Origin of the sequence: Streptomyces sp. NPDC048751 (assembly GCF_043198595.1) — a bacterium.
In the GTDB taxonomy this organism is placed as follows: Bacteria; Actinomycetota; Actinomycetes; order Streptomycetales; family Streptomycetaceae; genus Streptomyces.
On record NZ_JBICUX010000012.1, the window covers coordinates 1 to 55,463 of the forward strand.

51 protein-coding genes and 1 pseudogene (1 of these 52 running past the window's edge) are annotated in these 55,463 nt (G+C 71.9%); 25 read left to right on the top strand and 27 right to left on the bottom strand.

Features of this window, described 5'->3' with window-relative positions; translation table 11 throughout:
* The 3 genes from ACGFNV_RS32390 to ACGFNV_RS32400 form a co-directional block, all read right to left on the bottom strand.
* Positions 1–623: alpha-ketoacid dehydrogenase subunit beta (locus ACGFNV_RS32390; RefSeq protein WP_393627355.1), on the bottom strand; the 623-nt coding region annotated here is incomplete at its 3' end.
* A 1-nt stretch (position 624) separates the two neighbouring features.
* The gene (gene pdhA, locus ACGFNV_RS32395; protein WP_393627356.1) at positions 625–1,857 is read right to left on the bottom strand and encodes a pyruvate dehydrogenase (acetyl-transferring) E1 component subunit alpha; all 1,233 of its coding nucleotides are present in this window, start codon (positions 1,855–1,857) and stop codon (positions 625–627) included.
* Positions 1,858–2,394: 537 nt separating this feature from the next.
* Positions 2,395–3,996, bottom strand: a complete 1,602-nt coding sequence (locus ACGFNV_RS32400) for a protein kinase (RefSeq protein ID WP_393627358.1) — start codon at positions 3,994–3,996, stop codon at positions 2,395–2,397.
* A 335-nt stretch (positions 3,997–4,331) separates the two neighbouring features.
* Here ACGFNV_RS32400 and ACGFNV_RS32405 point away from each other — a divergent pair, with 335 nt between their 5' ends.
* A complete protein-coding gene (locus ACGFNV_RS32405; protein ID WP_393627360.1) occupies positions 4,332–5,984 on the top strand; it encodes a protein kinase in 1,653 nt (550 codons plus the stop codon).
* Between the two features lie 91 nt (positions 5,985–6,075).
* On the opposite strand, the gene ACGFNV_RS32410 is transcribed toward ACGFNV_RS32405, so the two are convergent.
* The gene (locus ACGFNV_RS32410) at positions 6,076–6,621 is read right to left on the bottom strand and encodes a bacterial proteasome activator family protein (RefSeq protein WP_133928118.1); all 546 of its coding nucleotides are present in this window, start codon (positions 6,619–6,621) and stop codon (positions 6,076–6,078) included.
* A 191-nt stretch (positions 6,622–6,812) separates the two neighbouring features.
* Here ACGFNV_RS32410 and ACGFNV_RS32415 point away from each other — a divergent pair, with 191 nt between their 5' ends.
* Positions 6,813–7,199: a hypothetical protein gene (locus ACGFNV_RS32415; RefSeq protein ID WP_393627362.1), complete on the top strand. Its 387-nt coding sequence runs from the start codon at positions 6,813–6,815 to the stop codon at positions 7,197–7,199.
* A gap of 43 nt (positions 7,200–7,242) precedes the next feature.
* Here the strand turns inward: ACGFNV_RS32415 and ACGFNV_RS32420 are convergent, their stop codons facing one another.
* Positions 7,243–8,244: an NAD(P)H-quinone oxidoreductase gene (locus ACGFNV_RS32420; protein WP_393627364.1), complete on the bottom strand. Its 1,002-nt coding sequence runs from the start codon at positions 8,242–8,244 to the stop codon at positions 7,243–7,245.
* A gap of 127 nt (positions 8,245–8,371) precedes the next feature.
* Here ACGFNV_RS32420 and ACGFNV_RS32425 point away from each other — a divergent pair, with 127 nt between their 5' ends.
* Together ACGFNV_RS32425 and ACGFNV_RS32430 are read left to right on the top strand one after the other, a co-directional pair.
* The gene (locus ACGFNV_RS32425) at positions 8,372–9,367 is read left to right on the top strand and encodes an ATP-binding cassette domain-containing protein (protein ID WP_393627366.1); all 996 of its coding nucleotides are present in this window, start codon (positions 8,372–8,374) and stop codon (positions 9,365–9,367) included.
* Positions 9,364–10,212 carry an ABC transporter permease gene (locus ACGFNV_RS32430; protein WP_393627367.1) on the top strand — a complete coding sequence of 283 codons (849 nt, stop codon included), beginning with the start codon at positions 9,364–9,366 and terminating at the stop codon, positions 10,210–10,212. The genes ACGFNV_RS32425 and ACGFNV_RS32430 overlap by 4 nt, the downstream gene beginning before the upstream one ends.
* A gap of 3 nt (positions 10,213–10,215) precedes the next feature.
* Here ACGFNV_RS32430 and ACGFNV_RS32435 read toward each other — a convergent pair.
* Positions 10,216–10,884, bottom strand: a pseudogene (locus ACGFNV_RS32435) (potassium channel family protein); the annotation flags it as partial.
* Between the two features lie 112 nt (positions 10,885–10,996).
* On the opposite strand from ACGFNV_RS32435, the gene ACGFNV_RS32440 reads away from it, so the two are divergent.
* Positions 10,997–12,109, top strand: a complete 1,113-nt coding sequence (locus ACGFNV_RS32440; protein ID WP_393627369.1) for a potassium channel family protein — start codon at positions 10,997–10,999, stop codon at positions 12,107–12,109.
* A gap of 33 nt (positions 12,110–12,142) precedes the next feature.
* Here the strand turns inward: ACGFNV_RS32440 and ACGFNV_RS32445 are convergent, their stop codons facing one another.
* The 5 genes from ACGFNV_RS32445 to pdhA (ACGFNV_RS32465) are packed head-to-tail and all read right to left on the bottom strand — an operon-like array spanning position 12,143 to position 18,127.
* Entirely contained in the window at positions 12,143–13,627 is a 1,485-nt protein-coding gene (locus ACGFNV_RS32445; protein ID WP_393627370.1) for a molybdopterin molybdotransferase MoeA, read from the bottom strand.
* Positions 13,624–14,601, bottom strand: a complete 978-nt coding sequence (locus ACGFNV_RS32450; protein ID WP_393627372.1) for an NTP transferase domain-containing protein — start codon at positions 14,599–14,601, stop codon at positions 13,624–13,626. Before ACGFNV_RS32450 ends, ACGFNV_RS32445 begins: the two co-directional genes overlap by 4 nt.
* 15 nt (positions 14,602–14,616) lie before the next feature.
* A complete protein-coding gene (locus tag ACGFNV_RS32455; RefSeq protein WP_393627373.1) occupies positions 14,617–15,990 on the bottom strand; it encodes a dihydrolipoamide acetyltransferase family protein in 1,374 nt (457 codons plus the stop codon).
* Positions 15,990–16,994, bottom strand: a complete 1,005-nt coding sequence (locus ACGFNV_RS32460) for an alpha-ketoacid dehydrogenase subunit beta (protein ID WP_393627375.1) — start codon at positions 16,992–16,994, stop codon at positions 15,990–15,992. Before ACGFNV_RS32460 ends, ACGFNV_RS32455 begins: the two co-directional genes overlap by 1 nt.
* Entirely contained in the window at positions 16,994–18,127 is a 1,134-nt protein-coding gene (gene pdhA / locus ACGFNV_RS32465) for a pyruvate dehydrogenase (acetyl-transferring) E1 component subunit alpha (RefSeq protein ID WP_393627377.1), read from the bottom strand. The genes ACGFNV_RS32460 and pdhA (ACGFNV_RS32465) overlap by 1 nt, the downstream gene beginning before the upstream one ends.
* A gap of 190 nt (positions 18,128–18,317) precedes the next feature.
* Between pdhA (ACGFNV_RS32465) and ACGFNV_RS32470 the strand changes: the two genes are divergently transcribed.
* Entirely contained in the window at positions 18,318–18,824 is a 507-nt protein-coding gene (locus tag ACGFNV_RS32470) for an Lrp/AsnC family transcriptional regulator (protein ID WP_393627772.1), read from the top strand.
* On the opposite strand, the gene ACGFNV_RS32475 is transcribed toward ACGFNV_RS32470, so the two are convergent.
* Positions 18,825–19,415 carry a TetR/AcrR family transcriptional regulator gene (locus ACGFNV_RS32475; protein ID WP_393627379.1) on the bottom strand — a complete coding sequence of 197 codons (591 nt, stop codon included), beginning with the start codon at positions 19,413–19,415 and terminating at the stop codon, positions 18,825–18,827. It abuts the gene before it with no gap.
* Positions 19,412–20,926, bottom strand: a complete 1,515-nt coding sequence (locus ACGFNV_RS32480) for a 3-hydroxyacyl-CoA dehydrogenase (protein ID WP_393627380.1) — start codon at positions 20,924–20,926, stop codon at positions 19,412–19,414. Before ACGFNV_RS32480 ends, ACGFNV_RS32475 begins: the two co-directional genes overlap by 4 nt.
* Before the next feature lie 160 nt (positions 20,927–21,086).
* On the opposite strand from ACGFNV_RS32480, the gene paaN reads away from it, so the two are divergent.
* On the top strand, positions 21,087–22,793 hold the full coding sequence (paaN, locus tag ACGFNV_RS32485; protein ID WP_393627382.1) for a phenylacetic acid degradation protein PaaN: 1,707 nt from the start codon (positions 21,087–21,089) through the stop codon (positions 22,791–22,793).
* On the opposite strand, the gene ACGFNV_RS32490 is transcribed toward paaN, so the two are convergent.
* Genes ACGFNV_RS32490 through ACGFNV_RS32500 form a run of 3 tightly spaced genes read right to left on the bottom strand, consistent with a single transcriptional unit; the run spans position 22,790 to position 25,793 of the window.
* The gene (locus ACGFNV_RS32490) at positions 22,790–23,545 is read right to left on the bottom strand and encodes a TrmH family RNA methyltransferase (protein ID WP_393627384.1); all 756 of its coding nucleotides are present in this window, start codon (positions 23,543–23,545) and stop codon (positions 22,790–22,792) included. The genes paaN and ACGFNV_RS32490 overlap by 4 nt on opposite strands.
* Positions 23,542–24,840: an HTTM domain-containing protein gene (locus ACGFNV_RS32495; RefSeq protein ID WP_393627386.1), complete on the bottom strand. Its 1,299-nt coding sequence runs from the start codon at positions 24,838–24,840 to the stop codon at positions 23,542–23,544. The genes ACGFNV_RS32490 and ACGFNV_RS32495 overlap by 4 nt, the downstream gene beginning before the upstream one ends.
* Entirely contained in the window at positions 24,837–25,793 is a 957-nt protein-coding gene (locus ACGFNV_RS32500; RefSeq protein ID WP_393627388.1) for a DUF5819 family protein, read from the bottom strand. Before ACGFNV_RS32500 ends, ACGFNV_RS32495 begins: the two co-directional genes overlap by 4 nt.
* 298 nt (positions 25,794–26,091) lie before the next feature.
* On the opposite strand from ACGFNV_RS32500, the gene paaA reads away from it, so the two are divergent.
* The 6 genes from paaA to ACGFNV_RS32530 all read left to right on the top strand — a co-directional run bounded on the left by paaA (position 26,092) and on the right by ACGFNV_RS32530 (position 31,144).
* Positions 26,092–27,129, top strand: coding sequence for a 1,2-phenylacetyl-CoA epoxidase subunit PaaA (gene paaA, locus ACGFNV_RS32505; RefSeq protein ID WP_393627390.1), 1,038 nt, complete (start codon positions 26,092–26,094; stop codon positions 27,127–27,129).
* A 2-nt stretch (positions 27,130–27,131) separates the two neighbouring features.
* Positions 27,132–27,419: a 1,2-phenylacetyl-CoA epoxidase subunit PaaB gene (gene paaB / locus ACGFNV_RS32510; RefSeq protein ID WP_393627392.1), complete on the top strand. Its 288-nt coding sequence runs from the start codon at positions 27,132–27,134 to the stop codon at positions 27,417–27,419.
* Positions 27,416–28,195, top strand: coding sequence for a 1,2-phenylacetyl-CoA epoxidase subunit PaaC (gene paaC, locus ACGFNV_RS32515; RefSeq protein WP_393627394.1), 780 nt, complete (start codon positions 27,416–27,418; stop codon positions 28,193–28,195). The genes paaB and paaC overlap by 4 nt, the downstream gene beginning before the upstream one ends.
* Positions 28,189–28,749 (top strand): 1,2-phenylacetyl-CoA epoxidase subunit PaaD, encoded by a 561-nt coding sequence (paaD, locus tag ACGFNV_RS32520; protein ID WP_393627396.1) that lies wholly within the window; start codon positions 28,189–28,191, stop codon positions 28,747–28,749. Before paaC ends, paaD begins: the two co-directional genes overlap by 7 nt.
* Positions 28,749–29,810 carry a 2Fe-2S iron-sulfur cluster-binding protein gene (locus ACGFNV_RS32525; protein WP_393627398.1) on the top strand — a complete coding sequence of 354 codons (1,062 nt, stop codon included), beginning with the start codon at positions 28,749–28,751 and terminating at the stop codon, positions 29,808–29,810. Before paaD ends, ACGFNV_RS32525 begins: the two co-directional genes overlap by 1 nt.
* A gap of 200 nt (positions 29,811–30,010) precedes the next feature.
* Entirely contained in the window at positions 30,011–31,144 is a 1,134-nt protein-coding gene (locus ACGFNV_RS32530) for an acyl-CoA dehydrogenase family protein (protein ID WP_393627400.1), read from the top strand.
* A 48-nt stretch (positions 31,145–31,192) separates the two neighbouring features.
* Here ACGFNV_RS32530 and ACGFNV_RS32535 read toward each other — a convergent pair whose 3' ends face one another.
* From ACGFNV_RS32535 to ACGFNV_RS32550, 4 genes are all read right to left on the bottom strand, one after another.
* Entirely contained in the window at positions 31,193–31,522 is a 330-nt protein-coding gene (locus ACGFNV_RS32535; RefSeq protein WP_393627773.1) for a rhodanese-like domain-containing protein, read from the bottom strand.
* Between the two features lie 114 nt (positions 31,523–31,636).
* Positions 31,637–32,434, bottom strand: coding sequence for a hypothetical protein (locus ACGFNV_RS32540; RefSeq protein WP_133928095.1), 798 nt, complete (start codon positions 32,432–32,434; stop codon positions 31,637–31,639).
* A gap of 73 nt (positions 32,435–32,507) precedes the next feature.
* Positions 32,508–32,981: a hypothetical protein gene (locus ACGFNV_RS32545; RefSeq protein ID WP_393627402.1), complete on the bottom strand. Its 474-nt coding sequence runs from the start codon at positions 32,979–32,981 to the stop codon at positions 32,508–32,510.
* 16 nt (positions 32,982–32,997) lie between these two features.
* Complete coding sequence (locus tag ACGFNV_RS32550; protein WP_393627404.1) at positions 32,998–34,455, bottom strand: DUF2252 domain-containing protein; 1,458 nt, start codon at positions 34,453–34,455, stop codon at positions 32,998–33,000.
* 405 nt (positions 34,456–34,860) lie between these two features.
* Here ACGFNV_RS32550 and ACGFNV_RS32555 point away from each other — a divergent pair, with 405 nt between their 5' ends.
* Positions 34,861–37,227 carry an MFS transporter gene (locus ACGFNV_RS32555; RefSeq protein WP_393627775.1) on the top strand — a complete coding sequence of 789 codons (2,367 nt, stop codon included), beginning with the start codon at positions 34,861–34,863 and terminating at the stop codon, positions 37,225–37,227.
* A gap of 40 nt (positions 37,228–37,267) precedes the next feature.
* Here the strand turns inward: ACGFNV_RS32555 and ACGFNV_RS32560 are convergent, their stop codons facing one another.
* Entirely contained in the window at positions 37,268–37,708 is a 441-nt protein-coding gene (locus ACGFNV_RS32560) for a hypothetical protein (RefSeq protein ID WP_393627406.1), read from the bottom strand.
* A 116-nt stretch (positions 37,709–37,824) separates the two neighbouring features.
* Between ACGFNV_RS32560 and ACGFNV_RS32565 the strand changes: the two genes are divergently transcribed.
* Together ACGFNV_RS32565 and ACGFNV_RS32570 are read left to right on the top strand one after the other, a co-directional pair.
* Positions 37,825–38,721 (top strand): alpha/beta fold hydrolase, encoded by an 897-nt coding sequence (locus tag ACGFNV_RS32565; protein ID WP_393627408.1) that lies wholly within the window; start codon positions 37,825–37,827, stop codon positions 38,719–38,721.
* A 113-nt stretch (positions 38,722–38,834) separates the two neighbouring features.
* Complete coding sequence (locus tag ACGFNV_RS32570) at positions 38,835–39,479, top strand: TetR/AcrR family transcriptional regulator (protein ID WP_393627410.1); 645 nt, start codon at positions 38,835–38,837, stop codon at positions 39,477–39,479.
* An 85-nt stretch (positions 39,480–39,564) separates the two neighbouring features.
* Here the strand turns inward: ACGFNV_RS32570 and fabI are convergent, their stop codons facing one another.
* Both fabI and ACGFNV_RS32580 read right to left on the bottom strand, forming a co-directional pair.
* A complete protein-coding gene (gene fabI, locus ACGFNV_RS32575; protein WP_393627412.1) occupies positions 39,565–40,344 on the bottom strand; it encodes an enoyl-ACP reductase FabI in 780 nt (259 codons plus the stop codon).
* The gene (locus tag ACGFNV_RS32580; RefSeq protein WP_393627413.1) at positions 40,341–41,204 is read right to left on the bottom strand and encodes an alpha/beta hydrolase; all 864 of its coding nucleotides are present in this window, start codon (positions 41,202–41,204) and stop codon (positions 40,341–40,343) included. The genes fabI and ACGFNV_RS32580 overlap by 4 nt, the downstream gene beginning before the upstream one ends.
* Positions 41,205–41,354: 150 nt before the next feature.
* Between ACGFNV_RS32580 and ACGFNV_RS32585 the strand changes: the two genes are divergently transcribed.
* From ACGFNV_RS32585 to ACGFNV_RS32625, 9 genes are all read left to right on the top strand, one after another.
* Positions 41,355–41,525, top strand: coding sequence for a hypothetical protein (locus ACGFNV_RS32585; RefSeq protein WP_393627415.1), 171 nt, complete (start codon positions 41,355–41,357; stop codon positions 41,523–41,525).
* A complete protein-coding gene (locus tag ACGFNV_RS32590; RefSeq protein WP_393627417.1) occupies positions 41,522–42,448 on the top strand; it encodes a hypothetical protein in 927 nt (308 codons plus the stop codon). The genes ACGFNV_RS32585 and ACGFNV_RS32590 overlap by 4 nt, the downstream gene beginning before the upstream one ends.
* Complete coding sequence (locus ACGFNV_RS32595) at positions 42,445–42,795, top strand: 4Fe-4S dicluster domain-containing protein (protein ID WP_393627419.1); 351 nt, start codon at positions 42,445–42,447, stop codon at positions 42,793–42,795. The genes ACGFNV_RS32590 and ACGFNV_RS32595 overlap by 4 nt, the downstream gene beginning before the upstream one ends.
* On the top strand, positions 42,779–44,713 hold the full coding sequence (locus tag ACGFNV_RS32600) for a fatty acyl-AMP ligase (RefSeq protein ID WP_393627421.1): 1,935 nt from the start codon (positions 42,779–42,781) through the stop codon (positions 44,711–44,713). The genes ACGFNV_RS32595 and ACGFNV_RS32600 overlap by 17 nt, the downstream gene beginning before the upstream one ends.
* Positions 44,710–44,976, top strand: coding sequence for a MoaD/ThiS family protein (locus ACGFNV_RS32605; protein ID WP_133928084.1), 267 nt, complete (start codon positions 44,710–44,712; stop codon positions 44,974–44,976). The genes ACGFNV_RS32600 and ACGFNV_RS32605 overlap by 4 nt, the downstream gene beginning before the upstream one ends.
* A 192-nt stretch (positions 44,977–45,168) precedes the next feature.
* On the top strand, positions 45,169–45,999 hold the full coding sequence (locus ACGFNV_RS32610) for an acyl-CoA thioesterase (protein WP_393627423.1): 831 nt from the start codon (positions 45,169–45,171) through the stop codon (positions 45,997–45,999).
* Complete coding sequence (locus tag ACGFNV_RS32615; RefSeq protein ID WP_393627425.1) at positions 45,996–47,732, top strand: acyl-CoA dehydrogenase family protein; 1,737 nt, start codon at positions 45,996–45,998, stop codon at positions 47,730–47,732. Before ACGFNV_RS32610 ends, ACGFNV_RS32615 begins: the two co-directional genes overlap by 4 nt.
* Before the next feature lie 54 nt (positions 47,733–47,786).
* Positions 47,787–48,008: an acyl carrier protein gene (locus tag ACGFNV_RS32620; RefSeq protein ID WP_393627427.1), complete on the top strand. Its 222-nt coding sequence runs from the start codon at positions 47,787–47,789 to the stop codon at positions 48,006–48,008.
* Positions 48,005–50,317, top strand: a complete 2,313-nt coding sequence (locus ACGFNV_RS32625) for an acyl-CoA dehydrogenase family protein (protein ID WP_393627429.1) — start codon at positions 48,005–48,007, stop codon at positions 50,315–50,317. The genes ACGFNV_RS32620 and ACGFNV_RS32625 overlap by 4 nt, the downstream gene beginning before the upstream one ends.
* Before the next feature lie 87 nt (positions 50,318–50,404).
* Here ACGFNV_RS32625 and ACGFNV_RS32630 read toward each other — a convergent pair whose 3' ends face one another.
* The 4 genes from ACGFNV_RS32630 to ACGFNV_RS32645 all read right to left on the bottom strand — a co-directional run.
* Complete coding sequence (locus ACGFNV_RS32630) at positions 50,405–51,376, bottom strand: acyl-ACP desaturase (protein WP_393627430.1); 972 nt, start codon at positions 51,374–51,376, stop codon at positions 50,405–50,407.
* A 58-nt stretch (positions 51,377–51,434) separates the two neighbouring features.
* A complete protein-coding gene (locus ACGFNV_RS32635) occupies positions 51,435–52,886 on the bottom strand; it encodes a DHA2 family efflux MFS transporter permease subunit (protein ID WP_393627432.1) in 1,452 nt (483 codons plus the stop codon).
* A gap of 194 nt (positions 52,887–53,080) precedes the next feature.
* Complete coding sequence (locus ACGFNV_RS32640) at positions 53,081–54,490, bottom strand: adenylosuccinate lyase family protein (protein ID WP_393627434.1); 1,410 nt, start codon at positions 54,488–54,490, stop codon at positions 53,081–53,083.
* Positions 54,487–55,463, bottom strand: partial view of an FAD/NAD(P)-binding protein gene (locus ACGFNV_RS32645; protein ID WP_393627436.1) — the end only. 991 nt of this gene lie beyond the right edge of the window; only the last 977 of its 1,968 coding nucleotides appear in the window; its start codon lies beyond the right edge, outside the window; its stop codon occupies positions 54,487–54,489. The genes ACGFNV_RS32640 and ACGFNV_RS32645 overlap by 4 nt, the downstream gene beginning before the upstream one ends.

Here is a 55,463-nt window from a genome sequence, read left to right on the forward strand (position 1 = left end):
AGGTCGGTGCCCTCGCGGACCACGCGTGCCTTGTGCAGCGGGCCCGGGATGGCCTCCGTGCTGACCTCGGCCTTGTCCCAGTAGCGGCGCTTGGGTTCGAAGTAGATGACCGGGTCGTCGCTCTGGATGGCCTGCTGCATCATCCAGTACGCGTCGGCGGCGTTGGACGGGGAGACGATCTTCAGGCCGGCGACGTGGGCGAAGAGGGCCTCGGGGGACTCGGAGTGGTGCTCGACCGCGCCGATACCGCCACCGTAGGGGATGCGCACGACGACGGGGAGCTTGACCTTGCCCAGGGAGCGGGCGTGCATCTTGGCGAGCTGGGTGACGATCTGGTCGTAGGCGGGGAAGACGAAGCCGTCGAACTGGATCTCCACCACGGGGCGGTAGCCGCGCAGGGCGAGACCGATCGCGGTGCCGACGATGCCGGACTCGGCGAGCGGGGTGTCGATGACACGGCTCTCGCCGAAGTCCTTCTGCAGGCCGTCGGTGACACGGAAGACACCGCCGAGCTTGCCGACGTCCTCGCCCATGACGAGAACCTTGGGGTCGGTCTCCAGGGCGCGGCGCAGCGACTCGTTGATCGCCTTGGCCATGGCCATGTTCTTGACGGTCTCGGCCATTTCAGTGACCCCCCTCTACGTCCGCGAACGAAGCCTGGTAGGCGGCGAACTGCGCACGCTCCTCGTCGACGAGCGCGTGCCCGTCCGCGTACACGTTCTCGAAGATGGCGAAGTGGTCCGGGTCCGGCATGGCACGGACCGCTTCGCGCACTCGTTTGCCCAACGCTTCGCTCTCCGCCTCCAGTTCCTCGAAGAATCCCTCGTTCGCGTGGTTTGAGGCCTCGAGGTGGCGGCGCAGCCGCAGGATCGGGTCCTTCGCCTCCCAGGCCGCCCGCTCGTCGTCGTGGCGGTAGCGGGTGGGGTCGTCGGAGGTGGTGTGGGCACCCATGCGGTACGTGTACGCCTCGACCAGGGTCGGTCCCTCACCGGCGCGGGCCCGCTCCAGGGCCCACTTCGTCACCGCGAGGCAGGCCAGGACGTCGTTGCCGTCCACACGGACGCCCGGGAAGCCGTAGCCCTGGGCGCGCTGGTAGAGCGGCACCCGGGTCTGCTTCTCGGTGGGTTCGGAGATCGCCCACTGGTTGTTCTGGCAGAAGAAGACGACCGGGGCGTTGTAGACCGCGGAGAAGGTGAAGGACTCCGCGACGTCGCCCTGGCTGGAGGCGCCGTCGCCGAAGTAGGCGATGACCGCCGAGTCCGCGCCGTCCTTGGCGACGCCCATGGCGTAGCCCGTCGCGTGCAGCGTCTGGGAGCCGATGACGATCGTGTACAGCTGGAAGTTGTTGCTGTTGGGGTCCCAGCCGCCGTTGTTCACGCCGCGGAACATGCCGAGGAGGTTCGTCGGGTCGACGCCGCGGCACCAGGCGACGCCGTGCTCACGGTAGGTCGGGAAGACGTAGTCGTCGTCGCGCAGCGCCCGGCCGGAGCCGATCTGGGCGGCCTCCTGGCCGAGCAGTGAGGCCCACAGGCCCAGCTCGCCCTGGCGTTGCAGGGCGGTGGCCTCGGCGTCGAAGCGCCGGGTGAGCACCATGTCGCGGTACAGGCCGCGGAGGTCTTCGGGGGTGAAGCCGTCGACGTACTTGTCGTACTCGGCGTTCTTGATGCGCTCGCCCTCGGGCGTCAGCAATTGCACGAGTTCGGGGTCGGCGCCCTGCTGGGCGGCGGTTCCCTTCTTGGCTGTCGTGCGGGTGGTGCGCTTGGTACCGGTGGTGCCGGCTGCTTTGGCACCGGCGGTGCCGGCCTTGCTCCCGGCGCTGCGTCGCGGTGTGCGCGCGGCAGTGCTCTCCACGGTCACGTGTGCTCCTCCGTCGGTCCGGCCCCCGGGATTGCCGGGATCCAGTGCGGCTCACCTGTTTCCGACACCCGTTGCACGGGGTGGGTGCCACTCGGCCGGGAACAGGCGTGACAGGTGCCCCGGCGAGCGCCCTGCATCAATCACGTTACCCAGTGCTCCACATTTCTGTGAAACCCCTCCTGACCTGCGTTTTTGCTTGGATCTCCAACTATTTTTGCTTGGAGATCCGAGTATTTCCCACGGGTTCGGAGAAGCCGCTGGTCACGGCTCTGGTCACAGCCTGGCAGGGGGCCGGAACACCGGCACGTTATCCCGGTCACCCCGGCGACGGGAAGAGTTCATGAACGACTCTTTCGGCCGCAGAGGAGGAGAAATCGGGAGCTTTGTTCTCCGCGTCTTTCGGCCAGCCGGGCAGAAGTACAGGAAGAAGCCGGGGGGAGAAGCCGGAGGAAGAAGCACCTGCTTCGGCGCAACGCACACGCGCGTGGAGCCCCATCGGGCTCCACGCGCGTGTGTCGACTGATGATCGGCTCGGCGTCAGCCGCCCCCGACGCCTCCGCCTGCGACGCCGGTCGTCGTGCCGCCGTCCGTCGTGCCGCCGTCGTCCGCGGGGGGCGTCTCCGGGTCGCTCGCCGGGGGCGGCGACTGGGTCGCCGGGTTCGACGGCTGCGTGTCGGTCGGCTGGTCCGTCGGCTCGTCGCTCGGCTCGCTGCTGGGCGACGGGGACTGCGAGTACGACGGTCGGGGCGACGGCGAGTAGTACGAGCCGGAGCCCGAACCGCCGGTGCCGTCGCCCGAGGTGTCATCTTCGCTCGGCTCTTCGCTCGCCGATTCGCTCGGCGACTTGGACGGCTCCTCGTCCTTGGTCGTCTGGGACTGGGTCGGCGACTTCGTGGTCTCGCCGCCGCCCTTGCCCGAACCGCCGTTGTTCAGCGCCAGCGCCACGCCCGCCGCGATGGCGATCACCGCGAGGACGGCCAGGATCCACAGCTTGCCGCGGCCGCTGCCCCGGTTGCCGTGCCCCTCGAAGCCGCCCTCGTCACCGCCGCCGTACCCGGAGGGCAGGATCGGCTGCGGGATCTGCGTGGTGCCGGAGGAGTCGCCGGGGTGCTGCATCACCGAGGTGCCGGCCAAGCCCCCGGCCGGGGTCTGCCGACCGCCGTGCGAGGTGACGGGGCCGGTGTCCCAGGTGCCGGTGTGGCCGCCCTGGTCGTACAGCATCTGCAGCCCGTACTGGACCAGCCCGCGCATCTCCTCGGCGGTCTGGAACCGGTCGTCCGGCTCCTTGGCGAGTGAGCGCATGACAAGCCCGTCGAGCTCCGGCGGGGACGCGCCCTCAGAGGTCTCGGACGGGGGCACCGGGATGTCCTGAACGTGCTGGTAGACCACCGACAGCGGGGTCTCGCCCGTGAACGGCGGACGCAGCGCGAGCAGTTCGTACAGCAGGCAGCCCGTCGCGTACAGGTCGGAGCGGTGGTCGACCGCCTTGCCGAGGGCCTGCTCCGGGGAGAGGTACTGCGGGGTGCCCATGACCATGCCGGTCTGCGTCATCGTCGTGGACGCGCCGTGCAGGGCGCGGGCGATGCCGAAGTCCATCACCTTGACGGCGCCGTTGTGCGTGATGATGACGTTGGCCGGCTTGATGTCGCGGTGCACGATGCCGTGCTGGTGCGAGTAGGCCAGCGCCTCCAGGACACCCGAGACGATGATCAGGGCCTGCTCCGGGCCGGGCGCCTCGGCGTTCAGCAGCAGGTCACGGATGGTGCGGCCCTCGACCAGCTCCATCACGATGTACGGCACGGACTGGCCGCCCACGAAGTCCTCGCCGGAGTCGTACACGGCGACGATCGCGTGGTGGTTGAGGCCCGCCACCGACTGGGCCTCGCGCGTGAAGCGGGCCTTGGAGACGGGGTCCTCGGCGAGATCGGCCCGCAGGAGCTTCACGGCCACGGTGCGTCCGAGACGTACGTCCTCGGCCGCGAACACCTCGGCCATGCCGCCCCGGCCGAGTCTGCCGGTCAACCTGTACCGGCCGTCCCCGACTAGCCCGCCGTTACCCCACAGCTCAGGCGCGTCTGACATACCGCCGCCAGCCGCCTCGGGGTCGGACGGGCCCTGAGCGCGCTGCTGCTGTGCCATCAGTCCTCGCCGTCGTTTCTGCCCGCGGTACGCGCGGTGTTGTTACGGTCTCCGTCGGCCACGCTACAGCCTCCGCGCAAGCCACCGGTCCGGGAAGACCCCTGGGGCCGGTCCGAGACAGACCGGCCATGAAACCGTTAGCAGGCGCTGTCGTGCAAATTCTGTGTACCGGGCGTAGGTCCGCTGTAACGCTTGCGCGACGCTTCTTTCGCGTACGGTCACGGAACGGGCACCGAGCTTGACGTGTCAGTGCCCTGGGGCAGACTTGGCCGGGAATGGCGCATTCGATCAATGACAAATCGCCGGCGCCGCAGGCCAATGGGGGACGCGAGAACATGAGCCAGGACGCCGCACAGGGCCGGTACGCGGGGCGGTCACTCGCCGGCGGCCGCTATCAGTTGCGCGACTTGCTCGGCGAAGGCGGCATGGCCTCGGTGCACCTCGCCTACGACTCGGTGCTCGACCGCCAGGTCGCGATCAAGACACTCCACACCGAGCTGGGCCGCGAGCAGGCCTTCCGCGAGCGCTTCCGCCGCGAGGCCCAGGCCGTGGCCAAGCTCACCCACACCAACATCGTCTCCGTCTTCGACACCGGCGAGGACGAGGTCGACGGCATGACCACTCCGTACATCGTCATGGAGTACGTCGAGGGCCGCCCGCTCGGCTCGGTGCTCGACGAGGACGTGCGGCAGTTCGGCGCGATGCCCGCCGACAAGGCGCTGAAGATCACCGCCGATGTGCTCGCCGCGCTGGAGATCAGCCACGAGATGGGGCTGGTCCACCGCGACATCAAGCCCGGCAACGTGATGATGACCAAGCGTGGCGTCGTCAAGGTGATGGACTTCGGCATCGCCCGCGCCATGCAGTCGGGCGTCACGTCGATGACGCAGACCGGCATGGTCGTCGGCACCCCGCAGTACCTCTCGCCGGAGCAGGCGCTCGGCCGGGGCGTGGACGCGCGCAGCGACCTGTACTCCGTCGGCATCATGCTCTTCCAACTGGTCACCGGGCGGTTGCCGTTCGAGGCGGACTCCCCGCTGGCGATCGCGTACGCGCACGTGCAGGAGGAGCCGGTCACCTCCTCGTCGATCAACCGGGCGCTGCCGCCGGCCGTGGACGCGCTCATCACCCGCGCGCTGAAGAAGAACCCGAACGAGCGCTTCCCGACCGCCGTGTCCATGCGCGACGAGTGCCTGCGCGTGGCGGCCTCCTTCCAGGCGGCCCCGCCGAGCATCGTCCCGGGCGCCCCCACGCAGAGCGGCGCGGGTGTCGGCTCCGCGGTGTTCCCGCCGGTCGACCAGGCGGCCCCGGCGCCCCAGGGGAACGTCCAGACGCCGTACCAGCCCGCCCCGACGCCGAACCCGTACGGCGCTCCGACGCCCTCCCCGGCGTACGGCTACCCGCAGCAGGGCGGCTACCAGACGCCCACTCCGTCGCCGTACGGGCCGCACACCCCCTCGCCGTACAACATCACCCCGCAGACCGTGGCCGGGTCGCCCTCCGGCTCCGGCGGCGGCTCGGGGTCCGGCGGCGGCAAGAGCAACCGGCCGGTGATCATCGGCTCGGCCGTGGTGGCAGTCCTCGCGGTCGGCGGTCTGATCGCCGCGCTGGCGCTGAACGGCGGCAGCGGCAGGGAGGAAGCGGGCGGGGACAACAGCGCGAGTTCCACCGCGTCGGCGACCAAGGCGGCGGGCTACCGCGCGCCGGACACGTCGAAGACGATCGACTCGACGGAGTGCAGCGAGCCGCAGGAGTCGTACAACGACCCGGACAAGATCCAGATCCCGGACTTCAAGTTCAAGTACATCAAGTCGGTCAGGGAGTGCGCCCAGGCGGCGGGCTGGAAGTTCAAGATCAAGGACGTGGACGAGAACACCTACGGCGACGGCGCGGTCATGGACCAGTTCCCGTCCGCCGGCACGGATGTCGACCCGAAGGACATGCCGGAGATCGAGCTGAGCGTGTCCACGGGCAATCCGCCCTCCTGACGAACAGCACGCGAAAGGGCCCGGCGTCCGACGCCGGGCCCTTGATGTATGGGGAGTCGTCTAGAGCCGGTGAACCTTTCCGGTCACGGCACTAGAGGTACGGCCCGCCCGAACGGCCGCCCGCGCGCGGGTCGTCGCCGCCCTCGTGGGAGGCGCCCGGCGGGAGGGCGCGGCGCATCGACTCCAGCTGGGCGCGCGCGGCCATCTGCTGGGCGAACAGCGTGGTCTGGATGCCGTGGAACAGACCCTCCAGCCAGCCGACCAACTGGGCCTGCGCGATCCTCAGTTCGGCGTCGCTCGGGGTCGCCTCGTCCGTGAACGGCAGGGAGAGCCGCTCCAGCTCCTCGACGAGCTCCGGCGCCAGACCGTCCTCCAGCTCCTTGACCGAGCTGGCGTGGATCTCCTTGAGCCGGACTCGGCTGGCCTCGTCCAGGGGAGCCACGCGCACCTCTTCGAGGAGCTGCTTGATCATGCTGCCGATCCGCATGACCTTGGCCGGCTGCTCGACCTGCTCCGTCACGGGAATCTCGCGGGAGTCCTCGTCCGCGTCGATGCCGCCGAGTGCCATGCCGTCCTGGCCTACGACCAGGATCCGCTGCGCGTTCTCCGGCGATCTTTCGTTCCTCGGCATCTCCATGCCGCCATTCTCTCGCACGCCTACACCTCACCACCGTGGTGCCCCCGGTGAAGGGTGATCCACCTTTTCCGTTCGGAGCAGTCCGGAGTGTCCCGACTACTGAGTGATGTCAGGCTTGTGCCGTCTTTCGCTTGGCGACTTAACACCGGGAGGGGGTCACGGGCGTGACTCCATGGCGGCGGGGGTTGTGCGTGGTGGGGGTGGTTTTCCTGCTGCTGCAGGGAGGTCCGTCGTACGGCAGCGTCTGGTCGTACGACACTCCGTCCGCGTCCTCCTCCGCCCCGGACCGGGCCGGGAGCCGGGCCGGGGAGGGCAGGGTGCGGCCGGGGCGGAGCGTCGAAGAGAGCGACGAGAACGACGAGGAGGAGGACGAGTCCGTCGGTGCGGAGGACCCGCCTCCCCCGGCCGAGCCGCCCGGCGAGGCAGGGCTCGTGCCCTCCGAGGCGCCGGGGGTCGACTCCACCGAGGAGCAGCCCGTCGGACGGGTGCTGCGGATCGTGCCCCTCGGCAGCGGCCTGCTCCTCATCGGCCTCGGCCTGGGCCTCGCCTTCCTCGCCCTGCGGCTGCGCCGCGTCTAGCGCCCGGCCTGTGGCTGTCACGTCTACCGGGCTCGGCCCGTGGTTACGGTCCCTGACGCCCGGCCTGGGGCGTGACCAGCAGGACCTTGCCGACGTGGCCGCTCTCCTCCACGACCTGGTGGGCGGTGGCGGCGTCGTTCATCGGGATCTCGCGGTCGATGACCGGGCGGACGTGTCCGTCGGCGAGGAGGGGCCAGACGTGCTCGCGTACGGCCGCCACGATGGCCGCCTTCTCGCCGAGCGAGCGGCGCCGCAGCGAGGTCGCGCTGATCGCGGCGCCCTTGTTGAGCAACGCGCCGATGTTCAGCTCCGCCTTGACGCCGCCCTGCAGGCCGATGACCGCGAGCCGGCCGTTGACGGCGAGGGCCCGGATGTTGCGCTCGAGGTACTTGGCGCCCATGTTGTCGAGGATGACGTCGGCGCCGGCGCCGTTCGTGGCCTGCTCGATCTCCGCGACGAAGTCCTGCTCGCGGTAGTTGATCAGGATCTCCGCGCCGAGCCCTGCGCAGTACTCCAGCTTCTCCTTGGAGCCCGCCGTGACGGCGACCTTCGCGCCGACGGCCTTGGCCAGCTGGATCGCCATGGTGCCGATGCCGCTGGAGCCGCCGTGCACGAGAAAGGTCTCGCCCGGGCGGAGGTGGGAGACCATGAAGACGTTCGACCAGACCGTGCAGACCACCTCCGGCAGCGCCGCGGCCTCCTTCAGGCCGACGCCCTCGGGCACGGGCAGCAGTTGTCCGGCGGGGACGGCGACCCGCTCGGCGTATCCGCCGCCCGAGAGCAGCGCGCACACCTCGTCACCGACGGCCCAGCCGGACACACCGGGGCCGATCGCGGCGATACGGCCCGAGCACTCCAGGCCGGGATACACGGACGCGCCGGGCGGCGGGTCGTAGAAGCCCTGCCGCTGCATGATGTCGGCCCGGTTGACGGCACTGGCCACCACGTCGACCAGGACCTCGTTCTCTCCGGGCACCGGATCGGCCACCTCGTCCCACACCAGCGCGTCGGGTCCACCAGGTTCGGGAATCGTGATCGCATACATGAGAGGGACGCTACCCGTCATGCGTCGAAGGACCTCCTGCGGAATTCCACGTGCGATCACCGATGAGTTCGCGGGACGGTGAAGGTCTTCCCCTGCGTCACCCATGTACGCGGAAGGACACCTCACCATGAGCCAGCACACGTCAGGCCTGGCCATCGAGACCGCGGGGCTGGTCAAGACGTTCGGCGAGACGCGGGCCGTCGACGGAGTCGACCTGGCCGTGCCGACCGGCACGGTCTACGGCGTCCTCGGCCCGAACGGCGCCGGCAAGACCACCACCGTGAAGATGCTCGCGACGCTGCTCAGGCCCGACGGTGGCGAGGCCCATGTCTTCGGGCACGACGTCGTCCGGGACGCCGACGCCGTGCGCTCCCGGGTGAGCCTCACCGGGCAGTACGCGTCCGTGGACGAGGACCTCACCGGCACCGAGAACCTCGTCCTGCTCGGCCGGCTGCTCGGGCACCACAAGAAGACGGCCAGGGAGCGCTCCGGGCAGCTGCTGGAGGCCTTCGGACTGACGGAAGCGGCGGGAAAGCAGGTCAAGCACTACTCCGGCGGCATGCGGCGCCGCATCGACATCGCCGCGTCCATCCTCAACACACCCGACCTGCTCTTCCTCGACGAGCCGACCACCGGCCTCGACCCGCGCAGCCGCAACCAGGTGTGGGACATCGTGCGGGCCGTCGTCGCGCAGGGCACCACCGTGCTGCTCACCACGCAGTACCTGGACGAGGCCGACCAGCTGGCGTCCCGGATCGCGGTCATCGACCACGGCAGGGTGATCGCCGAGGGCACCAAGGGCGAACTGAAGGCGTCCGTCGGCGCCGGATCCGTGCATCTGCGGCTGCGCGATCCCGCGCAGCGGGCGGAGGCCGCGCGGGTACTGCGCCTGGCGCTGGACGCGGACGTGCAGCCGGAGCCCGATCCCGTGGCGCTGACGGCCCGGCTCGGCGCGGCGGCGAGCGACAAGGCCGCCGAGCAGGCCGCGCGGGCCCTCGGCGAACTGGTCCGCGCCGGCATCACCGTCGACAACTTCTCGCTGGGCCAGCCCAGCCTGGACGAGGTCTTCCTCGCCCTCACCGGACACGACACGCGCGACGCGAAGGACGAGGTGGCGGCATGAGCACCGCGACGACGACCGACACCCAGGACCTCGCCCCCGTCAGCACCGAGTCGCTGACCGCCCTGCTCGTCGCCAGGGAACGGCCGCCGCGGCCGAGCGCCTGGTCCGCCTCCCTGACCTTCGGCTGGCGGGCCGTGCTCAAGATCAAGCACGTACCGGAGCAGCTCTTCGACGTCACCGCCTTCCCGATCATGATGGTGCTGATGTACACGTACCTGTTCGGTGGGGCGCTGGCCGGCTCGCCGAAGGAGTACATCCAGTTCCTGCTGCCCGGCATCCTCGTGATGTCGGTCGTGATGATCACGATGTACACCGGCGTCTCGGTCAACACGGACATCGAGAAGGGTGTCTTCGACCGCTTCCGCTCGCTGCCGATCTGGCGTCCGGCCACGATGGTCGGCTATCTGCTCGGCGACGCCCTGCGTTACGCCATCGCGTCCGCCGTGATGCTCACCGTCGGCATGATCCTCGGTTACCGGCCGGACGGCGGGGTCGCGGGTGTGGTCGCCGGGATCGCCCTGCTGATCGTCTTCTCGTTCGCGTTCTCGTGGATCTGGACGATGTTCGGACTGCTGCTGCGCACCGAGAAGTCGGTGATGGGCGTCAGCATGATGGTGATCTTCCCGCTGACCTTCCTGTCCAACGTCTTCGTCGATCCCCGCACCATGCCGGGCTGGCTGCAGGCGTTCGTCAACAACAGCCCGGTCACACATCTGGCGTCCGCGGTGCGCGAGTTGATGGGGGGCGACTGGCCGGCCGATGAGATCGCCTGGTCGCTGGGGTGGGCGGGGCTGTTCGTGCTGGTCTTCGGGCCGGTCACGATGCGGCTGTACAACCGCAAGTAGCGCTCAGATCCGCTCGTCCCGCCGTGCGGGCGGCGACACCCGTACGATCGTGATGATCCGGTCCGTCAACTCCAGCACCCCGATGGCCGGATCGTCGTAGCCCAGCACCCGGTGTCCCCGTACGACGCTGACGACCAGGTCGTCCGTCTCGCGCGGGCTGCGGCCCGTCTCCGCCTTGGTGACGGGCCGTTCCACGATGTCGAGCCCGCTGCCCTGGCTCATGAGGTCCTCCATGACCACGCCGGCGGCGGGGCTGAGCACGGACAGCCCCAGCAGGCGACCGGCCGCGCCGGCACTGGTGATGACCTCGTCGGCGCCGGACTGCTTCAGCAGCGGCGCGTTCTCCTCCTCGCGGACCGCCGCCACGATGGTCGCGCCGCGGTTGAGCTGGCGCGCGGTCAGCGTCACCAGCACCGCGGTGTCGTCGCGCTGGGTCGCGATGATGATCTTTCTCGCCCGTTGCACCTCGGCCCGCCGCAGGACGTCGCTGCGGGTCGCGTCCCCCACCACACCCTCGAAACCCTCGGCCCTCGCGGCCTCGATCGCCTTCGTGCTCGGGTCGATGACGACGACCTGTTCCTTCCCCAGGCCCACCGCACAGACGGTCCGGATCGCGGACCGTCCTTTCGTGCCGAAGCCGACGACGACGGTGTGGTCGCGCAAGAGAGGCCTCCCGGGTTTCTCGACGCGTCCCCGGCCCGGGAACGTGTTGCTGTATGACGGGTGCGCCCCCGTCCGCAACCATGGTGCCCACGGTTCGGATCACCACCACAGGGGGCACGCGATGCGGGACGACGAGCAACAGCCTTCCAGGGCGAGGAGGTTGCCGCTCCTCCGGTCCCTCTGGTACGGCTCCCGCAGGGAGGCCCGCGACGAGCAGGAGGCGAGCCACTTCATCACGATGCCGGCACGCACCGGCATCCCCCCGCTCCAACAGGTGCTGCGCCGCCTGGCCCTGGCTCTGCTGGTGCTGGCCCTCACCATGCTGATCGTCTACGTCGACCACGAAGGCTACAGGGACAGCTCCGACAACTCCGTCGACCTCCTCGACTCGGCGTACTACGCCACCGTCACGCTCTCCACCACCGGCTACGGCGACATCACCCCGGTGAGCGACGCCGCCCGGCTCACCAACATCCTCGTCATCACGCCGCTGCGCGTGCTGTTCCTGATCATCCTGGTCGGCACCACCCTGGAGGTCCTCACCGAGCGCACGCGCCAGCAGGTCCGCATCCACCGCTGGCGCGGCCGCACCCGCGACCACGTCGTGGTCGTCGGATACGGCACCAAGGGGCGCCACGCCGTGGAGACGCTGATCGGACAGGGCATCCCCAAGGACCGGATCGTCGTCGTGGACGCGCAGCGCAAGGCGTCGCAGGTGGCCGGCGACGACGGAATGGTGTCGGTGACCGGGGACGCCACCCGCTCGGAGACGCTGCTGAAGGCCGAGGTGCAGAGCGCCTCCCGGGTGATCGTCGCACCGCAACGCGACGACACGGCGGCCCTGGTCACGCTGACCGCCCGCCAGCTGAATCGGCGCGCCACGATCGTCGCCGCCGCCCGCGAGGACGAGAACGTCCCACTGCTCAAGCAGAGCGGCGCGGACACCGTCGTCACCAGCTCCAGCTCCGCCGGCCGCCTGCTGGGGGTCTCCATGGTCAGCCCGGCCGTGGCCAGGACCCTCGAAGACCTCATGACCCTCGGCAGCGGCCTCGACCTCATCGAACGCCCCGTGACGGACGAGGAGGTGGGGCGCACGCCCCGCGCCTGCGCCGACCTGGTCGTGGCCGTCGTACGGGACCGGCAGGTGCTGGACTACGCCGATCCGCGGCTGTCCGAACTCCGTCTGGGAGACCGGGTGATCACGGTGAGCCGCCCTCGCATCACTGTTGAATAGGTGTGTTTCACGTGAAACACCATCCGCGCTGTTTCACGTGAAACACACGCTGATTCCGGCGCTCGCCCAGGGCAGGTCGAGCAGTTCCGCCTCCTGACCGGGCCGGGCGCCGCCCGGCGGTACGACCGCGAGCGCGTCGGCCGCCGCGATGCCGCGCAGCATCGCCGGGCCGTTGTAGTGCAGCGGCACGGCACGGTCGCCGCGCAGCACGACGGGGATGAGCCGGGTGTCGTACGGGTGCCCGTGCGCCGCGTCCTGGAGCGGCAGCGTGTACGGCTCCGGGGCGGGGCGTGCCGCGAGGGTGCGCAGCAGGGGCTCGGCGAGCGTGAGCAGGCCGGAGACGGCGGCGAGGGGGTTTCCGGGCAGGCCGACGAGGTGCTGGTCCTCCTTGGTGCGGGCCAGCAGCATGGGGTGGCCCGGGCGTACCTTGACGCCGTTCACCAGGAGTTCGGCGCCGATGCGGCGCAGGGTCGGGTGGACGTGGTCGACGGGGCCCGCTGCGGTGCCGCCCGTGGTGACGATCAGGTCGGCGTCGCTGCCGGTGATCGCCTTGTGCAGTGCCTTCGCGTCGTCGCCGATCCGGCGTACTGCGGTGACCTCGGCGCCCAGCGCACGCAGCCAGGGCGGAAGCATCGGGCCGAGTGCGTCCCTGATCAGGCCGTCGTGCGGCAGCCCTTCGGAAAGCAACTCGTCACCCAGGACCATGACCTCGACGCGGGGCCGGGGAACGGCGGCGACCGTGTCGTACCCGGCGGCCGCGGCGAGGCCGAGGACGGCCGGGGTCACCAGGGTGCCGACCGGGAGCAGCTGGTCACCGTTGCGGCACTCCTGGCCGCGCGGGCGGATGTCCTGGCCGTGCCCCAGCGTGGGCGTTCCTCCCGCTCGGCCGGAGTCCTGGGGGAGGGCCACGTGCAGTCGGCCCTTGTCGTCGGTCCGGCCGTGCTCGCTGCGCAGGACCGCGGTGGTGTCCGGGGGGATGCGGGCGCCGGTGGCGATACGGGCGGCCTCGCCGTCGGCGAGGGGCTCGGGGGCGGCGTGGCCGGCAAGGACGCCCTCGTCGCGGACGTCCCAGGGACCGGGCCCCGCGACCGCCCAGCCGTCCATCGCGGAGGTGTCGAAGGAGGGGAGGTCGGTGAGTGCGGTCAGAGGGGCGGCCAGCACCAGGCCGAGGGCGTCGGCGAGGGTCACGGAGACGGTGGTGCGGCGACGGGAGGCTGCCCGGGCGGCCCGGGCGGCGATCGCCCGGGCCTCGGGCCAGGGGGTGGCCTTGTGGTGCGCGTCCGGGCGGTGGGAGGGGCGCGGGGTGGTGGGCTCGCGCCCGGGGCCTTGCTCGCCGGGGGTCCGGGACGGCCGGTGGTCGCCGGGGTTCCGTGTGGGGCTGTGGTCGCCGTGTGTCCGAGGGGAGCCGTGGTCTCCGTAGGCCCGGGCGGGGCCGTTGGCTTCGTTCACGAGGGCGAGCACCTCCTCGACGTCGAGGTCCTCGGCGTCCTGGCCGCCCTGGATGCCGGGGGCGGTCATCCGGCGTCCGGGCGGGCGTCCGGGGTGGCGTCGGAGGCCAGGTCGGGCTGGGCCTCTGATGTCGCGTCGGGCTTGGTCCCGGACGTCGCGTCCGGCTTGGTCCCGGTGTCCTCGTCGGCCCAGCGCACCGCCAGTGCCGCGGCCTTGCGGGCGGCTTCGGCGACGGCCTCGGGGCCGCCCCGGGCCTGCGCGGCCGCGTAGCCGACGAGGAAGGTGGTCAGCGGCGCCGCGGGGCGTGCCACACCGTGGGCGGCGTCCCGGGCGAGGTCGAGCAGGACGCCGGTGTCGACGTCGAGGTCGATGCCCAGCTCGTCCTTGACTGCGGAAATCCATTCATCCAACACGTGACCATGCTCCCTGATACGTGCCCTGGCGGTGGCGATGTCGTCCCAGGTGTCGCAGTCGAAGGAGGCGACGGGGTCGGGGACGCGCGCGAGATCGAGCCCTGCGGTCAGCCGGCGCAGGGGCAGCCCGGTGAGCCCGCCGTGTTCGTCGGTGAGGGCGGCGAGCCTGCCGCGCAACGCGGTCACTCGGTACGCGGCCACGAGCGGCTGGTCGCGGCCGTCGCCGTCGGCTACGAGCACAGCATCGGCGTCGCCGGCCCGCAGCGTGGTCAGCAGCCGCCGTACCGTGCCGTCCTGGAGGAAGGGCAGGTCGGCGGAGAGGACGACGACGTGCTCCGCCGTGGTGTGGCGCAGTCCGGCGGCGAGGGCGGCGACCGGTCCCGCGCCGGGCGGGTCCTCGCGGGCCCAGCGCACGGGCCGCACGGTGGGCCGGGGGTCGGCGACGACGACGGTCGTGCGCGCGTCGGCGCAGGCCGTGAGCACCCGGTCGAGCAGCGCGCGGCCCCCCACCCGGACCCCGGGCTTGTCCGTCCCGCCGAGCCGCCGGGCTCCACCACCGGCGAGCACGACGGCGTCATGGCCGCGGCGTTCGTCGGTGCCGGAGGCTCCGGGAGGCTCGTACGAGGTCATCTCCCGAGTATGAACTCAAAGGCTGCGCAGCAGTACCGCCGGTTGTTCCACGCAGTCCGCCACGTACCGCAGGAAGCCGCCCGCCGTGCCGCCGTCGCACACCCGGTGGTCGAAGGTGAGCGAGAGCTGAACGACTTGGCGCACCGCCAACTCGCCCTCGTGCACCCAAGGCTTGGGGACGATGCGGCCGACACCGAGCATGGCCGCCTCGGGGTGGTTGATGATCGGGGTGGAACCGTCGACGCCGAACACGCCGTAGTTGTTGAGCGTGAAGGTGCCGCCGGTCAGTTCGGCGGGCGTGAGGGTGCCCGCGCGGGCGGCCTCGGTCAGGCGCGCGAACTCCGCGGTGAGCGCCTCGGCGTCCCGCGCGTGCGCGTCCCGTACGACGGGGACGACGAGCCCCCGTTCGGTCTGTGCGGCGAAGCCGAGGTGGACGTGGTCGAGCCGGACGACCTCCCTGGCCTCCATGTCGACGGTGGAGTTGAGCTCGGGGAACCGGGCGAGGGCCGCCGTGCAGATCCGGGCGAGGAGCGCGAGCAGGGAGATCTTCAGCCCGCCCGCCGCGTTCATGGCCGTCCGCGTCCGCATGAGCTCCGTGGCGTCGGCGTCCACCCAGCAGGTGGCGTCGGGGATCTCGCGACGGCTGCGGGAGAGCTTGTCGGCGACGGCGCCCCGGACGCCCTTGAGAGGGATGCGGGTGCCGGGCGCGGGAGCGGCGGGCACGGTCGACGGCTGAGGTGCGGTCACCTCGGCGGGTGCGGCCGCGGTGCGCACCGCCTGCTCCACGTCCGCGCGCAGGATCAGCCCGTCGGGTCCGGAGCCGGCGAGCGCCCTCAGGTCCAGCCCGTTCTCGCGGGCGAGCCGCCGCACGAGCGGAGAGATGACGGGCACGGGGGCGTCGGCGCGGAGCGGGGGCGCCGCCGAAGCGACCGGTGCCGGCGGTGCCACCTGCGCCGTCGGCGCGGGCTGCGCGGTCGGCGCGGGGTGCGCGGTCGGCGCGGTCGGCGCGGTCGGCGCGGTCGGCGCGGGGTGCGTGGGCGGTCGTACTCGGCGCCTGCGGGCGGGGGCCTCCGACGTGCCGTAGCCCACCAGCACGTTCCCCGAGCCCTTGCTCGACTCCCCCGCGTCCCCGCCGGCGGCTGGCGGGCCCACCGCCACCGTCAGAAGGGGCGCCCCGACGGGCAGTTCCGCGCCCTCCTCGCCGAAGCGGGCGGTGACCACGCCGCCGTAGGGGCAGGGCACCTCGACCATCGCCTTGGCCGTCTCGACCTCGACGACGGGCTGGTCGACGGCGACGACATCGCCGACCTGGACCAGCCAACGGACGATCTCCGCCTCGGTGAGCCCCTCGCCGAGGTCGGGGAGCTTGAACTCCAGCACCTGTGCCATCAGCTCTCGGCCTCCCACTGCAGGCGCGCCACGGCGTCCAGGATCCGGTCGACACCGGGCAGGTGGTGACGCTCCAGCATCGGCGGCGGGTAGGGGATGTCGAACCCGGCCACCCGCAGCACCGGCGCCTCCAGGTGGTGGAAGCAGCGCTCGGTGACGCGGGCGGCGATCTCCCCGCCCGGCCCGCCGTACCCACCCGACTCGTGGACGACGACGGCGCGTCCGGTGCGCCGCACGGAGGCGCAGACGGTCTCGTCGTCGAACGGCACCAGCGAGCGCAGGTCGACGACTTCGAGGTCCCAGCCCTCGGCCTGGGCCGCGTCCGCCGCTTCGAGGCAGACGGGCAGCGACGGGCCGTAGGTGATGAGCGTGGCGCTGCGGCCCGGCCGGCGCACCACCGCGCGGCCGATCGGTTCGACCGCCTGTGGGTCGTCCGGGTTCCAGGTGTCCTTCGACCAGTACAGCCGCTTGGGCTCCAGGAAGACGACCGGGTCGTCGGAGGCGATGGCGGCGCGCAGCAGGCCGTAGGCGTCGGCGACGGTGGCGGGCGTGACGACGTGGAGTCCCGGGGTCGCCATGTAGTACGCCTCGGAGGAGTCGCTGTGGTGCTCGACCCCGCCGATGCCGCCGCCGTAGGGGACCCGGACGGTGATCGGCAGCGGCATGGTGCCGCGCGTGCGGTTGCGCATCCGGGAGACATGGCTGATCAGCTGCTCGAACGCGGGGTAGGCGAACGCGTCGAACTGCATCTCCACGACCGGCCGCAGCCCGTACATCGCCATGCCGACGGCCGTGCCGAGGATGCCCGCCTCGGCCAGCGGGGTGTCCGTGCAGCGGTCCTCGCCGAACTCCTTGGCGAGGCCGTCGGTGACCCGGAAGACGCCGCCGAGGGTACCGACGTCCTCGCCCATCACGTGGACGGTCGGGTCGGCCGCCATGGCGTCGCGCATCGCGCGCGTGAGGGCCTGCGCCATGGTGGCGGGCTTGACGGCGACGGTGGTCATCAGTGGGTCCCTTCCTGCTCCGCCTCGAGCTCCGCACGCAGCTGCGACTGCTGTTCGCGCAGTTGCGGGGTGGGCTCGGCGTACACGTGGGCGAACAGGTCCATGGGGTCGAGCGCCGGGTCCTGGTTCATGCGTTCACGCAGGTCGGCGGCCATCGCCTCGGCGGCGTCCCGCGCGGACTGCCTGGTGTCGTCGTCGAGGAGTCCGCGCTCGGTCAGTTCGTGTTCGAGGAGCTGGATCGGGTCGTGCGCGCGCCAGGTCTCGACCTCGGTGTCGCCGCGGTAGCGGGTGGCGTCGTCGGCGTTGGTGTGGGCGTCGATGCGGTAGGTCACCGCCTCGACGAGGGTGGGGCCGCCTCCCGCGCGCGCGTGCCGCACGGCGTCGCTCAGCACTTCCAGGACGGCGGCCACGTCGTTGCCGTCGACCAGACGGCCCGGCATGCCGTATCCGACGGCCTTGTGGGCCAGGGAGGGGGCGGCGGTCTGCTTGGCGAGCGGGACGGAGATCGCGAAACCGTTGTTCTGGACGAGGAAGACGACGGGGGCCTGCCACACGGCGGCGAAGTTCAGTGCCTCGTGGAAGTCGCCCTCGCTGGTGCCGCCGTCGCCGACCATGGCGAGCGCGACCACGTCGTCGCCCTTGAGGCGGGCGGCATGGGCGAGGCCGACCGCGTGCGGGAGCTGGGTGGCGAGGGGGGTGCACAGGGGGGCGACGCGGTGGGTGCGGGGGTCGTAGCCGGTGTGCCAGTCGCCGCGCAGGAGGGTCAGTGCCTCGACGGGGTCCACTCCGCGGGCGACGGCGGCGAGCGTGTCGCGGTAGCTGGGAAAGAGCCAGTCCCGCTCCTGGAGGGCGAGGGCGGCGGCGATCTCGCAGGCTTCCTGGCCGGTGGTGGACGGGTAGACGGCGAGGCGACCCTGCTTGGTGAGGGCGGTGGCCTGGGCGTTGTACCGGCGGCCGCGCACGAGGTGCGCGTACAGGTGGCGCAAGAGGTCGGGGTCGGTCTTCGCGGCCGCCGGCGTGCCGAGGACGCGGTACGGCTCGGCGTCGGGCAGCAGCGGCGCGGGGTCGGTACGGGGCTGCCAGGCGGGCGGCGGCGTGGGCCGATATGCGCCCCGCTGCTCCATGACCGTCATGACGGCACCTCCTCGTGGGAGCGGCTCCGGGAGGCGCGCCATCAGTGGTGCGCCTCACCTACCGATTGTTCGGTCGTCGGCACATTTTGGCTACAGGCACCTCCAGGCTGTGGACAAACGGTTCTCCACAGCCTGAGATGGACGCAGTACGTCCATGGTAGGAAGGCGGGGGGACATGGCACCTGAACAAATGGCCGAGGGCCAGGACGCCGGCACCCCCGTCCCGGACACCGGCGTCCGACTGCCGGCCCCGCGCCCTCTGGACGCCATCGACCAGGACATCCTGCGCATGCTCCAGACGGACGGCCGGGCTTCGATACGGTCGGTCGCCGAAAAGGTCCACGTCTCCCGCGCCAACGCCTACGCGCGGATCAACCGGCTCGTCGAGGACGGTGTCATACGCGGCTTCGGCGCGCGCGTCGACCACGAGCGCGCGGGGCAGGGCACGTCCGCGTACATCACCCTGAAGATCGTCCAGAACTCCTGGCGCACGGTGCGCGAGCAGATCGTCCGGCTGCCCGGCGCCGCGCACATCGCCCTCGTGGGAGGCGACTTCGACGTCCTGCTGCTGGTGCACACGCCCGACAACAGAGCGCTGCGCGAGCTGGTGCTCACCCGACTCCAGGCGATCCCCGAAGTCCTCAGCACCCGCACGCTGCTGGTGTTCGAGGAGGAGGACCTGGAGCCCCACGGCTGATCACTCGCTCGAGCGCAGCCCTCCGAAGACCAGCTGCGCGACGGCGTCGGCCACGTCGCTCTCGCGCATCCCCCGGCCGTCGGGGCGGTACCACTCGACGATCGAGTTGATCATTCCGAAGACCAGCCGGGTGGCCAGCCGCACCTCCACGTCACCGCGGACGTCCCCGTCGGCGGCGGCCGCCTTCAGCAGGTCGGCGACCCGGTGGTCGAAGTCGCGGCGCCGCTCCAGGGCCCACCGCTCGGTGTCGGTGTTGCCGCGCACGCGCAGCAACAGCGTCACGTACGGCAGCTCGGCGATGAGCACCTCGACCATGCGCCGCACGACGTACTCCAGGCAGTCCGCGGCACGCCCCACGCGCGCGTGCTCCTCGTCGAGGATCGCGAAGAGGCCGTCCAGCGCCCGGCTCACGGCGCGGCGCAGGAGTTCCTCCTTGCCGGAGACGTGGTGGTAGATCGACGACTTGGAGATGCCGGCCGCCTTGGAGAGGTGCTCCATGGAGGTGCCGTCGTAGCCGCGCTCGTTGAAGACCCGCACCGCGACCGACAGCAGCGTCTCCGGGGTGTACGTGTCGCGCTTGGCCGTGGTCATGAGGTGCCCTCCCGCTTTTCGGTGGCGTAAGCGTGGCGGTAGAGCGCGAGGGACGGCGCGTAGCGGCCGGAGGGGTCGCGCTGGTGCAGGTCGTCGAGGAGGGCGCACGCCCAACTGCGGCCCAGCCTGCGGCTCCATTCGAAGGGGCCGAGGGGGTAGTTCACGCCGAGGCGCATCGCAGTGTCGATGTCCTCCTCGGTGGCCACACCCTTGGCGACGGCGTCGTGCGCGAGGTCGACGACCCGCGCGACCGTACGGGCGACGATCATGCCGGGGATGTCGCCGATGACACTGACGTCCTTGCCGAGTGCCTGGAAGAGGCCGATGGCCTCGGCGAGGGTCTTCGGGGAGGTGTCCTGGGAGGCGGACAGGGCGATACGGGTGGCTCTGCGGTAGTCGAGGGCGAGGTCGAAGTAGACGACGTCGCGGAACTCCACGGAGGTCTGGCCGTCGGCGAGCACCAGCTGTCCGCCGGAGGGCAGCACCAGGCGGGTGCCGTGGTCCTCGTCCTCCCCGCGGACCTGGATGCCCGCCTCACGGATCAGGGCGAGCAGTTCCGAGGCGGGGCCCAGGTCGCCCTCGGCGACGACGTACGCGGGCGGCTGCGCGGGCTCCGCGGTGTGCGGCTCGGACCGCTCGGCGTCCTCGCGGTAGTCGTACCAGCCCTGTCCGCTCTTGCGGCCGAGGCGGCCCGACTCGACCAGCCTGCGCTGGGCGAGGGACGGCGTGAAGCGCACGTCCTGGAAGAAGGACTGCCACACGGAGTGGGTGACGGATTCGTTGACGTCCTGCCCGATGAGGTCGGTGAGCTCGAAGGCGCCCATCTTGAAGCCGCCCGACTCGCGCAGTACCGCGTCGATCGTGGCGGGGTCGGCGCCCTGGGCCTCGTAGACCGCGAAGGCCTCGGCGTAGAAGGGCCGCGCGATGCGGTTGACGATGAAGCCGGGGGTGTCGGCGCAGGCGACCGGTGTCTTGCCCCAGGCGCGTGCGGTCTCGTACGCGCGCGTGGCCGAGGTGACGTCGGTGGCGAACCCTGAGACGACCTCGACCAGGGGCAGCAGCGGCGCCGGGTTGAAGAAGTGCAGGCCGACGAGGCGGCCCGGGTTGCGCAGGGCGCCGCCGATGGCGGTGACGGACAGGGACGAGGTGTTGGTGGCGAGGAGACAGTCGTCGGCGACGACGTCCTCCAGCGCGCGGAACAGCTCCTGCTTGACGTCCAGCCGCTCCAGGATCGCCTCGACGACCAGAGCGCAGTCGGCGAGCCGGTCGAGGCTCTCGGCGGCCGTGAGCCGGGCGCGTGCCGCGTCGCGGTCGGCTCCGGTGAGGCGGTCCTTCTCGACGAGCCGGTCGAGGCGTGCGCCGATCGCTGCGGCCGCTTCCCGGGCCCGCCCCGGGACGGCGTCGTACAGCCGTACGGGGTGGCCGGCGACCAGCGCGACCTGGGCGATGCCCTGGCCCATGGTGCCGGTGCCGACGACGGCCACGGGGCTGCTGAGGTCGAGTGCTGTCATGTGCGCGATCCTCCCGCACGGGGTTTTCCACAGATGCGGCAGGCCCCCTTGTCCCGACCGATCGTTCGGTTACTCTAACTCTGTCCGCCCGTTCCCGCCCAGGTTTCCGCCCAGGTCATGAGCTCGACGAAGAGTTCTTGAGACGAGGAGTTGGTCCCGCATGGCCGCCGAACTCACCGCGCACGATCTGATCGCCAAGCACCGGCCCACCCTCGACCAGGCGCTGGAAGCGATCCGCACCCGCGCGTACTGGTCCCCGCACCCCGAACACCCCAAGGCCTACGGCGAGAACGGCAGCCTGGACGCGGCGGCGGGCAAGGCCGCCTTCGACGCCCTGCTCGGCACCCGCCTCGACCTCGGCCAGCCCGGCACGGACGACTGGGTGGGCGGCGAGCAATCGCCGTACGGCATCGAGCTGGGTGTGACCTACCCCCACGCGGACGTCGACGCGCTGCTGCCCGCCATGAAGGCCGGCCAACGGGCCTGGCGGGACGCGGGCGCGGAGACGCGCGCGGTGGTCTGTCTGGAGATCCTCAAGCGCATCAGCGACCGGACCCACGAGTTCGCGCACGCGGTCATGCACACCTCCGGCCAGGCCTTCATGATGGCGTTCCAGGCGGGCGGCCCGCACGCCCAGGACCGCGGCCTGGAAGCGGTGGCGTACGCCTACGTGGAGCAGGTGCGCACCCCGGACACGGCGGAGTGGACCAAGCCGCAGGGCAAGCGCGACCCGCTCGCGCTGACCAAGGCGTTCACGCCGGTGCCGCGCGGGATCGCCCTGGTCATCGGCTGCAACACCTTCCCGACGTGGAACGGCTACCCGGGCCTGTTCGCCTCCCTGGCCACCGGCAACGCGGTCCTTGTCAAGCCCCACCCGCGCGCGGTGCTGCCGCTCGCCCTCACCGTGCAGGTCGCGCGCCAGGTGCTCACCGAGGCCGGCTTCGACCCGAACCTGGTGGCACTGGCCGCCGAGCGACCCGACGAGGGCATCGCCAAGACGCTCGCGGTCCGCCCCGAGGTCAGGATCATCGACTACACCGGTTCGACCTCGTTCGGCGACTGGCTGGAGACCAACGCCCGCCAGGCGCAGGTCCACACCGAGAAGGCCGGCGTCAACACCGTGGTCGTGGACTCGACCGCGAACTACAAGGGGATGCTCGCCAACCTGGCCTTCTCCCTGTCGCTGTACAGCGGCCAGATGTGCACCACCCCGCAGAACCTGCTGGTCCCGCGCGACGGCATCCGGACCGACGAGGGCCCGAAGACCTACGACGAGGTGGTCGCCGACCTCGCGCGCGCGGTCGACGGGCTCCTCGGCGACGAGGCCCGCGCGAACGCCCTGCTCGGCGCCATCGTCAACCCCGACGTGAAGGCCCGTCTGGACGCGGCCGCCGGCCTCGGCGAGGTCGCCCTCGCCTCCCGCGAGGTGAGCAACCCGGAGTTCCCGGGCGCGATCGTGCGCACGCCCGTCATCGTGAAGCTGGACGGCGCGCGGAAATACTGGGAGGGGGCGGACGACGAGGCCGCCTACATGAGCGAGTGCTTCGGCCCGGTCTCCTTCGCCGTCGCGGTCGACTCGGCGGCGGACGCGGTGGAACTGCTGCGGCGCACCATCCGCGAGAAGGGCGCGATGACCGTCGGCGCGTACACGACAGACGACGAGGTCGAGCAGGCCGTGCAGGAGGTCTGCCTGGAGGAGGCCGCCCAGCTCTCCCTCAACCTCACCGGCGGGGTGTACGTCAACCAGACCGCAGCCTTCTCCGACTTCCACGGCTCGGGCGGCAACCCGGCGGCCAACGCGGCACTCACCGACGGCGCGTTCGTCGCGAACCGCTTCCGGGTGGTGGAGGTGCGCCGGGAGGCCTAGGCCACCGGGGGCGCGCCCCCGGTGGCGCTCCAGTGGTACAGCGTCATGGCCACGCTGGTCGCGAGGTTGTAGCTGGAGACCTGGGGGCGCATCGGCAGCGCCAACAGGTGGTCGGTGCGCGCGCGCAGCTCCGCCGACAGGCCGCTGCGCTCCGAGCCGAAGGCGAGGACGGCGTCGTCCGGGAGCTTCACGCCCCGGATGTCGTCGCCCTCCGGGTCGAGAGCGAACACCGGCCCGGGCGGCAGCTCGGCCACCGTCAGCCGCTCCACGGCGGTCGCGAAGTGCAGTCCCGCCCCGCCGCGCACCACGGTGGGATGCCAGGGGTCGAGAGTGCCGGTGGTGACGACCCCGGTCGCGCCGAAACCGGCCGCCAGCCGGATCACGGCCCCCGCGTTGCCCAGGTTGCGCGGGTTGTCGAGGACCACGACGGGCGCGGGACGGGGCACAAGGCGCAGCCGGTCGAGATGGGCCTCGCGGGAGGGCCGTACGGCCAGCGCGGCGACGGCGGTGGGGTGCGGGCGCGGGACGAGTGCCCGGTACGTCGACTCCGGGACCTCCGTCAGAAGCGCGTCCAGGGTGTCGCGTACGTCCGGGGCGAGTTCGTCGGCCAGAGCGAGCGCCGCCCGCCGCTCGGCGGTGACCGCCACCGGGACGTCCGCTCCGAAGCGCAGTGCGTGCTTGAGGGCGTGGAAGCCGTCGAGCAGCACGCAGGAATCGGCGAGCCGGTGCCAGGCGCTCACGGGGTCGGTCATGGGGTGAAGCCTACGGGCGCGTGCTCGGGGTTCTCCGGGGCGACCGTGTCCTTCCGAGGCCGCCGAGTACGACCGTCGCGCGGAAACAGCCGTCCCCACGCGCGTGCCGCCCGTCCGCCCAGGCGGCGCAGGAACGACGTGGGGAGGAAGACGGCGTCCGTCGTGATCATCGCCAGCGAGAAGAACGGCAGTCCGAGCACCACGGCGATCACGGCGTGCTCGGTCATCATGGCGGCCAGCAGGACGTTCTTGACCCGCCGGTTGAACAGGGTGAACGGGAACGCCACCTGCACGATGACGGTCCCGTACGTCGCGAGCAGCACGAGCGTGCCGCTGGCGGACAGCAGGTCGGCGAGGGCGGGCCAGGGCGTGAAGTAGTCGAGGTGCAGGGGGTAGTAGACGGCGGTGCCGTCCTGCCAGCGCGAGCCCTGGATCTTGTACCAGCCGGCCGTGGCGTAGATCAGACAGGCCTCGGCCATGATCACGAGCAGGGCACCGTTGTGGACGACGTTGGCGATCACATCGAGCAGGATCCGCGGCTCGGCGGACTTCGCGCGGCGCCGGACGACCCACCACAGGGCCTGTACCGCCCACGTTCCCCAGAGGATCGTCGGCAGCAGTCCGTGCCCGCCGATGCCCGCGGCGAAGGCCATGACCAGGCCGACCGGTGCCGACCGGCCCGAGTCGTCCACGTCCGACAGCCAGTTCTCGCCCAGCTTCCCGGCGAGGGTCGCGGCGACCAGCACCAGCCCGAAAACGCCCCACAGGATTGGGCCGACCCGGTCCACCACCCGCTCTCCACGCGCGCGGGCCTCACCGGCGAGCCGCTCCCGCCGCGCGTCGAGCGACCACACCCGGGCGCAGCGCGTGAACACGAGGTAGATCGCCATCAGGTGCAGGACGTTGTCGCCACCGTCGCCGACGAAGACACTGCGGTTCTGCAGCGACAGCACACCGACCATGAACACCACGGACATCGTGCGGGTGCGCCAGCCGAGCAGCAGCAGGGCGCTGGAGAGGACGGCGAGCGCGTAGACGATCTCGAACCAGACCCGCCCGTCCGACCACATCAGCACGGTGAAGGCACCGTTGCTCCCGGTCAGCTGCTGGGCGAGGTCCCAGCTCCACGGCCCGTCGGGGCCGTACAGCTCCTGGCGGTGCGGAAGCTCGCGCAGCAGGAACAGCAGCCATGTCGCGCTGAGCCCGATGCGGACGATCGCGGTCTGGTACGGCCCGAGCGCCGACTCGGTGACGCGGGCGATGGCGGCGGAGACCGACAGGGCGAAGCGATTCACTTGACGCCCCCCATCGCCTCGTCGGCGGGGACCGACCACCAGGACATCACGCGGTACGTCGGCTTGAGCGAGATCTGTTCCCGGCTCCATTCGGGCGGGCGCACGTTGGTGGTGCTGGAACGGACCTGGACCCGTTCGAGGACGCCGTCCGCGCCGGCCACGCCCTCGCGGGACAGGCGCAGCACGACGATCCGGCGCAGATACGTCTCGGAGAGGGAGCCACGCAGGCCCACCGGGCGGTTGTCGGCGCCGTGCGTGGCGACGAAGTAGTCCCAGGCGCGGCGCAGCTCGTTCTGCTGGGTGTGGCTGGGCAGCAGGTTGCCCTCGATGGCCCGGCCGTCCTCGGCCGAGAGGTCGTACCAACCGGTCGTGCGGAGGTCGCCGTTCGGCGAGCTGACCTGGGCGCGGACCTGGACGGCGATGTTCTGCTGGAGCGGGTTCGGCGCGAACAGCTTCCAGTTCTGCTCGAACTCGGGGTAGACCCAGTCGTCTATGGCCCTGCCGTGCCGCTTGGTGACCGTGTTCGACGGCGCGACGTGCAGGAACACCATGCCGATGTGCACACAGACGGTGACCGCGACGACCGCCAGCGCCAAGGCGGCGCCTATCTGGTAGCGGGGGGAGAGGGCGGCGACTCCGGTGCGGGGTTCGGGGGGTGGAACCGATCGTTGATGGGCGTCCAGAGCGGGTAGGGCGCCCTGGACGGGACTGTCGGCGGGGTGGTCGTCGTCAGGACCGGCGGGGTGGTCGTCGTCAGGACCGCCGGAGTGGTCGTCGTCGCGACCGCCGGAGTCGTCGTGGCGACCGCCGGAGTGGGCGTGGTCGAGGCCGGCGGGGCCGTCGTGGGTGGCCCGCGCCTGTGGGGGAACGCCAGGGGCCGAGCCGTGCCGCGGCTGCGGCTCGTGCGCGGCGCCCGAGTCCTCCTGGGCGTCCGTTCCGCCGTACGCGTCCATTCCGCCCCGTTTCCCCGATCCCGGCCCGTCCCGCGGCCCTCGCGACTCCACCGTCGGCGCTCGCACGGAACGGTACTCAGGCCCACCGGCCCGGCACAGCCCCTGCCGGACTTCTCACAGCCGACCGGTGCCGAGCGGTTGTCCACAGCCACGGAACCCGCGAGTTGTCCACAGGGGAGGCCCGCAGGTTATCCACAGCGGTTGACACCTTACGACGGCCGTCCCACCATGGAATCGCACGGACCGAACGATCGGTCGGGAGAAGGTTCGGGCAGACCCGAAGGTCGAGGGGGACCTCATGGCGACAGCAGCCGCGCACCAGACGGCCGGCACACCGGCGTACGGCGCCCAGGACGGCACCGCGGGCACCGGCGCGGACACAGGCACCGACGCGCACGAGCGTGCCTTCGACGCCGCCGTGGCCGCCGACGAGCGCATCGAGCCCCGGGACTGGATGCCCGACGCCTACCGAGCGACCCTCGTCCGGCAGATCGCGCAGCACGCGCACTCCGAGATCATCGGCATGCAGCCGGAGGCCAACTGGATCACGCGCGCGCCGTCACTGCGCCGCAAGGCCATCCTGATGGCGAAGGTCCAGGACGAGGCGGGCCACGGCCTGTATCTCTACAGCGCGGCCGAGACCCTCGGCACAAGCCGCGAGGAACTGCTGGACAAGCTCCACAGCGGCCGCCAGAAGTACTCCTCCATCTTCAACTACCCCACCCTCACCTGGGCCGACGTCGGCGCCATCGGCTGGCTGGTGGACGGCGCCGCGATCACCAACCAGGTGCCCCTGTGCCGCTGCTCCTACGGTCCGTACGCCCGCGCGATGGTCCGCATCTGCAAGGAGGAGTCCTTCCACCAGCGCCAGGGGTACGAACTGCTGCTGGCCCTCAGCCGCGGCACCCCGGAGCAGCACGCCATGGCGCAGGACGCGGTGAACCGCTGGTGGTGGCCGTCGCTGATGATGTTCGGCCCGCCCGACGACGAGTCGGCGCACTCCGCGCAGTCGATGGCCTGGAAGATCAAGCGCCACTCCAACGACGAACTGCGTCAGCGCTTCGTGGACATCTGCGTCCCCCAGGCCGAGTCACTGGGCCTGACCCTCCCGGACCCGGACCTGAAGTGGAACGAGGAGCGGGAGCACTACGACTTCGGGCCGATCGACTGGACGGAGTTCCGGGAGGTCCTCAAGGGCAACGGCCCGTGCAACGAACAGCGGATAAGTCAGCGCAGGCGCGCCCACGACGAGGGCGCCTGGGTACGGGAAGCCGCCGCGGCCCACGCGGCCAAGCACACCGGCGCCGGTCGCTCCGGTGAGACGGGAGCGAACTGAGCATGCCGAACACCGACTGGCCTCTGTGGGAGGTCTTCGTGCGCTCCCGCCGCGGCCTCTCCCACACCCACGCCGGCAGCCTGCACGCTCCGGACGCGGAGCTCGCCCTGCGCAACGCCCGAGACCTGTACACCCGGCGCGGCGAGGGCGTCTCGATCTGGGTCGTGCCGTCCTCGGCGATCACGGCGTCCTCCCTCGACGAGAAGGACCCCTTCTTCGAGCCGGCCGCCGACAAGCCCTATCGCCACCCGACGTTCTACGAGATCCCGGAGGGGGTGAAGCACCTGTGACGACCACCACGGTTCCCACGGCCGCCGCGCTCGCCCTCGGCGACGACGCCCTGGTGCTCTCCCACCGCCTCGGCGAGTGGGCGGGCCGCGCCCCCGTCCTGGAGGAGGACGTCGCCCTCGCCAACATCGCCCTGGACCTGCTGGGCCAGGCCCGCGTCCTACTGTCGATGGCCGGCGACGAGGACGAGCTGGCGTACCTGCGCGAGGAGCGGGCCTTCCGCAACCTCCAGTTGGTCGAGCAACCGAACGGCGACTTCGCCCACACCATCGCCCGCCAGCTGTACTTCTCCACCTACCAGCACCTTCTGTACGCGCGCCTCGCGGGCGGGGACGGGCCGTTCGCCGGGCTCGCCGCGAAGGCGGTCAAGGAGGTCGCCTACCACCGCGACCACGCCGAGCAGTGGACCCTGCGGCTCGGAGACGGCACGGACGAGAGTCACGAGCGGATGCAGCGGGCCTGCGACGCGCTGTGGCGGTTCACCGGCGAGATGTTCCGGCCGGTGGAAGGCCTGCACGTCGGTGGCGTCGGTGGCGCCGGTGGCGTCAGCGGCGCCGGTGGTGTCGACGGCGGCGACGGGGCGGAGACGATGGAGGCAGCCTGGCTGGAGTCCGTCGGGGCCGTACTGCGACGGGCCACGCTGACCGTCCCCGAAGGGCCGCGCTCCGGGGCATGGACGGCGGGCGCCGGCCGACAGGGGCTGCACACCGAGCCCTTCGGGCGGATGCTCGCCGAGATGCAGCACCTGCACCGCAGCCACCCGGGGGCGTCATGGTGACGGTCACCCCGCTGGAGGCGGAGCTCCTCGCGGTCGCCGGTTCGGTGCCCGACCCCGAACTGCCCGTGCTCACACTGCGGGAGCTGGGCGTGCTGCGCGCGGTTCATGTACGCGACGCCGACGCGGTGGAGGTCGAGCTGACCCCGACGTACACGGGGTGCCCGGCCGTGGAGGCGATGTCGGTGGACATCGAGCGGGTGCTGCACGAGCACGGCGTGCGGGAGGTCACCGTGCGCACGGTACTCACACCCGCCTGGTCGACGGACGACATCACGGCCGAAGGGCGCCGCAAGCTGCGGGAGTTCGGCATCGCGCCCCCGCGTGTCCTGACGGGGGCGGGGTCGTCGGGTCCGGTCACCCTGGCCCTGGGCCCGACACGTACGTATGCCGATCAGTCGGCCCGGCAGCTGGAGGAGTCGGCGGAAGCCGTCCGCTGCCCGCACTGCGGCTCCGCCGACACCGAGTTGCTCAGCCGGTTCTCCTCCACCGCGTGCAAGGCGCTGCGGCGCTGCCTGGACTGCCGTGAACCGTTCGACCACTTCAAGGAGTTGTGATGGCGCGCTTCCACCCGCTCCCGGTGGCCGCGGTGGACCGGCTCACCGACGACTCCGTCGCCCTCACCCTCACGGTGCCGCCGGAGTTGCGCGAGGAGTACCGGCACACGGCGGGACAGCACCTCGCCCTGCGGCGCATGGTCGACGGGCAGGAGATACGGCGGACGTACTCGATCTGCTCGCCCGCGCCCGCGCCGGACGGGGAGGGCCCGGGCGCGCTGCGGGTGGGGGTGCGGCTGGTCGAGGGCGGGTCCTTCTCCACGTACGCGCTGAAGGAGATCAACGTCGGGGACGAGCTGGAGGTGATGACACCGGCGGGCCGGTTCACGCTCGACCCGGCGCCCGGGATGTACGCGGCGATCGTGGGCGGCAGCGGGATCACTCCGGTGCTGTCGATCGTGTCGACGCTGCTGGCGCGGGAGCCCGGGGCCCGGTTCTGTGTGATCCGCAGTGACCGGACGTCCGCCTCGACGATGTTCCTGGAGGAGGTCGCCGACCTGAAGGACCGCTATCCGGAGCGGTTGCAGCTCGTCACGGTGCTCTCCCGGGAGGAACAGCAGGCGGGGCTGCCGTCGGGGCGGCTCGATCAGGAGCGGCTGAGCGGGCTGCTGCCCGCGTTGTTGCCGGTGGAGGGTGTGGCGGGGTGGTTCCTGTGCGGGCCCTACGGGCTGGTGCAGGGCGCAGAGCGGGCGCTGCGGGACCTCGGCGTGCCCCGGGCGCGGATCCACGAGGAGATCTTCCACGTGGACACCGTCGTACCCACGCCCTCAGCCGCGGCACCCGCCCACAGCACGGTGACCGCCCGGCTGGACGGGCGCGGCGGGACATGGCCGGTGCAGGACGGGGAGTCCCTCCTGGAGACGGTGCTGCGCAACCGGTCCGACGCCCCGTACGCCTGCAAGGGCGGGGTGTGCGGCACCTGCCGGGCCTTCCTGGTCTCCGGTGAGGTCCGTATGGACCGCAACTTCGCGCTGGAGCGGGAGGAGACGGAGGCGGGGTATGTGCTGGCGTGCCAGTCGCATCCGGTGACGGAGAGGGTGGAGCTGGACTTCGACCGCTGAACCGAGCCTCCGCCCGGGCCTCCCGTACCGCCGCCCAGTCCTCCCGCACCACCCGTGCCTCCCGCACCGCCCAGACCTCCCGCGCCGCGCGGGCCTCCCGTGTCCCCGGGCTGAGGGCATTCCTGGGCATTCCCTTCTTCTAGAACCTGTTCTATCTTGACGGGCCGTCAGGTCAGTGGATCCGCCGGGAGGACAGGACCGTGGACTTCACCTTCAGCGAGGAGCAGCAGGCGGCAGCCGAGGCGGCGCGGGGGGTGTTCGCCGGGGTCGCGCCCGACGGCGTGCCCAGTCCCTCGCTGACTCGGGGCGCCGTTGCCGACGACTTCGACCGGGCGCTGTGGGCCAGGCTCGCGGAGGCGGATCTGCTGAGCCTGCTGCTCGGGGAGGAGTTCGGCGGGGCGGGTCTCGACGCCATCGCGCTGTGTCTGGTGCTGCGGGAGTCGGCGAAGGTGCTGGCACGGGTGCCGCTGCTGGAGAGCAGCGCGGCTGCCGCGGCCGTACAGGCCTACGGGAGCGAGGAGTTGCGGGAGGAGCTGCTCGCGCGGGTGGGGCGGGGCGAAGTCGTGCTGACCGTCGCCGCGCACGGCCGCACCGGTCATGACCCGGCCGAGCGGGCGGTGACCGCGCGGCAGGAGGGCGGGGTGTGGGTGCTGGACGGGGTGCAGACGGCGGTGGCGTGGGCACACAACGCCGACTTCGTCCTCGTCCCCGCGCACACGGGCGCCGACCGGAGCGTTCTCGCCCTGATCCCCCGCGTGCACGACGGGGTCGTCGTTGCCGAGCAGGTCTCCACGACCGGTGAGCGGCTCGGTGAGCTGCGGCTGGAGTCGGCGCGGATCGCGGGCCGGAACGTCATCGACGCCGACGGGGCGTGGGAGTGGCTGCGGGAGTTGCTGACCACGGGGACGTGTGCGCTGGCCCTGGGGCTGGGGGAGAACGTGCTGCGGATGACCGGCGAGTACACCGGTAAGCGGGAGCAGTTCGGGTTCCCCGTCGCGACGTTCCAGGCCGTCGCCGTGCAGGCCGCCGACCGGTACATCGACCTGCGGGCGATGGAGGCCACGCTGTGGCAGGCCGCGTGGCGGATCGCCTCGGGGGCGCCGGGTGCGCTGCCCGCCTCCGGTGACGTGGCCGTGGCGAAGATCTGGGCGGCGGAGGGCGTACGGCGGGTCGTGCAGACGGCACAGCATCTGCACGGGGGGTTCGGCGCGGATGTGGAGTACCCGTTGCACCGGTACCACGCCTGGGCCAAACACCTGGAGCTGGCGCTCGGCCCGGCCGCGGCGCACGAGGAGGCGCTGGGCGACCTGCTCGCGGCCCACCTCCTCGGCTGACGAGGCCCGCCCTCTCAGCTGCCGAGCCGCGCCAACGGCTCCCGAGCCTCAGAGCACGTGGCCCGGCTGACCGTCGTCGGTGAGGACCGGGCGGCCTGCGGCCTGCCACACCTGCATGCCGCCGTCGACGTTCACGGCGTCGATGCCCTGCTGGACGAGGTACATCGTGACCTGGGCCGAACGGCCGCCGGAACGGCAGATCACATGGACGCGGCCGTCCTGCGGGGCGGCCTCGGTCAGCTCGCCGTAGCGGGCCACGAACTCGCTGATGGGGATGTGCAGCGCGCCTTGGGCGTGACCGGCCGTCCACTCGTCGTCCTCGCGGACGTCCAGCAGGAAGTCGCCGTCCTTGAGGTCGCCGACCTCGACCGTGGGCACACCAGCTCCGAAACTCATGCCTCCGACGCTACCCGACGCACGGTCGGGGCACGGCGCGGGCCGCCTTGCTCGCTGAGGCACCACGACGCTGAGGGAGACGCCTGAGGGCGACGCTCACGCGAGCATCGCCGCCAGTTCGGCCTCGCGCTGGGCGACCTCGGCCAGGAGCTTCTCGGCGATCTCGTCCAGGAGACGGTCCGGGTCGTCCGGCGCCAGGCGGAGCATCGCGCCGATCGGGCCCTCCTCCAACTCCTTCGCCACGAGCGCGAGCATCTCCTTGCGCTGGGCCAGCCATTCGAGGCGGGCGTACAGCTCCTCGCTGGGGGTCGGGCCGGGCTCCTTCGGCACGGGACCGGCCGCCCATTCCTCGGCGAGTTCTCGCAGCAGGGCCTCGTCGCCACGGGCGTAGGCGGCGTTGACGCGGGTGATGAATTCCTCACGCCGTCGGCGTTCCGCGTCCTCCTGGGCCAGGTCGGGGTGGGCCTTGCGGGCCAGTTCGCGGTAGAGCTTGCGGGCCTCCTCGCTGGGCCGCACCCGCTGCGGGGGCTGCACCGGCTGGTCCGTGAGCATCGCGACGGCCTCGGGGTACAGGCCCTCGCCGTCCATCCAGCCGTGGAACAGCTCGTCGACGCCGGGCATCGGCAGCACCCGGGCCCGTGCCTCGTCAGCCTTGCGGCGGTCCTCGGGGTCACCGGTGCGGGCGGCCCTGGCCTCGGCGATCTGGGCGTCCAGCTCGTCGAGGCGGGCGTACATGGGGCCGAGCTTCTGGTGGTGGAGGCGCGAGAAGTTCTCGATCTCGACGCGGAAGGTCTCCACCGCGATCTCGTACTCGATCAACGCCTGTTCCGCGGCCCGCACGGCCCGCTCCAGCCGCTCCTCGGGACGGGACTGCTCAGCTTCCGGGGTGGTCACCCGAACAGCGTAGGCCACGGGTGCGGCGACCACCCAAGTCCACCGGGGCGCCGCCGGTCATGTCGCTGCTCTCTCACACCTCCCGTGCCTCAGGACAGTCCACCGCCACCCATTCCGCCGTGAGGTCGCGGCAGGCCACGACGAGGTTGCCGGGGCGGCAGGCGATCTCATGGGTGCAGCCGTCGGGGTGGGGCAGGACCTCGTCGAGGATGACGTCACCGAGGTCGGCCAGGTCGCAGACGTCGAGGACGTCCGCCTGGAATCGGGAGACGCCGGTGTACCGGATGACCAGGTCCTCGTGGTGCTTCCAGCAGTTGTGGCCGAAGTGGAGCTCTATCGTGTCGTCGCCGGTGCGGCGTGCCTCCCGGGGCTTGAGATCCTTCACGCACCGCTTGCCCTCGAAGTCGTAGTGGTCGGGGTCGGTGGCGAACGCGCGTGCTCCCGGGGGCAGGCTGTCCGCGAGGACGGGCAGCCGCTCCAGGTAGGGGTGAGGGTTGATGCCGCCCCTCCTCCCGAGGATCACCGCGTCGAGGTCGACGTACTTCACAGGGCGCCCCTCGTCGTCATACGCCCATCTCCGCCGCGATCCTTCCCTCCCGCACCGCCTGCACCAGCTCGGCGTGGTCGGCCTCCGTGCGGTCGGCGTAGGCGACGGCGAAGTCGGCGATCGCCTCGTCGAGTTCCTCGCTCTTGCCGCAGTAGCCCGCGATCAGGCGCGGGTCGGCGCTGTGGGAGTGGGCGCGGGCCAGGAGGGCGCCGGTCATGCGGCCGTAGTCGTCGACCTGGTCGGCGGCGAGGGCCGCGGGGTCGACGCTGCCCTTGCGGTTGCGGAACTGGCGGACCTGGAAGGGGCGGCCGTCGACCGTCGTCCAGCCCAGCAGGATGTCGCTGACCACCTGCATACGCTTCTGCCCGAGGACCACGCGGCGCCCCTCGTGGTCGACGGACGGCGCCTCGAAACCGGCGCTCACCAGGTGCGGCACCAGGGCGGACGCCCGCGCCTCCTTCACCTGGAGCACCAGCGGTTCGCCTCGGTGGTCGAGGAGCAGCACCACGTACGAGCGGGTGCCCACGCTGCCCGTGCCGACTATGCGGAAGGCGACGTCGTGCACCGCGTGGCGGGCCAGGAGGGGGTGGCGGTCCTCGGAGAGCGTGGTCAGGTACGACTCCAGGGACGCGGCCACGGCGGCCGCCTCAGCGTCCGGGATGCGCCGCAGCACGGGCGGGGCGTCGACGAAGCGCCGGCCGCCGTCCCCGGTCGGCTCGGTGGACTTGGCCGCGAAGCGCCCGCTGGTGTTGGCCCGCGCCTTCTCGGAGACCCGTTCCAGCGTGCCGAGCAGATCGTGGGCGTCGGTGTGGGAGACGAGTTCCTCGTCCGCGATGGCGTTCCACGCGTCGAGGACCGGGAGCTTGGCCAGCAGCCGCATCGTGCGGCGGTAGGCGCCGACCGTGCCGTGCGCCGCCTTGCGGCAGGTGTCCTCGTCGGCGCCGGCCTCCCGGCCCGCCAGCACGAGGGACGCGGCGAGCCGCTTGAGGTCCCACTCCCACGGTCCGTCGACCGTCTCGTCGAAGTCGTTCAGGTCGATGACGAGGTCGCCGCGCGCGTCGCCGTACAGGCCGAAGTTCGCCGCGTGGGCGTCACCGCAGATCTGGGCGCGGATCCGGGTCATGGGGGTGCGGGCGAGGTCGTACGCCATGAGGCCCGCGGAACCGCGCAGGAACGCGAACGGGGTGGCCGCCATACGGCCCACCCGGATCGGTGTGAGCTCGGGGAGGCGGCCCTGGCTGGACTCCTGCACCGCCGCGACCGCGTCCGGGCGGGAGGAGTCGAGGTCGAGGATGTTGTGCGACCCGCGTGGGACGCGCCGCCGCAACGCCTTTCCCTCCTCCTTGGGCGAGCCGGGCGAGCCCTGCGGCCGCTCTCCCTTGTGCGAGCCCTGCGCGGGCCACTGGGCGAACCCGCCCACCCGCGGGAGCCGACGCCCCGGCTCCGAAACTCCCGTGTCACCGACCTCGGTCATGACGACCGCCTCCCCCGAACATGCGCCCACCGCGACGCGAACATCAACTCGTGCAGACCGTACAACCCGTGGCCGAAACGCGTCAGACCCTGTGGACAACCCCGGCTCTGTGGAAAACCCCGTATACGCGCGCGCTACCCCACACGCAGAGGAGCCCCGGCGTCCCAGCCGGGGCTCCTCCCCATCACACAACCCTCACCCGTCAACCGACTTCCCCGTCCTCGCCCTCGCACGCCCCCCACCTCGTTTACGCAGTTTTTGAGCCAAGCCTCGGCAAAATCCTTTGCCTACGGCAACTAACAGAATGAAGACTTTCGGTTGCCCTGTGCATGCAAAACGGCTGCGAGACAGCGAAGGAAGCCGAGGACGCGGATGACGACGAGGCCCACCTCCGCAGACACGCCGATGACCCACCGGCAGATCATGGAAGCGCTGACCGGCCTGCTCCTCGGCATGTTCGTCGCGATCCTGTCGTCGACGATCGTCTCCAACGCCCTGCCGCACATCATCAGCGACCTCGGCGGCGGCCAGAGCGCCTACACCTGGGTCGTCACCGCCTCCCTCCTGACGATGACGGCGACCGTCCCGCTGTGGGGCAAGCTGGCGGACCTGTTCTCCAAGAAGCTGCTGGTCCAGCTGGCGCTGCTGATCTTCGTGTGCGCCTCCGCGGTGGCCGGCCTGTCGCAGAACCCCGGGATGCTCATCGCCTGCCGCGCGGTCCAGGGCCTCGGCATGGGCGGTCTGACCTCGCTCTCGCAGATCATCCTGGCGGCGATGGTCCCCCCGCGCGAGCGCGGCCGCTACAACGGCTACCTCGGCGCCACCTTCGCCACCGCGATGGTGGGCGGACCACTGATCGGCGGGGTCATCACCGACACCAGCTGGCTCGGCTGGCGCTGGATCTTCTACATCGGCGTACCGTTCGCCGTCCTCGCCCTGATCGTCCTCCAGCGCACCCTGCACCTGCCCGTGGTCCGCCGCGAGGTCAAGGTCGACTGGGCGGGCGCCTTCTTCATCACCTCCGGGGTCTGCCTGCTGCTCCTGTGGGTGACCTTCGCCGGCGACAAGTACGCCTGGCTGTCCTGGCAGACGTACAGCATGGTCGGCGGCACGTTCGTGCTCCTCGCGCTCTTCCTGCTCACGGAGACGCGCGCGAGCCAGCCGATCATCCCGCTGCGCCTGTTCCGCAACCGCACCATCGCCCTGGCGGCCCTGGCCTCGCTGTTCGTCGGCGTGGCGATGTACGTCGGGATCATCTACTTCAGCCAGTACTTCCAGCTGGCTCGCGGCAAGTCGCCGACCATGTCCGGCGTCATGACCATCCCCATGATCGTGGGCCTCGCCGGCGCCTCCACGGTCTCCGGCCGGATCATCACCCGCACCGGCCACTGGAAGCTCTGGCTGCTCTGCGGCGGCACACTGATGACCGCGGGCCTCGGCCTGCTGGGCACCATCCGCTACGACACCGTGTACTGGCACGTCGCGATCTTCATGGCACTGCTCGGCCTCGGCATCGGCATGATGATGCAGAACCTGGTCCTGGCCACGCAGAACCAGGTGGAGGCCGACGACCTGGGCGCCGCCAGCTCCACGGTGAACTTCTTCCGCTCCCTCGGAGGCACCCTGGGCACCTCGGCACTGGGCGCGATCCTCGCGCACCGCATCCGCCACTACCTCACCGACGGCCTCGCCGGCCTCGACCCGAAGTACTCCGCCGCGCTGCGCTCCGCCGGCTCCGACACCATCCCGGACGTCCACACCCTCCCCGGCCCGCTGCGCGCACTCGTCGAGAGCTCCTACGGCCACGGCATCGCCGACATCTTCTTCTACGCCGCGCCCTTCGCCCTGGTCTCCCTGTTCGTCTGCCTGTTCATCAAGGAGGTCCCGCTACGGACCAAGGGCGCACCGGCCGGAACACCCGCCCCGGCGCCCGCGACACCGACGGGAGCCCAAACAGCCGCCCCAACGCCCGCGACACCGACGGAAGCCTCCACACCCGCCCCGAGCGTCGGCACCCCGATCCGGGGCCACATCCGCGCCACCACCGACACTCCCGTCCCCGGTGCCGCCCTCACCCTCGTCTCCCTCACCGGCCGCCAGCCGGCCCGCACGACCGCCGGCTCCGACGGCTCCTTCGCCCTCGACGCGCCCGGCCCCGGCGGCTACGTCCTGATCGCCTCCGCCGACGGCCACCAGCCGCGCGCCTCCACGGTCGTGGTGAGCGACGACGAGCCGGTCGCGTACGACGTCCTGCTGAGCGGCAGCAGCGGCCTGACCGGCACCGTACGGGCCGCGCGGACCGGACTGCCCGTGAAGGACGCCCTGGTCCTGGTCACCGACGTGCACGGTGACCTGCTCGCCACCCACACCACCGGCGAGCAGGGCGACTTCACCTTCGCCGACCTGGCCCCGGGCCCCCTCACGGTCGCCGTCAACGCCGCCGGGCACCGGCCGCGCGCCCTGCCCGTCGAGGTCGGCGCCACGGGGCTCACCCGCGTCGAGGTCGACCTGGACGCCGGAGTCCAGGTTCAGGGTGTCGTACGCACCGCGCACGGGCCGCTCACCGACGCGCGCGTGACCCTCGTCGACGCGGCCGGCAACGTGGTCGGCACCTCCACGACCGGCACGGACGGGGCGTACGCCTTCACCGACCTCGACGGCGGCACGTACACGGTCATCGCCACGGGATATCCCCCGGTCGCCACCGCGCTGACCCTGGACGGCCACGGCGTCGACGACCACGAGATCGAACTGGGCCACCCGGGCGCTTAGGGGGTGCCGGTCGGACTCACATCGCGCACCCTGGGCCCGGCTATGACACCGGCTGCGCACACCACCCCGCGATGACATCGCGCGCCGCCGCCTGGGTGGCGTCCTTGTCGAAGCGGTCCGTGTGCCAGGTCGTCGAGCGCAGGTCGCCGCGGTCGCGGTAGGTGCGCATGATGCGTACGTGGTCGTGGCGGGCGACGAAGCCACGCAGGGCCTCTTCGTCTCGCCACACGGAGACCGACCCGGAGCGCGAGCGCAGGAGGCCGGGGGCGGACCAGAGCCAGAGCCCGATCGCACCCTCGACGTCGTCCCAGGTCCGGCGCAGGGCGACGCCCGCGATGTTGACGCCGATGGCGGTCCAGGGGCGGTGCGGGGCGAAGTCGGTGACGCTCACGACGGCCGCCGCGCCGCCGGGGTCGTCGCCGAGGCCCGTGTGCTCGGCCGGGCCGGGCTTCCACGGGGCGAACCAGACAGTGGCCGACATGGCGTCTCCTCTCGATCCCCCCGGATCGGACCTGGACCTGACCCGCACCCCTAAAACTGTACGGTCGGTCGTGCTAATATATCAGGCCTCTGACGCCTGATCGAGGAGCAGCGAGCATGAAACCCACCGAGGCAGTTGCGAGCACCGTCCTCAACACCGCCTCCCTTGTCTCGGGACGGCTGGCGGGCAAGGGCGCGTTCACCCTGTTCCACATGCCGCTCGTGCGCAGCGGGCTGCGGTCCTCCGAGCGCGAGCTGTTCGAGAAGGCGAGTGTCGACCGCGTGGACGTCGGCGGCGGCAAGCACGCGGTGACCTACCGCTGGGGCGACGGCAGCCGGCCCGTGCTGCTGGTGCACGGCTGGCAGTCGCGCGCCTCCCGGCTGTCCGACTTCGTCCCGGGGCTGCTCGACCGCGGCCACAGCGTCATCACCTTCGACGCCCCCGGCCACGGCGACGCGAACGGCCGCAGCACCACGATCCTCGAGTACCGCGACACCGTCTCCGCGCTGCACGACCAGTACGGCACGTTCGAGTGCCTGATCGCCCACTCGATGGGGGTCCTGGGGTCGTTCTACGGGCTGAAGCACGGGGTGAAGGCGCAGAAGATCGTCACCATCAGCGGGGTCTGCGACTTCGACTACCTGGTCGAGGAGTTCTCCTCCGAGCTCAAGGTCCGCGACGGGCTCAAGGCGCGGCTGCGCGACGAGATCCGCGCGAATCTCTTCCCCGACATGCCTCTGGACGAGGTGCCGTTCTCCCTCACGAACATGACCGGGATCGTGCGCGCGCCGCTCCTGGTGATCCACGACGAGGACGACACCAGGATCAGGGTGACGCAGGGCCGCCGGATCGCCGAGGCCTTCGGTGACCAGGCACGACTGATCGTCACGAGCGGGCTCGGGCACCGGCGGATCCTCGGTGACGCGGAGGTCGTACGGACCGTTCTGGACTTCGTGGCCCAGGGTCCGGAACCGGCCGGGGAGGCGGACCCGCACGCGGTCGTCATGGACTGAGCGCTTCCGTTTCGTCGATCAATAACCGCACGAACGTCCGCTCATTCGCTACAATGTTGACGCCTCAACGGTGCCGAGAATGTCCGGCCCCAGGAGAGTAGGTGCACATGGGCGTGGCAGGAACGCAGGCCGACGGCCGGATCGCGCGCGGCAACCAGACCCGTCAACTGATCCTCAGACGCGCGGTGGAGATCGCCTCGGTGGAGGGTCTCACGGCGCTGTCCATGGGACAGCTCGCGAGCGAGCTGAACCTGAGCAAGAGCGGTGTGTTCGCGCTGTTCGGCTCCAAGGAGGACCTCCAGCTCGCGACGATCCGTACGGCCATCACCGTGTATCTGGAGCACGTGGTCCAGCCCGCGCGCGACCTGCCGGCGGGCATCGGCCGCCTGTGGCGTCTGTGCGCGGGGTGGCTGACGTACTCCCGGGAGCGGGTGTTCCCCGGCGGCTGCTTCTTCTACTCGGTCTCCGCCGAGTACGACGCCCGCGAGGGCAAGGTCCACGACACGCTCGCCGCGGCCCGCTCCAACTGGTTCTCCTACCTGGAGCAGACCGCGCGGGAGGCCCAGCTGGCGGGTGAGCTGGCGGACGACACGGACGTCCCGCAGCTCGTCTTCGAGCTCGTGGCGTTCCTGGAGATGGCGAACGCCGAGTCCGTTCTGCACGACGACTTCACCTGCTACGAGAAGGCGGAGAAGGCCGTGCTGAGCCGCCTGCGGACCGCCGCCACCGACCGGTCACTGCTGCCGGCCACTCCGTGACGCCACGCCCCGGCGCGAGCCGGAAAGAGGGCGGCGGCCCGCTCACCCCGAGCGGGCCGCCGCCCTTTGTGCCCCGCGCTCGCCGTCACGCTCCGACGGCGTGCACACCGCCGTCGACATGCACGATCTCCCCCGTCGTCCGGGGGAACCAGTCGGACAGCAGGGCGACGACGGCGCGGGCCGTCGGTTCGGGGTCGGAGAGGTCCCAGCCGAGCGGGGCGCGGGTCTCCCAGACCTCGCGGAAGGTCTCGAAGCCGGGGATGTGCCGGGCAGCCATCGTCTTGATCGGGCCGGCCGCGACGAGGTTGCAGCGGATGCCACGCGGGCCGAGGTCACGGGCGACGTAACGGGAGGTGGCCTCCAGGGCCGCCTTCGCCACGCCCATCCAGTCGTACGCCGGCCAGGCCGTGCTCGCGTCGAAGTCGAGGCCCACGATCGATCCGCCGCGCTCCTCCATGAGCGGCAGGCACGCCATGGCCAGCGACTTGAAGGAGTACGCGGACACCTCGACCGCGGTCGCGACGGAGTCCCAGCCGGTGGCGAGGAAGTTGCCGCCCATCGCGTCCTGCGGGGCGAAGGCGATGGAGTGCACGACACCGTCGAGGCGGGCGTCGCCGCCCACCCGCTCCTGGATCCGGCCGGCCAGGCTCTCCAGGTGGCCCTTGTCCTGGACGTCGAGCTCGATGAGCGGGGCCGGCTTCGGCAGCCGTCGGGCGATCCGCTCGACGAGGCCGAGTCGGCCGTATCCGGTGAGGACCACCTCGGCGCCCTGTTCCTGGGCGAGGCGGGCGGTGTGGAAGGCGATCGAGGACTCCATCAGGACGCCCGTCACCAGGACGCGCTTGCCCGCGAGAAGACCGCTCATCGTGCCGTCACCTCGACCTTCCGTTCGTCGGACGCGGGTTCCCCACCGGTGAGGAACCGGGAGATCGTGTCGACGACGACAGGGGCACCGAGGATCCGCCGGTGTCCGAGCCTGCGGGTGACGACCAGGCGCGCCCGCCCTTCGAAGGCCCCGGCGATCCGCTCCGCCTGCTCCGCGCCGACCGCCTCGTCGTTCTCGTCGTGGATCAGCAGCAGCGGGACGCGCACGTGCGAGGCGTGGTGGAGGAGCGAGAAACGCGTCCACATGTCCTCGCCCGGGTACAGGTCCCGCTCCAGGCGGTGGCGGATCTCGTACTCCAGCCGCGGCCCCAGCGCCATGTGGGCGCAGAACGAGTCGACCAGGTACGAGAAGTCCGGCACGGAGCTGATCCCCACGATCCGGTCGGTGCGCAGCCCCTCCGGCAGTGACAGGAAGAGGGCCAGGACGCCGAAGGAGTGGCCCACGACGGCCTCGAAGTCGCCGTGCGCGGCGTGCAGTCGCGCGATGATGGCGCGGTACTCCACGAGGGTCGTGCTGTCGCCCTCGGACTCCCCGTGCCCGGGCGCGTCGAAGGAGACCGGGCTGTAGCCGAGCTCCACCAGCCGGGTGATGAGCTTCGCGTAGCGCGAGGCGCGCGACTCCCAGCCGTGCACCAGCAGCACCGGGCGCTCCCCGCTGCCCCAGGCGTAGGTGACGACGGCCTTGCCGTCGATGCTCAGCTCGCCGGTCCGCGCGCTCTCGGTGACCGCCCGCTCGTCGGGCCGGGGCCTGCTGCGCCCTTGAGGCCGTCGGAAGAGATCGAACATCTTCTCCCCCTCGGCGCTCAGGACCGGATCGACGGCCGCCGTAGCGAGATCCATGGCAAGCCCTCCAGATCGTTCAATGGGTGCGAGATACTAGCACGATCGTTCGCTCATATTTATGGGGATCAGTCTGACGCACAGGACTAGAAAAGTAAACGCACGGTCGTGCTAATGTGCCGCCGTCAGCACTCCCGCTTGGAGGACGACATGACGACGCTCTCGCATCCCGCCCCCCGCCCCACGGAGACCGCGGTGGCGGACCGGCAACCCGGCCCGAACCAGTGGATCAAGGATCACCTGGACTCGGTGATCGACGCCGCGGCACTGGCCCACGGAGACCGCCGAGACGCCCGCCCCGGGACGGGGGCGCGGTCATGACCGGCACGAACACCGCACCGCGCCTCGGTATGGCGATCGCCTCCGGCATGCTCAAGGGGGTCTACGGCCACGGTGTCCTGTCCGCCTTCGAGGAGCGCGGACTGCGCGCCGACGTCTACGGCACGGCCTCGTCCTCGGGGCTGTCCGGCGGCCTCGCCGCTGTCGGCCGGGCCCGTCAGGTCGGCGTGGACTATTGGCTGGGCGCCGCCGCTGCCGCCGTCGACAGAGGCATGAGCAGCGTGGCGCTCGACAGCATCGCGGAGTACGGGCCCACCCTGCGCGAGGGCCTCTTCCGGCCCGGCGCCCCCGAGTACCTGCTCGCCACCAGTAAGGTCACCGACGCGGCCGCCGCCGAGACCACCCAGGGCCCCGGCGCGAAAGCCCTAGGCCGGCAGCTGCTGCGCAACATCTTCACCGGGGACCGCGGTTGGGTCGAGCAGAACCTGGCCCCCGTCGTCTTCTCCTCGCACGCCGTGCCCGGCGACGGCCGCCCGCGCCTGACGCCGGAGAACTACGACGCCGTCGCCTACGCCTCCACGCGCATGCTGCACGCCTGGAAGATCCCCGCCGAGGTCGACGGGGAGGCGTACGTCGACGCCTCGTACACCTGCTCCTGCCCGGCGCGCGAGGTCGCCGCCCGGGGTGTGGACGTGCTGATCGCGATCGGCTCCGACCCGTTCCCGCTCTTCCGGGACCTCTACGCGTCCGAGGAGATCGTCGACGGCTCCGAGCTCGACGGGGCCCGCGTCCTCGTCGTCAAGCCGGAGGAGGACCTGAAGAGCCTGGGCGTCGACTACGCCACCGCGACCGCCGAAGGACTCACCAAGGCGTACGAGATCGGGCTCGACGCCGGACACCGCTTCGTGGACGGGCACCCCGAGCTGCTCGCCGCACCGACCGGACACCAGGAGGGCGTCGCGTGACCCACGTCGTCACCGAACAGTGCGTGCGCTGCAAGTTCGCCGAGTGCATCACCTACTGCCCCGTCGCCTGCTTCCGCGAGGGCGACACCTTCCTCGTGATCGACCCCGAGGAGTGCATCGACTGCGGCAACTGCGTGGAGGCGTGCCCGGCCGACGCGATCTACCCCGAGGAGGAACTGCCCCCGGAGCTCCAGCCGGCCCTCGAGTGGAACGCCCGCCTGGCCACGCTGCTCCCCCTGGCCACCACGGACGTCGCCCCCCTCGCCGACGGCGAGGCCTGGGTCGGCCGCCCGGACAAGTGGCGCACCCTCGCGGCGGAACAGGCTCCCCATGCCGGCTGTCCCTGACCAGAGCGTCGGCGTCCAGACCTTCGACGTCCGGACCGTCGACGCCCCGGGCACCGACGGTCGGGGCGTCGACGGTCCGAGCACCGCCGACCCGAGCTTCGACGCACCAGGAACCAACGCCCCGAGCATCAACACCCCAAGCATCACCAGCCACACCTTCGCGCACCTGTTGCACGAGCGGGCCCGGCGTACGCCGGGTGCCCTCGCCTACCGGTTCGTCGCCGACGACGAGAGCGCGCAGGAGATCACCTACGCGCAACTGGACGAGCGGGCCCGCGCAGTGGCTGCCGGGCTGCTCGCGCGCGCGAAGGACCGGCCCGAGCCCGCCCTGCTGCTGTACGCGCCCGGACTGGACTACCTCGCCGGGCTGTTCGGCTGCTTCTACGCCGGAGTTCCGGCGGTCCCGGCCTTCCCGCCGGACCCGTTCCGGCTGGCGCGGACCCTGCCCCGGCTCGCGGCGATCATCGAGGACGCCGGCGCCGACACCGTGCTGACCACGTCGGACATCGCCCCGCTCATCACCGACTGGCTGGCGACCGCGGTGGAGGACCGAGCCCCCCGGCTGCTCGCCACCGACACGCTCGACGGCGCCGGGTCCGTCACCGCTCCCGCTCCGGGGCGTCTCGCGCTGCTCCAGTACACCTCGGGCTCCACCTCGCTGCCGCGCGGTGTGATGCTCGGCCACGACCGGCTGCTCGGCAACTGCCGTGACATCGCGCGGGGGTTCGGGATCCGCCCGGACAGCGCCGGCGCCCTCTGGCTGCCGCCGTACCACGACATGGGGCTGATCGGCGGCATCCTCACCCCGCTGTTCATGGGCGTGCCCACGACGCTGATGTCCCCGGTGACGTTCCTGCGCCGTCCGGCCGCCTGGCTGCGCATGGTCTCCCGGTACGGCGCGACGATCACCGGCGCCCCCAACTTCGCGTACGACCTCTGCCTGCGCCGTGTGACGGACGCCGACGCCGAAGGGCTCGACCTGTCCGGGGTCGAGCTGACCTTCACCGGTGCCGAGCCGGTGCGGGCGGACACGATGGCACGGTTCGGGGAGCGCTTCGGCCCGTACGGATTCCGCGCAGAGTCGTTCTACCCGTGCTACGGGCTCGCCGAGGCCACCCTGTTCGTGACCGGCGGCACGCCGGGCGAGGGCCGGCGCGAGGCGCGCATCGGGCGCGACGCGTTGGAGGCGCGGGGCGTGGCCCGTCCCGCCGCCCCGGGGACGGACGCGCGGACGCTGGTGAGCTGCGGGCCGCCCGGCCCGGACACCAGGCTGCTGATCGTCGATCAGGTCAGCCGGGAGCCGCTCGCGGACGGCACGGTCGGCGAGATCTGGGTCGCCGGCCCCGGTGTCGCCGACGGCTACTGGCGGCGGCCCGAGGAGACCGCCGAGACGTTCGGCGCGACCACGGCGGACGGCGACGGACCGTATCTGCGCACCGGTGACCTCGGGTTCCTGCTGGACGGTGAGCTGTTCGTGACGGGACGGCTGAAGGACCTGATCGTCGTCAACGGGCGCAACCACCACCCGGTCGACATCGAGCGGGCCTGCGAGGCCGCGGTCCCCGGGATCCGGCGCAACTGCGGCGCTGCCTTCGCCGTCGAGGGCCCGGCGGGGCAGCCCGAGCGCCTGGTGGTGGTCTACGAGGCCGACCCGGCCCCCGCGGAGCAGGCCGAGGAGCGGTACGCGGCACTGCTGGACGGCATCGGACGGGCCGTCTCGGCGGAGGTGGGCGTGACGCCGTACGCCGTGGTGCTGGTGCGGCCGCGCACGGCACCGAAGACCTCCAGCGGCAAGGTGCAACGGTGGCTGGCCCGTCGGCAGTACCTCGCCGGCGAGCTGGAGGAGCTGGCGCGACAGCAGCAGACCCGGCCCGCGGGCCGACGGGACGACCACACCTACGAAGGGGCCGGACGATGATCGTCAAGGTCAGGGGCATCCTGCTCCGCTTCACCGACTACCGGACCGAGATCGAGGTCGACGGCGACACCGTGCGCGCCGGACTCGACCGGCTCACCGAGCGCTACCCGAACCTCGGCGAGGTCCTGCTCGACCGCGAGGGCGCGGTGCGCGCGACCCATCTGATCGCCCTCAACGGCGAACGGCTCACCCAGGACGAACTCGACCACGAGGCCACCGAGGACGACCGCGTCGACATCGTCACCGCCATCTCCGGAGGCTAGGGCCTGTCGTTTGGATCACGCCGCAGACGCGGGGGCTGGCACGCACCTCTGCCGCGTTGTCGTCGGTTGCCGATGCTCCGCATCGACGCCCTCCTCCGCCTTGCAGAGGCACGCCCCAGACCCCGCTCACCGGCACCGAACAGCACCGTCACTTCCCTGCGACCTGATCCAAACGAAAGGCCCTGGAAACCGATGCCGCGCAGCTCCACGTTCGAGGCCGTGCTCGACGCGAGCCTGTTCACGCCGACGCAGTTGCAGACCGTCTCGGTCGCGCGGCTGGCGTTCCAGGCGGGCACCCGCTGGCTGCGCGACCACGTGTGCAGCCACCGCGTCCTGGTGCGGGAGCACCGGGTCGGATTCGTGCTGTGGTCCTGGCAGTTGGAGTACGACCGGCCGCTGCAGTTCCTGGACGCCGACGAGGCCCTCGTCGACGTACGGGCGCGGGTGCGCGGGCCGCGTTCGTCGCAGCTGGAGGTGGAGATGACGCTCACCGGGCCCGCCGGGGTCGCGGTGCGCAGCCGGGCCGCCTCCGTGCCGCTGCGGCTCAGCGGCGACGAGGCGCTCTCCGGGGCGCCCGCCCCGCTGCCGGACACCGTGCTGGCCGCCTTCCGCGACGACGAGGTGGAACGCACCCCGCACCTCTCGCCCGTCCGCTCCCTGTGGGCCGGCCTCCGGCGCGACGGCGAGAAACTCGCCGAGGGCACCGTGCCCGTACGGGTCCACCGCCACCAGTGCGAGGTGGCCGACCAGTGGTTCTGGGCCGAGACCCTCGGCTTCGCCGGCGGCGCCCGCGAGGAGCTGGTGCTCCGGCACGGCGGCGAGGCCCCGCTGCTGCGCCGCGCGCTCGCCGACGGCATCCGGCGCGTCGACGTCACCTGGCTGCGCGCCGGTCAGCTGTGGGACCTGCTCCAGGTCCGCACGACCGCCTACCGGCACGGCGAGGACCTGGTGTTCGTCCACGAGATCGCACCCGACGGGGAGGCCGCCGGGGAGCCGTACGCGATCGTGGTGGAGCGGGCATGACCTCCACATTCACCTCCCGGTTCATCTCCACGTCCACCTCCACGTCCACCTCCACGTTCGACCGCGCGGAGGCGCTGGAGCAGGCGCTCGGCTGCCCCTTCGACCCGGACACCGGCATGTCACTGGCCGGGGGCCTGCGCGCCGACGAGTCCGAGAGCGAGCCCACCGAGGCCTACGAGGCGGCCTGGGCCGCGGGACTGCACCGGGACCTGGTCCCGGTCTCCGACGGCGGCCGGCTCGACTCCTTCGAGTCGTTGACCGCCGTGGTCCGCGCGGTCTCCCGGCGCGACCTGGCCGTCTCCATCGGCCTCGGCTCCACGTTCCTCGCGGCCGCGCCGGTGTGGATCTGGGGCGACGAGGGGCAGCGGCGCCGGGTCGCCGAGCTGGTCCTGGCCCGCGCCTGGGGCACCGCCGGGATCAGCGAGGAGGCCGCGGGCAGTGATCTGCTGGCCACGGCCACCCGCGCCGTCCCGCACCCGGGCGGACACGTGCTGAACGGGCGCAAGTGGCTGGTCGGCAACGGCAGCCGCTCGGCGTTCGCCACCGTCCTGGCCGCCTCCGACCCCTCGTACGGGCTGTTCCTGCTGGACTTCGAGAGCCTCGGCGAAGCGGGCGTGCGCAGACTGCCCAAGGTGCGCACGCTGGGGCTGCGCGGGCACGACCTGAGCGGCTTCGTCCTCGACGACTGCCGGGTCGGCGCCGACGCCGTGCTCGGCCGGCCGGGCCGCGGCATCGAGATGGTCTCCGGGATGCTCCAGTTCACCCGCACCCTGGTCGGTGCCGCCGGTCTCGGCGCGGCCGACACCGCCCTGCGCATCGCCCTGCGCCACGCCCGTACCCGCGTGCTCTACGGACGGCCCGCGTCGGCGCTGCCCCCGGTGCGGGCGCTCCTCGCGCGCGGCTTCGCCGACCTGCTGGTGGCCGAGTGCACCGAACTGGCGGCGGCCCGCGCCCTCGACGTGGCCCGGCAGCGGACGGCGCTGTGGTCCGCCGTGGCGAAGTACGTCGTACCGGGACTCTGCGTCGACAGCGTGGCCGCGAGTGCCGAGGTGCTCAGCGCCCGCGCCTACCTGCGCGAGGGCGTCGCGGGCGGAGCCTTCCAGAAACTGCGCCGGGACCTGGCGGTGACGCCGGTGTTCGAGGGCACCGAACTCGTCCAGCTCGACACCGTGCGAGCGCAGGTGAGCAGCGCGGCCCGCCGACGCGGGGCGTCCCCGAAGCTGCCCCTGCCGCTGCTGTACGGCTTCGGCGACCCGGTGACCTCCCCCGCACCGCGCGAGCAGCGCCCCGCGCTCACCTTCGGCGGCGCCGACGAGGTGGTCGACCTGCTGGACGAGACGGTCGAGGCCCTGGGCGACGCCGACCTGGCCGGGCTCGCCCGCCGTCTCCTGCCCGTCCGCGACGAGGCACGGGCCGTGCTGCACGCGCGCGGCGCCCACCGCACGGACGAGGCCTACGAGGCGGCGCGCCGGCACTGCCTGGTGCACGCGGCCGCCTGCTGTCTGCACACCTGGCTGCACCGCCGCACCGCGCTCGGCGGTCTCGCGGCCGAGCCCGCCTGGCTCTCGGTCGCGCTGCGCCGGGTCCTGGCCCGGCTCGGGCAGCCCGTCGAGACCGACCCGGCGGCCGAGGAGCTGCTGGTGCGCCGCCTGGAGGACCTCGACGACACCGACCGCGCGTTCTCGCTCGTACCTCTGCGGCTCGCGCCGCAGCACCGGGCACCGACCTCGTAGGAGTACGCCATCACCACGACACCCGCCAAGGCCGCTGACCACGCCGTCGACACCGTGGACGACTGGCTGGTCCCGCTCCTGCTCGAACTGCTCGGCCGGGACGAGGAACTGCCGCTGGACCGCACGCTCGCCGAACTCGGCCTCGACTCGCTCACCGCCGCCCAGCTCTCCGTGGAGGTCGAGGAGCGCACCGGCGCCCACATCCCGCTGGAGCGCTTCCTCGGCGACGAGACCCTGGACGACCTCACGCGCGCGGTCCGGGAGGCGGCGGCGTGACCACGCGGGCCCATGCGGTCGACATCATGAACCGGGGTGTCCCGGGGCACCGCACCCTCGACGCGGAGGTCGGCGAGGTCCGGCGCGAGGCCCGCGAGCGGTTCGCGCGCTTCGTGCTGGAGGAGGTCAACCCCGGCACCCACTTCCGCAACCACACCCGACGGCCCCTCGACAGACGGCTGTTCGAACGGGCGGGTGAGCTCGGTCTGCTGCGCTTCTCGCTGCCCGAGGCGGTCGGCGGCGAAGGGCGGGACAAGCTCGCCTGGGGCGTGGTCGTCGAGGAGACCGCCCGCCTCTCCCGCGACCCCGGTTTCGCCGTCCTGCTGGACATCAGCGTCGAGATCGCCGAGCTGCTCCTGTCGAGCGGCCGACGCGAACTCATCGACCGGTACGTGCCCGACCTCATGGCCGGGCGCCGCTTCGGGGTGCAGGGCGCCTACGAGAACCTCGACCCCTACGACTACCGCTCCACCGCCCGCCTGGAGGGCGACGTGTGGGTGCTCAACGGGGCGAAGCGGTTCCTGGCCGGGGCCAGGTTCGCCGACCTGTTCCTGCTCTTCCTGCGCGACGAGGCCTCCAACGACATGCTGGCCTTCGCCGTCGAGAAGGACGACCCGGGGGTCACCGCGCTCCCCATGGACACCATGGGCCTGCACACCATGGGCCTCGGCCAGGTGCTGCTGCACGACGTACGGCTGCCGCAGTGGCGGCTGGTGTGGCGGGCGGACGCGCTCAGCGAGCTCAACACGTACGCGCGGATCCGCCGCACGATGAGCGCGTGCGGGGTGCTGGGCGCGCTGGACGGCGTCGTCGACTCGTGCGTGGAGGCGCTGTCCGCGCGGCGGCGGGGCGGACGCCCCGTGCTGGAGTACACCAACGTCGAGCGGACGGTCGGCGAGATGCGGATGCTGCTCCAGAGCGCCCGGGCGAGCGTCCACCGCGCCCTCGACGGCACCCGCTCCCCCGACCGCGACCCCCACTTCGACGAGTTCGCCACGGTCGCCAAGCACCAGGCCGCCGACTGCGCCCTGCGCATCAGCCACCTCGTCATGGGCCTCCAGGGCGGCGAGGCCTACATGTCCGCCTTCCCCTGGGAACGCTTCACCCGCGACGTCCTCGGCCTCGTCTCCGGCCAGGGCTCCCAGGAGACCCTCCTGATCCAGCTGGGCCAGCGGTCCATCACGGCCCTGGAGGGCGACCGCGTCCGCGAGGAGGCGGCGGAACGGGCCGTCACCGTACTGGCGGACCAGTGGTGGACGCTGCACGCCGTGGCGGCGAGGGAGGAGACGGAAGAGTACGCGCGGCCGGTGCGGGCGTTGCTGGAGGCGGCGCGCCTGCCCGCGACCGACGCGGAGGCGCGGACGCGGGTGGGCGTGCTGCTCGACCAGGCGCACGCGCTGCTCGCCGATGTCCGGGCCGGCCGGCCTCCCGAGGTGCTCCCGGTCGGCCCGGAGGGGCTGTTCGAGGGGCAGCTCGGGAAGGTGGCCGCCGGGGCGTGGCGGTTCGTCGCCTGTGTCGTGGCGTACGAGTCGGGGCTGTTGGCACGGCTGCTGCGGGCGCGCACCGCGCGGGAGGCGGCCGCGGATCTGCCCGTGGCGTTCGCCGAGGAACTGCTGGCACTGCTGGCGGACACCGGTGTCGTACGGCACGACGGTGACGAGCGCTGTGTGCTCGCCCCGGGCCTGGAACGGGTCGTCGTGGGCGGCGGGCGGACCCTGGCGTTCGCCGCGCGGCTGCGCCGGGCCCTGACCGGGAGTGCCCAGCTGCGGACCGGTGCTCGGGCCGTGGCGCGCGAGCCCGTCCCGGGGTGCGGGGGTGAGGCCGCGGTGCTCGCGGACGTGCTGGTGGGTTCCCTGCTCGGGCGGTTGGAGGGGCTGGCCGTCGCCCTCGACCGCCCCGGCGCGTGGGTGGGCTGCGCGGCCGACGACGACGGCAGGACCGCCGCCGAACTGACCCGTCAGATCCCGTTCGTGCCGGTGCTCGACGACCCGGATCTCGCCCGGGCCGACCGTCTCGCCCTGGCCTGGCTGCCCGTCGGCGGCCTGACCACGGACGCCCTGCGCAAATCCGTGACGTCGGCGGCCCAGGCACTCGTGCCCGGCGGCTGGCTCGTCCTGCCCTGCCCCCTCGCCCCCAAGCGCCCCCTGGGCGCCGCCGCCCTGCACCTGGCCCTCACCGTCACGGACGCCACCGCCCCGACGGACGACGAGGTGACACACGCCCTGCGGGAGGCCGGCCTGAGCCACATCCGCGTGGCGTGGGAGGACCGGGCGCTGGGGCTGCGCCTCATCGCGGCCCGGCGCCCGTAGGGGCGCTGCCGGCCACCATCGCACCCGCAGCCGAACACATCGGGGGCGGCCGAACCTCCGGCCGCCCCCGACTCCGTACCGAGCCCCTCAGACCGCCACGGCCTCCCGCTTCGCGCGCGCCGCCCGGATGCCCTCGCGCCGATCCGTGAACGACGTCGCCTTCTTGTCCAACTGGGCGACGAACGCGGCGAGTTCCTCCCGCGCCGCCTCACCCTCCGCGCCGAACCCCTCCCGCTCGAAGACACGCAGCTTGCGCAGGACGGGCATGACGACGCTGTCGTGGTGGAGGCGCAGGTCGTAGATGCCGGCGATGGCGATCTCTGCGGACTTGCGCCCGAAGTCCTTGATGGTGGAGCCGGGCATCTCGAAGCCGACGACGACGTCCCGCACGACCTGCATGGCGGTGTCCGGCGTGAGTTCGAACGCGGCCTCGACGAGGTTGCGGTAGAAGACCATGTGCAGGTTCTCGTCCGCGGCGATCCGCGCGAGCAGCGCGTCACACCGCGGATCGGTGCTGACCTGCCCGGTGTTGCGGTGGGAGATGCGCGTGGCGAGCTCCTGGAACGCGGCGTAGGCGATCGCGTGGAGCGCGCTGAAGTTGTCGGGCCGGTCGTAGCCGCCCGACATGTGCACCATGCGGGCGCGTTCCAGGGCCTTGGGGTCGACGGCCCGGGTGACCAGGAGGTAGTCGCGCAGCGCGGTGCCGTGCCTGGCCTCCTCGGCCGTCCAGCGGTCGACCCACGTGCCCCACGCGCCGTCCTTGCCGAACTCGGCCACCGCGAAGTGGTAGCCGGGCAGGTTGTCCTCCGTCAGCAGATTGACCACCAGGGAGGTGCGGGCCACCTCCGGCAGTGTGGCCTCGTCCTCGGTCCACGCCTCCCCGCCGAGGCGGCCGTCGAACGTACGGCCCTCGCTCCACGGGATGTACTCGTGCGGAAACCACTCCTTGGCGACGCCGAGATGGCGGTGGAGGTTGTCCTCCACCACCGGTTGCAGTTCGGCCAGCAAGGAGTGCTCGGCTCTCGCGACAAAGCGGTCGGATCGGTCGATGGGTGGCATCGTGCTCTCTTCTTCACATCGTCGCGGGAGCCGTCGACTCCCGTCGCAGACCTGACGGTTACGTGTTCTGTGCGGACCGGGACCGGATCGCGGGCGCCGCCACGGCGGCAGCCACGGCCCCGATGGCGCAGGCGAGGAACACCTGCAGATAGCCCTCGTCGTCGAGGACGTCGTAGTGCTCGAGGATGGCCGCGAGGGCGGCGATACCGAGGGCGCCACCGATCTGGCGGGTCGTCATGAGCAGACCGGTGCCGGAGGCGAAGCGCTGCGGCGGCAGCGAGGCCGTCGCCGCGTTGGAGATCGCGGTCAGCGCCGCACCGATGCCGATGCCGGCCAGGATGCCGATGGGCAGCCAGACCGCGGCGTACTGCTTCTCGGTCCCGAGCAGCAGGTACATCGCGGCGCACGAGGCACCGAAGAGCGCGGAGCCGATGGCGACCGCCAGCCACTGGCTGGCCGGACCGACCCGGCGGCCCACGATCATGGCCCCGATCGCGGCGGCGAACGCACCCGGCGTCACCGCGAGACCGGCCTTCAGCTCCGAGTAGCCCCACACCGCGTTCAGGAAGAGCAGGGAGCTCAGCAGGTACGAGTACATGGCCGCGCCGAAGAGCAGCGAGGTGACATTCGTGGCGGCGAAAGAGCGGCTGCGCCACAGGTCCAGCTCGAGAGCGGGCGCGGAGTGCCGCTTGGAGAGCAGCAGCGCCACCGCCAGCAGCACGGCACCACCGATCAGCAGGCCGAGCACGCGACCGCTGCTCCAGCCCCACTCGGTGCCCTGCGTCACGCCGAACACGACACCGCCGACGCCCAGCGCCAGAGCAAGGGTGCCGAGAGGGTCGGGCAGCTTGCGCCCGGTCGGCGCGTCACCGACCAGCTTGGCCGCGCCGAACAGGATCGCCAGCCCGATCGGCAGGTTGATCAGGAAGACGCTGCGCCAGCCCCAGACGTCCACAAGGAGTCCGCCGAGGCTCGGACCCACGGCGGCGGCCATGCTGCCGACGGCGCCCCAGACACCGATGGCCACCTGACGGCGGGCCGGGGGCGTGTGCTGGAGGACCAGCCCGAGCGCCGAGGGAATGAGCCCGGCGGCACCAACACCCTGGAGGGCACGTGCGGCGATGAGCATCGGCACACCCGCGGCGAGCCCGCTCAGCAGCGAGGCCACGATGAACACGGCCGTGGACCACAGGAACAGCTTCTTGCGGCCGATGACGTCGGCGACCCGGCCGGCCACGGCCAGCAACGCCGCGAACACGACGGTGTACGCCGTGACGACCCAGGTCAACTGGGACAGCGAGGCCTTGGGAAAGTCGGCACGCAGATCGGAGAAGGCGATGTTCACGACCGTGGTGTCGAGCACGGCGAGGAACGTGGCGCCCGAGGCGACGAGCAGGGCGAGCTTGGCCGCGGCCGCGGCCGCGGCGGAGGTCCGCGCCTGCTCGGCGTCCTCCGCCTGCTCTGTCTTGGCCGGACCGGCGTCCGACGAGTGGGGTGAGGCGGTCGTCATGCGAGGTGATCCCTTCGTCTGATGCGCCGCCGTCGCCCGGTCCGCAGCGGCCGCACCCGCCACACAAAACTAAACGACCGTGCGTACATTTAAAAGGGGGAACACGCCGATTCAGGCGTGATGAAGCCGGTAGCTGGCCGAAAGATGCTCGGCGTGCAGCCGCAGGACGACGGGAGCGGGCCCGCCCCACCCACTCACGCGCGGGCGCCCGGCCCAAGAGCCCGCTCCGTCAGCTCGTCCGCCGCCCCCGTGTACGCGGCCGGGTCCAACAACCCGGCGAGTTCCTCCGCGTCGAACCGAGAGGCGACCTGCGGCAGGCCTGCCAGGATCTCCGCGAGGGACCGCCCCGTGGCAGCACTCTCCGCCGACGCCCGGCTCACCACCTCCTTGGCCGCGGCCTTGCCGAGGACCGAGGAAAGCACCGCCGCAAGCCGCTCGGAAACGATCAACCCACCGGTCAACCCCAGGTTGGCCCGCATCCGCTCGGCCGACACCACCAGCCCGCCCACCAACTCGCGCGCGGTGTACGCCGCCCCACCCGCCAACCGCAGACACTCACGCAACGGCTGCCACTCCGCATGCCACGCCCCGGCCGACCGCTCGTCCTCCGAGAGCATCGCCTGCGTCAGCACACTCGCATACGCGGGCACCTGAAGAGCGGCCGAACGAATCAGCGTGGCCAACGCCGGATTGCGCTTCTGCGGCATCGCCGAGGAGACCCCCCGCCCCACCCCGGCGGGCTCCGCCACCTCGGCCGTCTCGGTACGCGCCAGCGACTGCACATCCACGGCGATCTTGCCCAGCACCCCGGTCACCAAGGCGAGTTCACTCGCCAGGGCCGCGACCGGCGCACGGTGACTGTGCCAGGGAAGCACCGGCGCCCGCAGGCCGGCCTCCTGGGCGAACCGCTCGGTCAACCGCCGGGCGTACGCACCGGCCACCGGCTCCCCCCGCTCCGCCCGGTGCAGCCGCTCGTACTCGACGTACCCCGCCAACGTGCCCGCCGCGCCGCCGAGTTGAACGACGAGCCCCTCCGCCCGCACCCGCCGCAACCGCTCGGCCGCCCCGTTCACGGCCACGAGCCACCCGGCGGCCTTGAGCCCGAACGTCGTGGGTACGGCGTGCAGCGCGAGCGTCCGCCCCGCCATCAGCGTCCCGGTGTGCGCACCGGCCAGATCCCGCAGCGACCCGGCCACGGCGTCCAGGTCGGCCACCAGCAGGTCCAGGACCCGCGCGGCGACAAGCATCAACCCGGTGTCGAAGATGTCCTGACTGGTGGACCCCCGGTGCACATGGTCCGCGGCCGCGGGATCCTTCGCCGCCACCAGCGCGGTGAACGCCTGCACCACGGCGACCACCGGATTGGCCGCACCCCGGCTGAGCACGGCGAGCTCCCGCAGATCCAGCTGATCGGCACGAGCCAGCCCGCTGATCGTCCGCGCCGCGTCGGAGGGCACGTTGCCCAGCGCCGCCTGGGCGCGCACCAGCGCCGCCTCCGCGTCGAGCATCGCCTGCAGCCACGCCAGATCGGAGGTGGCCGCCTCCGCGGGCGTACCGGCGCGCACAGGGCTGAGCAGCCCGGCGTCGATGTCGAGAACGCTCACCGCGTCAGCTCCCCCATCATCGCGTTGTCAGGACGAAGGTCCGCCAGGGAGGCGAGCACCGCACACGCGATCGCGTCCGAGTCCTGAAGCGTCACCGAGTTCACCCCGGGCCGTATCCCGGCCGCCGTGGCCCAGTGCACCGACTCCGTGGGCACGCCGAAGGCAAAGCGGCGCGGATGCGCCCGCCCCTGGGCGTCGATCAGCCGGAACGGCGAGTCGGTGACGGCGAGGCCACCGGTCTCGTACGACGTCCCCTCGGGATCGGTGATCTCGTGCGGCCGGCACTGTCCGGACTCCAGCAGCATGCGCAGCAACGGATCGGCGGTGGTGCGCAGGTCGATCTCCGGCAGCCGGGCCTCGATCAACGTCGTGGCCGAGGTCCGGGAGCCGGGGACCGCGGGGGACTCGACCGCGAACACCCCGCCCGCCTCGTCGGCCTCGGCACGCGCGTCGGGCCCGAGCACGCGCAGCACCCCGGCCTCGATCAGAGCGATCGCCTCCTCGATCCGACGGGCGGGCGGACCGATGGAGAGGAACGCGTTCAACGGCGTGTACCACCCCTCCAGATGCTGCCGGTGCGAGCGCCCCGTGAGACCTCCGTGGTCGACGACGAGCCGCAGCTCGTTGCGCAGGTCACGCAGAACGTCGAGCGCGGCCTTGAGCGGACCGTCGACATTGCCGGTGCGCGCCGCCACGAGGTCCGCGCGCAGATGACCGACGAGCCAGTCCCGGAAGTCCTCGGGCGAGACGAAGTCCCGTCCCTCGTACGGTCGGGCGATCCTGTCCCAGTCCCAGCGGTCGGCGGGGGCGACACCGAACGCGTCGAGGATGTCCCGCTCCTGCGGGCTGCCCGGCGCCGCGGCGAGGTAGGCCTCGCGCAGCCGGCGCGCGTCGCCCGCCCGGTCGGCGGCGGTGAGCAGCGCGGTGTAGTAGACGGTCTCGACCTCCTTGGAGACCAGCGGCCACACCGTCT

What these genes read in the sequence shown, in the direction of transcription:
- ACGFNV_RS32400 (WP_393627358.1), bottom strand. Translation starts at nt 3,996, where the DNA reads ATGGCACAGCAGCAGCGCGCTCAGGGCCCGTCCGACCCCGAGGCGGCT.
- ACGFNV_RS32405 (WP_393627360.1), top strand. Translation starts at nt 4,332, where the DNA reads ATGAGCCAGGACGCCGCACAGGGCCGGTACGCGGGGCGGTCACTCGCC.
- ACGFNV_RS32410 (WP_133928118.1), bottom strand. Translation starts at nt 6,621, where the DNA reads ATGGAGATGCCGAGGAACGAAAGATCGCCGGAGAACGCGCAGCGGATC.
- ACGFNV_RS32420 (WP_393627364.1), bottom strand. Translation starts at nt 8,244, where the DNA reads ATGTATGCGATCACGATTCCCGAACCTGGTGGACCCGACGCGCTGGTG.
- ACGFNV_RS32425 (WP_393627366.1), top strand. Translation starts at nt 8,372, where the DNA reads ATGAGCCAGCACACGTCAGGCCTGGCCATCGAGACCGCGGGGCTGGTC.
- ACGFNV_RS32430 (WP_393627367.1), top strand. Translation starts at nt 9,364, where the DNA reads ATGAGCACCGCGACGACGACCGACACCCAGGACCTCGCCCCCGTCAGC.
- ACGFNV_RS32440 (WP_393627369.1), top strand. Translation starts at nt 10,997, where the DNA reads ATGCGGGACGACGAGCAACAGCCTTCCAGGGCGAGGAGGTTGCCGCTC.
- ACGFNV_RS32445 (WP_393627370.1), bottom strand. Translation starts at nt 13,627, where the DNA reads ATGACCGCCCCCGGCATCCAGGGCGGCCAGGACGCCGAGGACCTCGAC.
- ACGFNV_RS32450 (WP_393627372.1), bottom strand. Translation starts at nt 14,601, where the DNA reads ATGACCTCGTACGAGCCTCCCGGAGCCTCCGGCACCGACGAACGCCGC.
- ACGFNV_RS32455 (WP_393627373.1), bottom strand. Translation starts at nt 15,990, where the DNA reads ATGGCACAGGTGCTGGAGTTCAAGCTCCCCGACCTCGGCGAGGGGCTC.
- ACGFNV_RS32460 (WP_393627375.1), bottom strand. Translation starts at nt 16,994, where the DNA reads ATGACCACCGTCGCCGTCAAGCCCGCCACCATGGCGCAGGCCCTCACG.
- pdhA (WP_393627377.1), bottom strand. Translation starts at nt 18,127, where the DNA reads ATGACGGTCATGGAGCAGCGGGGCGCATATCGGCCCACGCCGCCGCCC.
- ACGFNV_RS32470 (WP_393627772.1), top strand. Translation starts at nt 18,318, where the DNA reads ATGGCCGAGGGCCAGGACGCCGGCACCCCCGTCCCGGACACCGGCGTC.
- ACGFNV_RS32475 (WP_393627379.1), bottom strand. Translation starts at nt 19,415, where the DNA reads ATGACCACGGCCAAGCGCGACACGTACACCCCGGAGACGCTGCTGTCG.
- ACGFNV_RS32480 (WP_393627380.1), bottom strand. Translation starts at nt 20,926, where the DNA reads ATGACAGCACTCGACCTCAGCAGCCCCGTGGCCGTCGTCGGCACCGGC.
- paaN (WP_393627382.1), top strand. Translation starts at nt 21,087, where the DNA reads ATGGCCGCCGAACTCACCGCGCACGATCTGATCGCCAAGCACCGGCCC.
- ACGFNV_RS32490 (WP_393627384.1), bottom strand. Translation starts at nt 23,545, where the DNA reads ATGACCGACCCCGTGAGCGCCTGGCACCGGCTCGCCGATTCCTGCGTG.
- ACGFNV_RS32500 (WP_393627388.1), bottom strand. Translation starts at nt 25,793, where the DNA reads ATGGACGCGTACGGCGGAACGGACGCCCAGGAGGACTCGGGCGCCGCG.
- paaA (WP_393627390.1), top strand. Translation starts at nt 26,092, where the DNA reads ATGGCGACAGCAGCCGCGCACCAGACGGCCGGCACACCGGCGTACGGC.
- paaB (WP_393627392.1), top strand. Translation starts at nt 27,132, where the DNA reads ATGCCGAACACCGACTGGCCTCTGTGGGAGGTCTTCGTGCGCTCCCGC.
- paaD (WP_393627396.1), top strand. Translation starts at nt 28,189, where the DNA reads ATGGTGACGGTCACCCCGCTGGAGGCGGAGCTCCTCGCGGTCGCCGGT.
- ACGFNV_RS32525 (WP_393627398.1), top strand. Translation starts at nt 28,749, where the DNA reads ATGGCGCGCTTCCACCCGCTCCCGGTGGCCGCGGTGGACCGGCTCACC.
- ACGFNV_RS32550 (WP_393627404.1), bottom strand. Translation starts at nt 34,455, where the DNA reads ATGACCGAGGTCGGTGACACGGGAGTTTCGGAGCCGGGGCGTCGGCTC.
- ACGFNV_RS32555 (WP_393627775.1), top strand. Translation starts at nt 34,861, where the DNA reads ATGACCCACCGGCAGATCATGGAAGCGCTGACCGGCCTGCTCCTCGGC.
- ACGFNV_RS32560 (WP_393627406.1), bottom strand. Translation starts at nt 37,708, where the DNA reads ATGTCGGCCACTGTCTGGTTCGCCCCGTGGAAGCCCGGCCCGGCCGAG.
- ACGFNV_RS32565 (WP_393627408.1), top strand. Translation starts at nt 37,825, where the DNA reads ATGAAACCCACCGAGGCAGTTGCGAGCACCGTCCTCAACACCGCCTCC.
- fabI (WP_393627412.1), bottom strand. Translation starts at nt 40,344, where the DNA reads ATGAGCGGTCTTCTCGCGGGCAAGCGCGTCCTGGTGACGGGCGTCCTG.
- ACGFNV_RS32580 (WP_393627413.1), bottom strand. Translation starts at nt 41,204, where the DNA reads ATGGATCTCGCTACGGCGGCCGTCGATCCGGTCCTGAGCGCCGAGGGG.
- ACGFNV_RS32585 (WP_393627415.1), top strand. Translation starts at nt 41,355, where the DNA reads ATGACGACGCTCTCGCATCCCGCCCCCCGCCCCACGGAGACCGCGGTG.
- ACGFNV_RS32590 (WP_393627417.1), top strand. Translation starts at nt 41,522, where the DNA reads ATGACCGGCACGAACACCGCACCGCGCCTCGGTATGGCGATCGCCTCC.
- ACGFNV_RS32600 (WP_393627421.1), top strand. Translation starts at nt 42,779, where the DNA reads ATGCCGGCTGTCCCTGACCAGAGCGTCGGCGTCCAGACCTTCGACGTC.
- ACGFNV_RS32605 (WP_133928084.1), top strand. Translation starts at nt 44,710, where the DNA reads ATGATCGTCAAGGTCAGGGGCATCCTGCTCCGCTTCACCGACTACCGG.
- ACGFNV_RS32610 (WP_393627423.1), top strand. Translation starts at nt 45,169, where the DNA reads ATGCCGCGCAGCTCCACGTTCGAGGCCGTGCTCGACGCGAGCCTGTTC.
- ACGFNV_RS32615 (WP_393627425.1), top strand. Translation starts at nt 45,996, where the DNA reads ATGACCTCCACATTCACCTCCCGGTTCATCTCCACGTCCACCTCCACG.
- ACGFNV_RS32630 (WP_393627430.1), bottom strand. Translation starts at nt 51,376, where the DNA reads ATGCCACCCATCGACCGATCCGACCGCTTTGTCGCGAGAGCCGAGCAC.
- ACGFNV_RS32635 (WP_393627432.1), bottom strand. Translation starts at nt 52,886, where the DNA reads ATGACGACCGCCTCACCCCACTCGTCGGACGCCGGTCCGGCCAAGACA.